This window comes from Pseudomonas sp. TKO26 (assembly GCF_003225665.1).
GTDB classification, from domain to species: Bacteria; Pseudomonadota; Gammaproteobacteria; order Pseudomonadales; family Pseudomonadaceae; genus Aquipseudomonas; species Aquipseudomonas saponiphila.
In genome coordinates, this window is sequence record NZ_QKLN01000007.1 from 1 (window position 1) to 56,423 (window position 56,423).

At 62.7% G+C, this 56,423-nt stretch carries 53 protein-coding genes and 1 pseudogene (1 of these 54 running past the window's edge); 33 read left to right on the top strand and 21 right to left on the bottom strand.

Annotated features, from left to right (window positions below):
- Window positions 1–261: pseudogene (locus DNK59_RS31980) on the top strand (hypothetical protein); the annotation flags it as partial.
- A gap of 119 nt (window positions 262–380) precedes the next feature.
- Here the strand turns inward: DNK59_RS31980 and DNK59_RS12195 are convergent.
- Window positions 381–1,601, bottom strand: a complete 1,221-nt coding sequence (locus DNK59_RS12195) for a CaiB/BaiF CoA-transferase family protein (protein ID WP_110723359.1) — start codon at window positions 1,599–1,601, stop codon at window positions 381–383.
- 13 nt (window positions 1,602–1,614) lie between these two features.
- The gene (locus DNK59_RS12200; protein WP_110723360.1) at window positions 1,615–2,796 is read right to left on the bottom strand and encodes an acyl-CoA dehydrogenase; all 1,182 of its coding nucleotides are present in this window, start codon (window positions 2,794–2,796) and stop codon (window positions 1,615–1,617) included.
- A gap of 158 nt (window positions 2,797–2,954) precedes the next feature.
- On the opposite strand from DNK59_RS12200, the gene DNK59_RS12205 reads away from it, so the two are divergent.
- From DNK59_RS12205 to DNK59_RS12255, 11 genes are all read left to right on the top strand, one after another.
- The gene (locus DNK59_RS12205) at window positions 2,955–3,854 is read left to right on the top strand and encodes a LysR family transcriptional regulator (RefSeq protein ID WP_092318338.1); all 900 of its coding nucleotides are present in this window, start codon (window positions 2,955–2,957) and stop codon (window positions 3,852–3,854) included.
- A 451-nt stretch (window positions 3,855–4,305) separates the two neighbouring features.
- Window positions 4,306–5,427: a Re/Si-specific NAD(P)(+) transhydrogenase subunit alpha gene (locus DNK59_RS12210; protein WP_092318335.1), complete on the top strand. Its 1,122-nt coding sequence runs from the start codon at window positions 4,306–4,308 to the stop codon at window positions 5,425–5,427.
- Window positions 5,428–5,442: 15 nt separating this feature from the next.
- Window positions 5,443–5,766 (top strand): NAD(P) transhydrogenase subunit alpha, encoded by a 324-nt coding sequence (locus DNK59_RS12215; RefSeq protein ID WP_005783507.1) that lies wholly within the window; start codon window positions 5,443–5,445, stop codon window positions 5,764–5,766.
- Window positions 5,766–7,202, top strand: a complete 1,437-nt coding sequence (locus DNK59_RS12220) for an NAD(P)(+) transhydrogenase (Re/Si-specific) subunit beta (protein WP_092318332.1) — start codon at window positions 5,766–5,768, stop codon at window positions 7,200–7,202. Before DNK59_RS12215 ends, DNK59_RS12220 begins: the two co-directional genes overlap by 1 nt.
- 179 nt (window positions 7,203–7,381) lie before the next feature.
- Window positions 7,382–8,875: an acetyl-CoA hydrolase/transferase family protein gene (locus DNK59_RS12225; protein WP_110723361.1), complete on the top strand. Its 1,494-nt coding sequence runs from the start codon at window positions 7,382–7,384 to the stop codon at window positions 8,873–8,875.
- A gap of 319 nt (window positions 8,876–9,194) precedes the next feature.
- Complete coding sequence (locus DNK59_RS12230) at window positions 9,195–9,410, top strand: DUF1127 domain-containing protein (protein WP_003220409.1); 216 nt, start codon at window positions 9,195–9,197, stop codon at window positions 9,408–9,410.
- Between the two features lie 280 nt (window positions 9,411–9,690).
- Complete coding sequence (locus tag DNK59_RS12235) at window positions 9,691–9,900, top strand: DUF1127 domain-containing protein (protein ID WP_110723362.1); 210 nt, start codon at window positions 9,691–9,693, stop codon at window positions 9,898–9,900.
- 166 nt (window positions 9,901–10,066) lie between these two features.
- Entirely contained in the window at window positions 10,067–10,384 is a 318-nt protein-coding gene (locus DNK59_RS12240) for a DUF2388 domain-containing protein (protein ID WP_110723363.1), read from the top strand.
- 100 nt (window positions 10,385–10,484) lie between these two features.
- Window positions 10,485–10,793: a DUF2388 domain-containing protein gene (locus DNK59_RS12245; protein WP_110723364.1), complete on the top strand. Its 309-nt coding sequence runs from the start codon at window positions 10,485–10,487 to the stop codon at window positions 10,791–10,793.
- 27 nt (window positions 10,794–10,820) lie between these two features.
- Complete coding sequence (locus tag DNK59_RS12250; protein ID WP_016963715.1) at window positions 10,821–11,141, top strand: DUF2388 domain-containing protein; 321 nt, start codon at window positions 10,821–10,823, stop codon at window positions 11,139–11,141.
- Entirely contained in the window at window positions 11,138–13,099 is a 1,962-nt protein-coding gene (locus DNK59_RS12255) for a DUF4105 domain-containing protein (RefSeq protein ID WP_110723365.1), read from the top strand. The genes DNK59_RS12250 and DNK59_RS12255 overlap by 4 nt, the downstream gene beginning before the upstream one ends.
- Window positions 13,100–13,166: 67 nt before the next feature.
- On the opposite strand, the gene DNK59_RS12260 is transcribed toward DNK59_RS12255, so the two are convergent.
- Complete coding sequence (locus DNK59_RS12260; protein WP_110723366.1) at window positions 13,167–13,568, bottom strand: GFA family protein; 402 nt, start codon at window positions 13,566–13,568, stop codon at window positions 13,167–13,169.
- A 319-nt stretch (window positions 13,569–13,887) separates the two neighbouring features.
- Here DNK59_RS12260 and DNK59_RS12265 point away from each other — a divergent pair, with 319 nt between their 5' ends.
- The 9 genes from DNK59_RS12265 to DNK59_RS12305 all read left to right on the top strand — a co-directional run bounded on the left by DNK59_RS12265 (window position 13,888) and on the right by DNK59_RS12305 (window position 24,114).
- Window positions 13,888–15,195, top strand: coding sequence for a CitMHS family transporter (locus tag DNK59_RS12265; RefSeq protein ID WP_060836902.1), 1,308 nt, complete (start codon window positions 13,888–13,890; stop codon window positions 15,193–15,195).
- Window positions 15,196–15,262: 67 nt separating this feature from the next.
- Complete coding sequence (locus DNK59_RS12270; protein ID WP_092318307.1) at window positions 15,263–16,030, top strand: TerC family protein; 768 nt, start codon at window positions 15,263–15,265, stop codon at window positions 16,028–16,030.
- A 216-nt stretch (window positions 16,031–16,246) separates the two neighbouring features.
- The gene (locus tag DNK59_RS12275; protein WP_110723367.1) at window positions 16,247–17,905 is read left to right on the top strand and encodes a Na/Pi cotransporter family protein; all 1,659 of its coding nucleotides are present in this window, start codon (window positions 16,247–16,249) and stop codon (window positions 17,903–17,905) included.
- A gap of 56 nt (window positions 17,906–17,961) precedes the next feature.
- Window positions 17,962–19,356: a pitrilysin family protein gene (locus tag DNK59_RS12280; protein WP_110723368.1), complete on the top strand. Its 1,395-nt coding sequence runs from the start codon at window positions 17,962–17,964 to the stop codon at window positions 19,354–19,356.
- A gap of 145 nt (window positions 19,357–19,501) precedes the next feature.
- Window positions 19,502–20,545: a DUF5924 family protein gene (locus DNK59_RS12285; RefSeq protein WP_110723369.1), complete on the top strand. Its 1,044-nt coding sequence runs from the start codon at window positions 19,502–19,504 to the stop codon at window positions 20,543–20,545.
- Window positions 20,546–20,599: 54 nt separating this feature from the next.
- Window positions 20,600–21,748, top strand: coding sequence for an ABC transporter permease (locus DNK59_RS12290; RefSeq protein WP_110723370.1), 1,149 nt, complete (start codon window positions 20,600–20,602; stop codon window positions 21,746–21,748).
- Window positions 21,745–22,548: an ABC transporter ATP-binding protein gene (locus DNK59_RS12295; protein WP_110723371.1), complete on the top strand. Its 804-nt coding sequence runs from the start codon at window positions 21,745–21,747 to the stop codon at window positions 22,546–22,548. The genes DNK59_RS12290 and DNK59_RS12295 overlap by 4 nt, the downstream gene beginning before the upstream one ends.
- Window position 22,549: 1 nt before the next feature.
- Entirely contained in the window at window positions 22,550–23,488 is a 939-nt protein-coding gene (locus DNK59_RS12300) for an MlaD family protein (protein WP_092318289.1), read from the top strand.
- Window positions 23,485–24,114, top strand: coding sequence for an ABC-type transport auxiliary lipoprotein family protein (locus tag DNK59_RS12305; protein WP_110723372.1), 630 nt, complete (start codon window positions 23,485–23,487; stop codon window positions 24,112–24,114). Before DNK59_RS12300 ends, DNK59_RS12305 begins: the two co-directional genes overlap by 4 nt.
- A 72-nt stretch (window positions 24,115–24,186) precedes the next feature.
- On the opposite strand, the gene DNK59_RS12310 is transcribed toward DNK59_RS12305, so the two are convergent.
- The 5 genes from DNK59_RS12310 to DNK59_RS12330 all read right to left on the bottom strand — a co-directional run bounded on the left by DNK59_RS12310 (window position 24,187) and on the right by DNK59_RS12330 (window position 28,669).
- Window positions 24,187–25,416, bottom strand: a complete 1,230-nt coding sequence (locus DNK59_RS12310; RefSeq protein ID WP_110723373.1) for a nucleoside recognition domain-containing protein — start codon at window positions 25,414–25,416, stop codon at window positions 24,187–24,189.
- 176 nt (window positions 25,417–25,592) lie between these two features.
- Window positions 25,593–26,924 carry a glutamate/aspartate:proton symporter GltP gene (gene gltP, locus DNK59_RS12315; protein ID WP_092318277.1) on the bottom strand — a complete coding sequence of 444 codons (1,332 nt, stop codon included), beginning with the start codon at window positions 26,922–26,924 and terminating at the stop codon, window positions 25,593–25,595.
- A gap of 744 nt (window positions 26,925–27,668) precedes the next feature.
- Complete coding sequence (locus DNK59_RS12320) at window positions 27,669–28,136, bottom strand: inhibitor of vertebrate lysozyme family protein (protein WP_110723374.1); 468 nt, start codon at window positions 28,134–28,136, stop codon at window positions 27,669–27,671.
- A 2-nt stretch (window positions 28,137–28,138) separates the two neighbouring features.
- The gene (locus tag DNK59_RS12325; protein ID WP_003170804.1) at window positions 28,139–28,303 is read right to left on the bottom strand and encodes a DUF1328 domain-containing protein; all 165 of its coding nucleotides are present in this window, start codon (window positions 28,301–28,303) and stop codon (window positions 28,139–28,141) included.
- Window positions 28,304–28,384: 81 nt separating this feature from the next.
- On the bottom strand, window positions 28,385–28,669 hold the full coding sequence (locus DNK59_RS12330) for a hypothetical protein (protein ID WP_092318271.1): 285 nt from the start codon (window positions 28,667–28,669) through the stop codon (window positions 28,385–28,387).
- A 440-nt stretch (window positions 28,670–29,109) separates the two neighbouring features.
- On the opposite strand from DNK59_RS12330, the gene algB reads away from it, so the two are divergent.
- Both algB and DNK59_RS12340 read left to right on the top strand, forming a co-directional pair.
- Window positions 29,110–30,456, top strand: a complete 1,347-nt coding sequence (algB, locus tag DNK59_RS12335; protein ID WP_016963951.1) for a sigma-54-dependent response regulator transcription factor AlgB — start codon at window positions 29,110–29,112, stop codon at window positions 30,454–30,456.
- Window positions 30,457–30,466: 10 nt separating this feature from the next.
- On the top strand, window positions 30,467–32,251 hold the full coding sequence (locus DNK59_RS12340) for a KinB sensor domain-containing domain (RefSeq protein WP_110723375.1): 1,785 nt from the start codon (window positions 30,467–30,469) through the stop codon (window positions 32,249–32,251).
- Between the two features lie 4 nt (window positions 32,252–32,255).
- Here the strand turns inward: DNK59_RS12340 and DNK59_RS12345 are convergent, their stop codons facing one another.
- From DNK59_RS12345 to DNK59_RS12375, 7 genes are all read right to left on the bottom strand, one after another.
- A complete protein-coding gene (locus DNK59_RS12345) occupies window positions 32,256–33,875 on the bottom strand; it encodes an EAL domain-containing protein (protein ID WP_110723376.1) in 1,620 nt (539 codons plus the stop codon).
- Window positions 33,876–33,951: 76 nt separating this feature from the next.
- Entirely contained in the window at window positions 33,952–34,731 is a 780-nt protein-coding gene (locus tag DNK59_RS12350) for an N-acetylmuramoyl-L-alanine amidase (protein ID WP_110723377.1), read from the bottom strand.
- 103 nt (window positions 34,732–34,834) lie between these two features.
- Window positions 34,835–37,057, bottom strand: a complete 2,223-nt coding sequence (locus tag DNK59_RS12355) for a GGDEF domain-containing protein (protein WP_110723378.1) — start codon at window positions 37,055–37,057, stop codon at window positions 34,835–34,837.
- Entirely contained in the window at window positions 37,054–37,932 is an 879-nt protein-coding gene (locus DNK59_RS12360; RefSeq protein WP_092318256.1) for an endonuclease/exonuclease/phosphatase family protein, read from the bottom strand. Before DNK59_RS12360 ends, DNK59_RS12355 begins: the two co-directional genes overlap by 4 nt.
- Window positions 37,933–37,943: 11 nt before the next feature.
- Window positions 37,944–38,573 (bottom strand): thiol:disulfide interchange protein DsbA/DsbL, encoded by a 630-nt coding sequence (locus tag DNK59_RS12365; protein ID WP_016963942.1) that lies wholly within the window; start codon window positions 38,571–38,573, stop codon window positions 37,944–37,946.
- Window positions 38,574–38,768: 195 nt separating this feature from the next.
- Window positions 38,769–39,374 carry a cytochrome c gene (locus DNK59_RS12370; protein ID WP_092318250.1) on the bottom strand — a complete coding sequence of 202 codons (606 nt, stop codon included), beginning with the start codon at window positions 39,372–39,374 and terminating at the stop codon, window positions 38,769–38,771.
- 45 nt (window positions 39,375–39,419) lie between these two features.
- Window positions 39,420–39,710 carry a cytochrome c5 family protein gene (locus DNK59_RS12375; RefSeq protein WP_016963939.1) on the bottom strand — a complete coding sequence of 97 codons (291 nt, stop codon included), beginning with the start codon at window positions 39,708–39,710 and terminating at the stop codon, window positions 39,420–39,422.
- Window positions 39,711–39,903: 193 nt separating this feature from the next.
- Here DNK59_RS12375 and yihA point away from each other — a divergent pair, with 193 nt between their 5' ends.
- Window positions 39,904–40,545 (top strand): ribosome biogenesis GTP-binding protein YihA/YsxC, encoded by a 642-nt coding sequence (yihA, locus tag DNK59_RS12380; RefSeq protein WP_060836883.1) that lies wholly within the window; start codon window positions 39,904–39,906, stop codon window positions 40,543–40,545.
- A gap of 415 nt (window positions 40,546–40,960) precedes the next feature.
- On the opposite strand, the gene polA is transcribed toward yihA, so the two are convergent.
- A complete protein-coding gene (gene polA / locus DNK59_RS12385; RefSeq protein WP_110723379.1) occupies window positions 40,961–43,753 on the bottom strand; it encodes a DNA polymerase I in 2,793 nt (930 codons plus the stop codon).
- Between the two features lie 74 nt (window positions 43,754–43,827).
- Here polA and DNK59_RS12390 point away from each other — a divergent pair, with 74 nt between their 5' ends.
- Entirely contained in the window at window positions 43,828–44,115 is a 288-nt protein-coding gene (locus tag DNK59_RS12390) for a DUF2782 domain-containing protein (protein WP_047306771.1), read from the top strand.
- 65 nt (window positions 44,116–44,180) lie between these two features.
- Entirely contained in the window at window positions 44,181–45,131 is a 951-nt protein-coding gene (locus tag DNK59_RS12395) for a homoserine kinase (protein ID WP_110723380.1), read from the top strand.
- Between the two features lie 91 nt (window positions 45,132–45,222).
- On the opposite strand, the gene DNK59_RS12400 is transcribed toward DNK59_RS12395, so the two are convergent.
- On the bottom strand, window positions 45,223–46,143 hold the full coding sequence (locus DNK59_RS12400; RefSeq protein WP_218281273.1) for a zinc ABC transporter substrate-binding protein: 921 nt from the start codon (window positions 46,141–46,143) through the stop codon (window positions 45,223–45,225).
- 66 nt (window positions 46,144–46,209) lie between these two features.
- Between DNK59_RS12400 and zur the strand changes: the two genes are divergently transcribed.
- Genes zur through DNK59_RS12420 form a run of 4 tightly spaced genes read left to right on the top strand, consistent with a single transcriptional unit; the run spans window position 46,210 to window position 49,015 of the window.
- A complete protein-coding gene (gene zur / locus DNK59_RS12405; RefSeq protein WP_092318236.1) occupies window positions 46,210–46,692 on the top strand; it encodes a zinc uptake transcriptional repressor Zur in 483 nt (160 codons plus the stop codon).
- Window positions 46,692–47,477 carry a zinc ABC transporter ATP-binding protein ZnuC gene (znuC, locus tag DNK59_RS12410; RefSeq protein ID WP_060842078.1) on the top strand — a complete coding sequence of 262 codons (786 nt, stop codon included), beginning with the start codon at window positions 46,692–46,694 and terminating at the stop codon, window positions 47,475–47,477. Before zur ends, znuC begins: the two co-directional genes overlap by 1 nt.
- On the top strand, window positions 47,470–48,258 hold the full coding sequence (gene znuB / locus DNK59_RS12415; RefSeq protein ID WP_016963928.1) for a zinc ABC transporter permease subunit ZnuB: 789 nt from the start codon (window positions 47,470–47,472) through the stop codon (window positions 48,256–48,258). Before znuC ends, znuB begins: the two co-directional genes overlap by 8 nt.
- 37 nt (window positions 48,259–48,295) lie before the next feature.
- The gene (locus DNK59_RS12420) at window positions 48,296–49,015 is read left to right on the top strand and encodes a PA5502 family lipoprotein (protein ID WP_110723382.1); all 720 of its coding nucleotides are present in this window, start codon (window positions 48,296–48,298) and stop codon (window positions 49,013–49,015) included.
- A gap of 55 nt (window positions 49,016–49,070) precedes the next feature.
- Here DNK59_RS12420 and katE read toward each other — a convergent pair whose 3' ends face one another.
- Window positions 49,071–51,266: a catalase HPII gene (katE, locus tag DNK59_RS12425; protein WP_256596343.1), complete on the bottom strand. Its 2,196-nt coding sequence runs from the start codon at window positions 51,264–51,266 to the stop codon at window positions 49,071–49,073.
- A 212-nt stretch (window positions 51,267–51,478) separates the two neighbouring features.
- On the opposite strand from katE, the gene DNK59_RS12430 reads away from it, so the two are divergent.
- The 3 genes from DNK59_RS12430 (at window position 51,479) to DNK59_RS12440 (ending at window position 53,997) form a co-directional block, all read left to right on the top strand.
- The gene (locus DNK59_RS12430; protein WP_092318224.1) at window positions 51,479–52,486 is read left to right on the top strand and encodes a methionine ABC transporter ATP-binding protein; all 1,008 of its coding nucleotides are present in this window, start codon (window positions 51,479–51,481) and stop codon (window positions 52,484–52,486) included.
- Window positions 52,486–53,160, top strand: a complete 675-nt coding sequence (locus DNK59_RS12435) for a methionine ABC transporter permease (protein ID WP_110723384.1) — start codon at window positions 52,486–52,488, stop codon at window positions 53,158–53,160. The genes DNK59_RS12430 and DNK59_RS12435 overlap by 1 nt, the downstream gene beginning before the upstream one ends.
- A gap of 63 nt (window positions 53,161–53,223) precedes the next feature.
- Window positions 53,224–53,997, top strand: coding sequence for a MetQ/NlpA family ABC transporter substrate-binding protein (locus DNK59_RS12440; RefSeq protein WP_092318218.1), 774 nt, complete (start codon window positions 53,224–53,226; stop codon window positions 53,995–53,997).
- An 84-nt stretch (window positions 53,998–54,081) separates the two neighbouring features.
- Here the strand turns inward: DNK59_RS12440 and DNK59_RS12445 are convergent, their stop codons facing one another.
- The 3 genes in view from DNK59_RS12445 to DNK59_RS12455 are tightly spaced (each overlapping or abutting the next) and all read right to left on the bottom strand, a layout consistent with a single transcriptional unit that may run on beyond the window.
- A complete protein-coding gene (locus DNK59_RS12445) occupies window positions 54,082–54,717 on the bottom strand; it encodes an SCO family protein (RefSeq protein WP_110723385.1) in 636 nt (211 codons plus the stop codon).
- Window positions 54,714–55,616, bottom strand: coding sequence for a heme o synthase (gene cyoE, locus DNK59_RS12450; RefSeq protein ID WP_110723386.1), 903 nt, complete (start codon window positions 55,614–55,616; stop codon window positions 54,714–54,716). The genes DNK59_RS12445 and cyoE overlap by 4 nt, the downstream gene beginning before the upstream one ends.
- On the bottom strand, window positions 55,604–56,423 hold the 3' portion of the coding sequence (locus DNK59_RS12455; protein ID WP_110723387.1) for a heme A synthase. 260 nt of this gene lie beyond the right edge of the window; only the last 820 of its 1,080 coding nucleotides appear in the window; the start codon falls outside the window, past its right edge; its stop codon occupies window positions 55,604–55,606. The genes cyoE and DNK59_RS12455 overlap by 13 nt, the downstream gene beginning before the upstream one ends.

Genomic DNA, 56,423 nt, shown 5'->3' on the forward strand with positions numbered 1-56,423 from the left:
ACTTCAACCACTTGCGCTTTCGATCTCTCGTTAGCGGGAGGCGAATTCTACAGCGTTACACGCTGCTGTCAACACCTCTTTTCAACCGCTTTCGACCGAGAGGATCGAATCGTTAACAAGGCGAAAAACACTGCTTTGCCAACTGCTTCTGGCTTCGATGAACTGAAGCGTAACCGCTGTCGAAAACCGCATAACTCGTTGAATCTTAAGGAGTTTTTCGTTTCGACTGCGCCGGAAGTGGGGCGAATTATAGACCTGTAGAATCTGCCGTCAACCTTTAATTTGAATTTTCTATGAATAAGTTCAGATAACCCCAGAAGGACCGCCTTGGCAGGCCATGTACAGATACGCCGCATACCTCTCTATATAGAAGAGAAGACCTACAACACACCCGACTGCCTCAACGCCTCTACGGCCTCACCCCTCATGCCCAGAACCTGCTGCAGAACCTGCGCCGTGTGCTCACCTAATAAAGGAGGAGCACGGCGATACTCCACCGGAGTCTCGGAGAGACGAATCGGACTGGCCACCTGAGGCACAATCCCCGCCAACGCATGCGGCAACTCCAACGCCAGCCGCCGGGACACCACCTGCGGATCGGCAAACACCTGAGCCAGATCATTGATCGGCCCACAAGGCACACCCGCCTGCTCCAACTGACTCACCCACTCGGCCGTGGTCTTGAACACCGTCGCCTGGCGAATCAACGGAATCAGCACAGCTCGATTGGCCACTCGCAGCTTATTAGTGGCAAACCGAGGATCGTCCGCCCACTGGGGCTGGCCTGCGACCTCGGCAAACTTGCGAAACTGCCCGTCATTCCCCACGGTGAGAATGAAATCACCATCTGCGGTGGGAAAATCCTGATAGGGAACTATGTTCGGGTGAGCGTTCCCCAAACGCTTCGGAGCAACCCCCGTCGTCAGGTAGTTCATCGCCTGGTTGGCCAGACACGCAACCTGCACATCCAAGAGCGCCATATCAATGTGCTGCCCGACGCCGCCCTGATCCCGATGAGCCAAGGCAGCCAGAATCGCCACCGTCGAATACAGCCCCGTCAGAATGTCGGTCAAGGCCACCCCCACCTTCACCGGCCCGGCCCCCTCATCCCCTTCAGGCCGACCGGTCAGACTCATCAATCCGCCCAGCCCCTGGATCATGAAGTCATAACCAGCACGCTTGGCATAAGGCCCCGTCTGCCCAAACCCGGTGATCGAGCAATAGATCAAGCGCGGGTTGATCGCCTTGAGCGACTCATAGTCCAGGCCATAGGCCGCCAGCCCACCCACCTTGAAGTTCTCGATGACGATATCTGACTTGGCCGCCAGCTCACGCACCAACTGCTGCCCCTCAGGACGGGTGAAATCTATGGTCACTGACTGCTTGTTACGGTTGGCCGACAGGTAATAAGCAGCCTCCGTAGTGTTCTCGCCATAAGCATCCTTCAGGAACGGCGGCCCCCAGGCGCGCGTATCATCACCATTGCCCGGACGTTCGACCTTGATGACCTCAGCCCCCAGGTCCGCCAGGATCTGCCCGGACCAGGGCCCGGCCAGTACCCGTGATAAATCCAGTACCCGCAGATGCGATAACGCGCCCATGGCCGCTCTCCTATTAATAGAACGCCTGGATGCCGGTTTGCGCGCGCCCCAGAATCAACGCATGCACGTCATGGGTGCCTTCATAAGTGTTGACCACTTCCAGGTTCACCAGATGACGAGCAATGCCGAACTCATCAGAGATACCATTGCCACCCAACATGTCACGAGCCATACGCGCGATATCCAGGGACTTGCCGCAGGAGTTGCGCTTCATGATCGAAGTGATTTCCACTGCCGCCGTTCCTTCATCTTTCATCCGCCCCAGACGCAGGCAACCCTGAAGGGCGAGGGTGATTTCGGTCTGCATGTCCGCCAGCTTCTTCTGAATCAACTGAGTTGCCGCCAGAGGGCGACCGAACTGCTGACGATCAAGGGTGTATTGACGCGCCGTGTGCCAGCAGAACTCCGCAGCGCCCAAAGCGCCCCAGGAGATGCCATACCGCGCCGAGTTCAGGCAGGTGAATGGCCCCTTGAGCCCACGCACATCCGGGAAGATGTTCTCTTCCGGCACGAATACGTTGTCCATGACAATCTCGCCGGTGATAGACGCACGCAGGCCAACCTTGCCGTGGATAGCTGGAGCACTCAGGCCTTTCCAGCCCTTCTCCAGAACGAAACCACGGATATCACCGGCGTCATCCTTGGCCCAGACCACAAACACATCGGCGATCGGACTGTTGGTGATCCACATCTTGCTGCCGGTCAGGCTGTAGCCCCCATCCACTTTGCGTGCACGAGAAATCATCGCACCCGGGTCGGAACCATGGTTCGGCTCGGTCAGACCAAAGCAACCAATCCACTCGCCGGATGCCAGCTTCGGCAGGTACTTCTGTTTTTGCGCCTCGGTCCCGAACTCATTGATCGGCACCATCACCAGGGACGACTGCACGCTCATCATCGAGCGATAGCCGGAGTCGACGCGCTCCACTTCCCGTGCGATCAGGCCGTAGCACACATAGTTCAGGCCACTGCCGCCGTACTGCTCGGGAATGGTCGCACCCAACAGGCCGACTTCACCCATTTCACGAAAAATGGCCGGATCGGTCTGCTCATGGCGGAAAGCTTCCAACACCCGCGGCGCCAGCTTGTCCCGAGCGAACTGCTCGGCGCTGTCGCGGACCATGCGCTCTTCTTCGGTGAGTTGCTGGTCCAGCAGAAGGGGATCGATCCAGTTGAAGCTTGCTTTGCCGCCCATGAGTGACTCCTCGTGAAGTAGGTCAACTATCGTGGACCGATCCTAGGCCCGACGGCAGCTCGCGGGCAAACGAGGATTTCGCAAGTTGTTGTGCTAATTTCTCACTCCGTAATGGCCATAAATACCCTTTACAGCCTCTATTAGTGAGATTGCCGTACATGCGCAGGAAGATCCCCAGCACCGCCGCCCTGATCAGCTTCGAGGCCGCTGCTCGGCACGAAAGCTTCACCAAGGCAGCGCAGGAGCTTTCCCTGACCCAGGGCGCCGTCTGCCGACAAATCGCCAGCCTGGAGGAATTTCTCGGCGTGGAACTGTTCCGACGCTCGCGGCGAGGCGTCAAGCTCACCGAAGCCGGACTCTCCTACAGCCGCCGGGTCGCGACACAGCTGGATGCGGTGGAGCGCGACACACTCTCCGTGATGGGGCAGCAGGGCGCCAATGTCATCGAGCTGGCAGTGGTACCGACCTTCGGCACCCAGTGGCTGCTGCCGCGCCTCAAGGATTTCCAGCAGCAACACCCCGAAGTCACCGTCAACCTGACCAACCGCACGCGCCCCTTCCTGTTTGCCGACACACCTTTCGACGCTGCCATCTACTTTGGTGATGCCGATTGGTCCGGCACCCAGTCCCATCGCCTGATGGGCGAACATCCGGTACCGGTGTGCAGTCCGGCCCTGTTGGCTGATCGGCAACAGTTGAGCGCCGAGGCCATTGCCGAACTGCCCCTGTTGCAACAGACCACCCGCCCCTATGCCTGGCGCCAATGGTTCAACTCACAGCAGTTGAACGTCCCCCGTGACATGACAGGCCCGCGCTACGAGCTATTCTCCATGCTCGCCCAGGCAGCCATGCACGACATGGGTATCGCGCTGATTCCAGCTTTCCTGATCCAGCGCGAGCTGGCGGAAAGACGCCTGGTCATTGCCAACCCGCAGGCTCTGACCAGCATCAAGGCGTATTACCTGATGATTCCCGAGCGCAAGGTGGAATCCGCCTCTTTACGGGCTTTTCGCGATTGGCTGGTGAATCAGGCACACAGCTACAACCTAGAAGGGTAAAGGCTTTCAGTGATTAACTGACCCCGTAGTCAGAAATTATAAAGCCCTACAGATATAAGTATTTGTCGCATTTCGACAGACTGTACCGACACCTCGGACAATAGTCCTAAAAGCGCCTAACCACGCGGCTTGTAGGGTTTATTTGACAGTAATGTAAGACTATTCACACAGCGGATGAGAAAAATCTTATTTAAGCGATGAAAGCCTTGAAAGGCACGGCTTACAAGGGTTTAACCCCACCCCTTGCGACATTCGGTCACGGGGTGACTTGTAGTTAATTTTCCGTCACTAGTCAGAATCCCTTGAAGGCCTCAAAGTTCGCCTGCAAAATGCCGCGCCCCGCTGCGATTTCAGCGGGATCGTGCTGATCGGCCGCCCCAGTCGCACCCTCCGCAGTGCGCTGGCCTTCTAAGAAAGATCGAAAGCAATAAGATCAAGCAGGAGATTTGACGTGCACATTGGTGTTCCTCTCGAAACCCAGACGGGTGAAACACGGGTTGCTGCAACCCCGGAAACCATCAAGAAGCTGATCGGCCAGGGTCATAAAGTCACTGTGCAAAGCGGCGCGGGCATCAATGCCAGCGTGGTCGACAGTGCCTATGAAGCGGCAGGAGCCACCATTGGCAGCGCCAACGATGCCTTTGGCGCCGAACTGATTCTCAAGGTCGTGGCACCCAACGACAGCGAACTGGCCCTGATCAAGAGCGGCACCGTGCTGGTGGGCATGCTCAATCCGTTCAGCAATGAAACCATCGCCAAGCTGGCCGAGCGTGGCATTACCGCCTTCGCCCTGGAAGCAGCGCCACGTACCTCTCGGGCCCAAAGCCTGGATGTGCTGTCGTCCCAGGCCAACATCGCCGGTTACAAGGCCGTGCTGCTGGCCGCCCACTACTACCCGCGCTTCATGCCGATGCTGATGACCGCTGCCGGTACGGTGAAGGCCGCCCGGGTGCTGATTCTCGGCGCCGGTGTGGCAGGGCTGCAGGCCATCGCCACAGCCAAGCGCCTGGGGGCAGTGATCGAGGCTTCGGACGTGCGTCCGGCAGTGAAAGAGCAGATCGAATCCCTCGGCGCCAAGTTCGTCGACGTGCCTTACGAAACCGATGAAGAGCGCGAATGCGCCGTTGGTGTCGGCGGTTATGCGCGCCCCATGCCGGCCAGCTGGATGCAGCGCCAGGCACTGGCAGTGCACGAGCGCGCCAAGCAGGCGGATATCGTCATCACCACCGCACTGATTCCAGGCCGCAAGGCACCGACCCTGCTCAGCGCCGAAACCGTGGCCCAGATGAAGCCCGGCTCGGTGGTCATCGACCTGGCAGCCGCCCAGGGTGGCAACTGCCCGCTGACCGTGGCGGACCAGGTGGTGGTGGAAAACGGCGTGACCATCGTTGGCCCGACCAACCTGGCCGGCGCGGTCGCCGCCGACGCCTCGGCGCTGTACGCGCGCAACCTGCTGGACTTCCTGAAGCTTGTCTTCACCAAAGAAGGGCAGTTCGAAGTCAACCTAGAAGACGACATCGTCGCCGCGTGCCTGATGTGCCGCGACGGCCAAGTCATCCGTAAAAACGCCTAAGCAGGGATTCAGACGATGGAAGAGCTTATCTCCCCCGGTATCTACAACCTGATCATCTTCGTGCTGGCGATCTATGTCGGTTACCACGTGGTCTGGAACGTCACACCCGCACTGCACACGCCACTGATGGCAGTGACCAACGCCATTTCCGCAATCGTCATCGTCGGCGCCATGCTGGCTGCCGCCCTGACCGTGACCCCGCTGGGCAAGACCATGGGCACCCTGGCCGTGGCCCTGGCCGCGGTGAACGTGTTCGGTGGCTTCCTGGTAACCCGTCGCATGCTGGAAATGTTCAAGAAAAAAGCGCCCAAAGCCGTGAAAGAAGAGGTGCAGAAATAATGAGCATGAACCTGGTAACAACCCTCTATCTGATCGCCTCGGTGTGCTTTATCCAGGCGCTCAAGGGGCTTTCGCACCCGACCACGTCACGACGCGGCAACCTGTTCGGCATGCTGGGCATGGCCCTGGCGGTACTGACCACCATTGGCCTCATTTATAAGCTGGGCGCGGAACTGGCGACCGCCGGTATCGGCTACGTCATCGTCGGCCTGCTGATCGGCGGCACCGCCGGCTCGATCATGGCCAAGCGCGTAGAAATGACCAAGATGCCGGAACTGGTGGCCTTCATGCACAGCATGATTGGCCTGGCAGCGGTGTTCATTGCCATTGCCGCCGTGGTCGAGCCCCAGTCCCTGGGCATCGTCAAACACCTGGGCGACGCGATCCCTGCTGGTAACCGCCTGGAGCTGTTCCTCGGCGCGGCCATTGGTGCCATCACCTTCTCCGGTTCGGTGATCGCCTTCGGCAAGCTTTCGGGCAAGTACAAGTTCCGCCTGTTCCAGGGCGCACCGGTACAGTTCGCCGGCCAGCACAAGCTCAACCTGGTGCTGGGCCTGGCCACCCTTGGCCTGGGCGTGACCTTCATGGCCACCGGCAACCTCGGCGCATTCGCCCTGATGCTGGCCCTGGCCTTCGTCATGGGCGTGCTGATCATCATCCCGATCGGCGGCGCCGACATGCCGGTGGTGGTGTCGATGCTCAACAGCTACTCGGGCTGGGCTGCGGCAGGGATCGGTTTCTCGCTGAACAACTCGATGCTGATCATCGCCGGCTCGCTGGTGGGCTCCAGCGGCGCGATCCTCTCGTACATCATGTGCAAGGCGATGAACCGTTCGTTCTTCAACGTGCTGCTCGGCGGTTTCGGCAACAGTGCCGACGCCGGCGGCCCGGCCGGGGCACAAGAAGCCCGCCCGGTGAAATCCGGCTCGGCGGACGATGCGACCTTCCTGCTGACCAACGCCGACACCGTGATCATCGTTCCCGGTTACGGCCTGGCAGTAGCCCGGGCCCAGCACGCGCTCAAGGAGCTGACCGAGAAGCTGGTGCATCGCGGCGTGACCGTGAAATACGCGATCCACCCGGTAGCGGGGCGCATGCCCGGGCACATGAACGTGCTGCTGGCCGAGGCCGAGGTGCCTTACGACCAGGTGTTCGAGATGGAGGACATCAACTCCGAGTTCGGCCAGGCCGACGTGGTGCTGGTACTGGGTGCCAACGACGTGGTCAACCCGGCGGCGAAGAACGATCCGAAGTCGCCTATCGCCGGCATGCCGATCCTCGAAGCCTTCAAGGCCAAGACCATCATCGTCAACAAGCGCTCCATGGCCAGCGGCTACGCCGGCCTGGACAACGAACTGTTCTACCTGGACAAGACCATGATGGTGTTCGGCGACGCGAAGAAGGTCATCGAAGACATGGTCAAAGCCGTCGAATAAAGCTGCTGTAGCGCAATACCCAAAACCTCAGCCTTTAGTAGGCTGGGGTTTTTTATTGATCTCATAAAGCCGACAGAAGGCTCTAGATCAGGACCTTTCATTCGACCTTTGTCGCGCGGTGTTTTTTTTTGAAATCACTAGACTGCGCTTCTTGCTTCCGTTGCCCGAGATAACAATCCATGTACCGTGATCGTATCCGCTTGCCTTCGTTGTTGGATAAGGTGATGAGCGCCGCCGACGCCGCCGCTCTGATTGAGGACGGCATGACCGTCGGCATGAGCGGCTTCACCCGCGCCGGTGAAGCCAAGGCCGTGCCTCACGCCCTGGCCGAACGGGCCAAGGTGGCGCCACTGAAAATCAGCTTGATGACCGGCGCCAGCCTGGGCAACGACCTGGACAAGCAACTCACCGAGGCTGGGGTCCTGGCCCGGCGCATGCCATTCCAGGTCGACAGCACACTGCGCAAGGCGATCAACGCCGGCGAAGTGATGTTCATCGACCAGCACCTGTCGGAAACCGTCGAACAGCTGCGCAACCAGCAGCTCAAGCTGCCGGACATCGCGGTAATCGAGGCGGTTGCCATCACCGAACAGGGTCATATCGTGCCCACCACCTCGGTGGGCAACTCCGCCAGCTTCGCGATTTTCGCCAAGCAGGTGATTGTCGAGATCAACCTGGCGCACAACCCGAACCTGGAAGGCCTGCACGACATCTATATCCCGACCTATCGCCCGACCCGTACACCGATTCCCCTGGTGAAAGTCGACGATCGTATCGGCAGCACGGCGATTCCGATCCCGGCGGAAAAGATCGTCGCCATCGTCATCACCAACCAGTCCGACTCGCCCTCCACCGTCTCCACCCCGGATAGCGAAACCCAGGGCATCGCCAATCACCTGATCAACTTCCTCAAGCAGGAAGTGGATGCCGGGCGCATGAGCAACAAGCTCGGCCCGCTGCAGGCCGGTATCGGCAACATTGCCAACGCGGTGATGTGCGGCCTGATCGAGTCGCCGTTCGAGAACCTGACCATGTACTCCGAAGTACTGCAGGACTCGACCTTCGACCTGATCGACGCCGGCAAGCTGAGCTTCGCCTCGGGCAGCTCCATCACCTTGTCGAGCCGGCGCAACGCCGATGTATTCGGCAACCTGGAGCGCTACAAGGACAAGCTGGTGCTGCGCCCGCAGGAAATCTCCAACCATCCGGAGGTGGTGCGCCGCCTGGGCATCATCGGCATCAACACCGCGCTGGAGTTCGACATCTACGGCAACGTCAACTCCACCCACGTCTGCGGCACGCGGATGATGAACGGCATCGGCGGCTCCGGCGACTTCGCCCGCAACGCGCACCTGGCGATCTTCGTCACCAAGTCGATTGCCAAGGGCGGGGCGATTTCCAGTGTGGTGCCGATGGTCAGCCACGTGGACCACACCGAGCATGACGTCGACATCCTGGTCACCGAGATCGGCCTGGCCGACCTGCGCGGCCTGGCGCCACGTGAACGGGCCCGGGTAATCATCGACAACTGCGTGCACCCGTCCTACCGCGATGCGCTGAACGACTACTTCACCAAGGCCTGTGCCCTGGGTGGCCACACACCGCACATCCTGCGTGATGCCCTGAGCTGGCACATCAACCTGGAAGAAACCGGGAAAATGCTCGCTGAGTGATTGATACAGTTGGCAGCTGACGCAAACACAGTTTCGTCAGCTGACCGACCACCCGTCAAAGACCGTCAAAAACTGTACTGCTGTACCGGTATTTTCCCCGCCTAAAACCATCACCTCCTCACTCAAAAGCGCATAAATGCACCAAAAAAGTGCCGACAGGTACAGTTGTGCCTTTTCGGAACAGTACAGCCCCTATAAACAGTTAACTGGTCCCTCACAATACAGGTGAACTGTATCTACAGAGTCTTGCGCGGGAAGAGGATCATGGGCACCAGTTAAACCACTACCTGATCCCGCCACAAGCGGAAGGATGTCAACCATGGAACGTACACTCAGTTCCGAACTGTTCTTCGAAGACAAAGCTGCAAAAACCCAGGCTTCCCTGCCTCTGCGCGTTATCGCCAACCTGATGCTGTGGCAGCGCCGCATCTCCAGCCGCCACCAACTGGCTCGCCTGGATTCGCGTCTGCTGGCCGATGCCGGGATCAGCGAAGCACAACGCTACGAAGAGCTGAGCAAGCCATTCTGGCGCTAACTCAGCGTCGCTGGCTCTGACCCACCGGGTCCACCGCCAGCACCCCGAATTGCACACACAAGACCCGTCGCGGGAAACCGCGACGGGTCTTGTCGTTCTGGCCTGGAAAAACTGTACGCAACACAAATACAGCCAAGTTGATTGCGACAGGTACAGTTTTATAAAACATAAAAATTAACCAGTACAATTTTATCCTGGTGTATCTGTATGGCTGTCTCCAACCGTCGCAACATGGTGCTGCAGCACGCCCCTCACTCGGCTGCTCAAGGAGGAAAGCACCATGGACTCATGCTCAGGCAAACCCGGCACCGACCTGCAGGCAGCCTCACGCAGCACGGCCTTCAAGCGCTGCATCACCACCCTCGCCAAGATGCTGGAGCGGGCCCGCACCCGCCAGTTGCTGGCACAGATGGATGAACGACAACTCTCGGACAGCGGCATCAGTCATGGCGAAAGGGCAGCAGAACTGCACAAGCCCTTTTGGCGCTGAGGCCTGAGACAACGCTGTGCGAATGCAACAGCTCAGCCTAATATCTGCAGCGACGTAGCGATTTTTGCTCTGGCTACGTCAGAACAATCAGACACAGCACCTCGCAGTGGCTGCCCGGTGTCTCACTAGCGCCCTTTATCTGTCTGTCCATTTACAGGAGTTCCTTATGTCCCGTCTTCGCCTGCTCGGCGCTACCGCATTGCTGACCCTGGCCGCCAATGCCAACGCCACCAGCCTGATCGTGACCACCGATGCCATCGTCGGCGCGCTCAAGGCCACCACCGACGCTACCTCCGACGCCACCTCCTCGCTGCGCGACAACAAGATCGTACGCGCCGCTCGGGATGACGCCGCCAGCTTCGTCGCCACCGACGGCGCCATTCGTGGAGTAAAACTGGAAAGCGCCTTCGACCACATTCGCCAACAGGCCCCCCAACTGCAGGCCACTGACGCACAGCTGGCCCAGGCAATCCTGGCGATCTGAACGAAGATTTCAGGTGCGCCTACGCACCTGAAACCCTCTGCGCTGGCCCTGTCCGGACCATTACGCTAGCCTTGGCGCTGTTTTTCAGCTGTCGAGACTCATGGGTTTGTTGCGGATTTCGCTTTTTGTTCCAGTATTCATCGCCGTCTGTGGGGCCGGCTCGGCACAGGCATTCGACCTGACCACCCAAAGCTCGGTCGTCACCGTATACGCCACAAGCCAGGTGACCTCGGCGCCCTTCGACCATAAACTGCTGCTCGCCGCCCAAGATGACGCCGCCGCCTTCGTGGCAACCGACGGCCAACTGCGTGGCGTGCGCCTGGAGTCAGCCCTGAACTATCTGCGGCACCACCGGGCAAAACTTCATGCCAGCGACCTTGAACTGGCGCAGGCAATTCTCGTCCAATAGTCACCCCTGTTATTCCGGAGTCGTTCCATGCGTAGCCCGCTGATTGCCGCCACCCTTGGCCTGCTGTTGTTGGCCGACGTGGCCCAGGCACACACCCTGGTGGCCACCAGTAACATCATCGTCCGTGCCTCCGGCCGCACGATCGATTTCACCTCGGACACCACCACCTCGATCCGCGACTCCAAAGTCGTGCGTGAAGCCCATGACGATGCCGCCAGCTTCGTCGCCAGCAATGGCGATATCCGTGGCGCCCAATTGGAAGCGGCGTTCACGGCCCTGCGCACCCAGTTGCCGGAAGCCCGCGACGCCAGCGATCAGGTCCTCGCCGAAGCCATCCTCGCTCTGTGAAACCCGTCCTCGCCTGGCTGCTGGCCGGGGCCCTGGCACTGCTCTGCGGCGCCGCCCAGGCCGACCTGAAATTGCGCCTCAAGACCGACGGCTTGAGCCCCGCGCAACAACACGCCAGCCAGGCACTGCTGGGTGAAGCGATGCAGGCACTGCCGCCGCGCTTCATCCAGCAACTGGACCGCACCATCGATGTCGGCTGGACCGACCAGATGCCCGACAACGCCTATGGCGCGGCCTCCCTGGTATCGGCGCTAGACCTCAATCGCGCCCTGCTGCCAAGCCTGACCGACGGTTCCGCCGCCACCCAGAAAACCAGCCGCCCCCATGGCACTGTGCGCCGGGAAATGCTCGCCACGGTGCTCCACGAACTGACCCACATTTACGATCGCGCGCGTCTCTGGCCCAGTGCCGAACGCAGCCTGATCCAGCGCTGTACCCGCAAGAACAGCACTTCCGGCCCGATCGGCCTGCCGGATGAATGCCGCGGCCAGAACGACCGGCGCTTCACCCTCAGCGATGACCCGCGCCTGCTGGACCTGGCCGGCTGGCCGCAATATGTCGGGCGCCGCGGAGAACGCGAGCAACACAACCGCCAGATCGCCCGCAGCCCGGACCTCTACGAGATCACCAACCCGAAGGAATTCGTCGCGGTGAACATGGAGTACTTCCTCCTCGACCCAAGCTACGCTTGCCGCCGCCCGGCGCTGTACCGCTATTACCAGGAGCATTTCGGCTGGGCCCCGGCCGCCAAGGACAACTGCGCCCAGTCCTTCGCCTTCCTCAACGCCGGCAACGACTTCGCCAGGACGCCGCTGGGCAAGGTGGACCCGGAGCGGGTCTACGCGGTGGACTACCTGCTGGCCGAAGCCAACCAGAACTGGGTCAGTCGCTGGGGCCACAGCATGCTGCGCCTGGTGATCTGCGCCCCGGGTCGTCCCCGTGGGCCGGATTGCCGCCTGGACCTGGACCAGCACCTGGTGCTGTCCTACCGCGCCTTTGTCGGCGACGTGCAGCTGTCCAGCTGGGACGGCCTGGTGGGCAAGTACCCGTCGCGACTGTTTGTCCTGCCGCTGTCGCAAGTCATCGACGAATACACCAAGACCGAACTGCGCAGCCTGGCCTCGGTGCCCTTGAAACTGTCGCGCAGCGAGATCGAGGAGGTGGTGGAGCATGCCGCGGAAATGCACTGGAGCTACGACGGCAACTATTACTTCCTGTCCAACAACTGCGCGGTGGAAAGCCTCAAGCTGCTGCGCAGCGGCAGCAACAACAAGCAACTGATCGGCCTCGACAGCATCATGCCCAACGGCTTGCTGGAAGTGCTCAAGGGCAGGGGACTGGCGGACACCAGCGTGCTCGACGACCCACGCGAGGCACTGCGCCTGGGCTACCGCTTCGACTCCTTCCGAGATCGCTACCAGGCCATGTTCGAGGTGATCAAAAAACACCTGCCGATCAAGCAGGCCAGCGTCGAAGACTGGCTGTCGCTGAGCGCCGAGGAGCGCCGGCGCTGGTTCGACCAGGCCGACCTGCGCACCAGCGCCGCCTTGCTGCTGCTGGAGCAGGCCAGCTATCGCCGGCAACTGCTGCTGGCCCAGGACGAAGTCAAGCAGCGCTACCTGGGCGCGCGCGAACTGCAGAACGGCGGCATGGAAAAGGCCAACAAGACCTTGCAGGAGATTCTCGCCAACAGCGGCTTCCTCAGCCGCCCGGCGGAACTGCTGGGCAGCAGCGGCTATGGCTTGCCGCAACCTGGTGAATGGCAGCGCCTGGAGTCCGAGAGCAGCGAGCGGCAAAAGCAGCTGCAATCCTTGACCGGTGAACTGGACAAGGAAGTGCGGGCCCTGCTGGAGCCGCAACGGGCCGCCGAGATTGCCGCCAACGAGGCCAACTTGAAGCGGGTGGGCGAGCATCTAAGGGCTCTGCACAAGGCGGCGGGTGGGTTGGAGCTGCCTTGAACGCTTCGCCGGCAAGCCGGCTCCTACAACCCGCCCGTAGGAGCCGGCTTGCCGGCGAAGAAGCCACCTACAATGTTTCCTCCGACTCCCCTGGCAAGTGCTCATCCAGATGCAGCCAAGGCAACCGGCTGTCGGTCCAGATGTGCCGGTCCGCCGGCGCCAGCTCCGGGTGGTCCAGGGTGGCAATGGTGACATCGATGCTGTCCGGGCTCAGGTGGGTAACCAACGCCAGGTGAGCACCACAGTTGCCGCAGAAATAGCGCGCGCAACTTGCAGATGAGTCGTAGCGAGCGGGAACCCCCTCCAGCCAGGTAAACGCCGAGGCGGGCAGGGTGATCCAGGTGGTCACCAGGCCGCCACTGACCCGGCGGCAGATCGAGCAATGGCAGTGGGCGATATCCCGCAGCGGCCCGCTGAACTGATAGCGCAGCCGCCCGCAATGGCAGCCTCCGCTGTGCAACTCACTCATGTGCATTCCTCCCGTGGGCCAATGCCCGTCACTTTAGTCCGCTGGTCGCCTGCCGGAACATCCAGCACTTCCTTTCAACGGCGAAAGCTGGCTGAAAGCTTCCCCGATTAGCATCGCCTCCACTACCGGCAACAGACCGGTTGGCCACAGCGGGCGTTTCTCGCGCTCCCGGCCCTATTAACAACAACAATGGTGATTCTGATGTCCGCTCGTACCCGCCTGTTAGCTGCAACTCCTCCCGTACGCCTCGTGCTTGCCGTTCTGCGCTGATCCCACCCGATTCGCCATTCCCTAGCCGCGCTACGCCTGGAGTATTCCCATGCTGACTTTCCTTGGCTTTGCCATGGTCATCACGTTCATGTTCCTGATCATGACCAAGCGCCTGTCGGCGCTGATCGCGCTGATCATCGTACCGATCCTGTTCGCCCTGTTCGGCGGTTTTGCGCCGAAAATCGGCCCGATGATGCTCGAAGGCATCACCAAGCTGGCGCCCACCGGCGTGATGCTGATGTTCGCCATTCTGTATTTCGCCCTGATGATCGACTCCGGGCTGTTCGACCCGGCCGTGCGCAAGATCCTCAAGCTGGTCAAGGGCGACCCGCTGAAGGTATCGGTGGGCACCGCCGTGCTGGCTCTGGTGGTGTCCCTGGACGGTGACGGCGCCACCACCTACATGATCTGCGTGGCCGCCATGCTGCCGCTGTACAGCCGCATCGGCATGAGCCCGCGCATCATGGCCGGGCTGATCATCCTCGCCGGCGGGGTGATGAACATGACCCCCTGGGGCGGCCCCACCGCCCGGGCCGCCAGTGCCCTGCACGTGGACCCCTCGGACATTTTCGTACCGATGATCCCGGCGATGCTGGCCGGCGTGGTGGCGATCCTGCTGATCGCCTACCTGTACGGCAAGCGCGAACGTGCGCGCCTGGGTGAACTGCACCTGGCCGGCGACGAGATCGACCACAGCGAAATCAGTGTGTCGCAGTACCCGGATGCCCGCCGGCCTAAGCTGATCTGGTTCAACGGTGCCCTGACCTTCGCCCTGATGTGCGCGCTGATCGCCGGACTGCTGCCGCTGCCGGTGCTGTTCATGGTGGCCTTCAGTATTGCCATGATCGTCAACTACCCCTGCCTGCAGCAGCAGAAGGACCGGGTCGCGGCCCACGCCGGCAGCGTGCTGGCGGTGGTCGGGCTGATCTTCGCCGCGGGTATCTTCACCGGCATCCTGTCGGGCACCGGCATGGTCGATGCCATGTCCAAGAGCCTGCTGGCGGTCATTCCGGACGCCCTGGGGCCGTACCTCGCGGTGATCACCGCGCTGGTGAGCATGCCGTTCACTTTCTTCATGTCCAACGATGCCTTCTACTACGGCGTACTGCCGGTACTGGCCGAAGCCGCCAGCCACTACGGCATCACCGCCGTGGAAATGGCCCGGGCGTCGATCGTCGGCCAACCGGTGCACCTGCTCAGCCCGCTGGTACCCTCGACCTACCTGTTGGTGGCCCTGGCCGGCATCGAGTTTGGCGACCATCAGCGCTTCACCCTCAAGTGGGCAGTGCTGGTCTGCCTGTGCATAATGTTCGCCGCTTTGCTGATGGGGATCTTTCCGCTGTTCAGCACGCTTTAAAGGCAATGATTCCCCGCCCGGGCCGGCGTCACGGCCCGGGCCATAACACTCGCGCAAAGGACTACACATGGAATGGCTGACCAACCCGGAAATCTGGGTTGCCTTCTTCACCCTGACCGCCCTGGAGATCGTCCTGGGCATCGACAACATCATCATGATCTCGATCCTGGTCAGCCGCATGCCCAAGCACATGCAGCCGCGCACGCGGATCTTCGGCCTGGCGCTGGCCATGGTCACGCGCATTCTGTTGCTGCTGTCGATCACCTGGGTCATGCGCCTCACCGCCGACCTGTTCGTGGTCTTCGGCCAGGGCATTTCCGGGCGTGACCTGATCCTGTTCTTCGGCGGCCTGTTCCTGCTGTGGAAAAGCTCCCAGGAGATGTACCACGCCCTGGAAGGCGAGGACGAAACCCTGGATGAGCCCAAGGGCAAGGGCGGCAACTTCTTCTACACCATCATCCAGATCGCGATCATCGACATCGTCTTCTCCCTGGATTCGGTGATCACCGCGGTGGGCATGGTGTCCCACGTACCGGTGATGGTGGCGGCAATCATTGTCGCGGTACTGGTGATGATGCTGGCCGCCGGGACCATCAGCGAGTTCATCGACAAGCACCCGTCGCTGAAGATGCTGGCGCTGTCGTTCCTGCTGGTGGTGGGCACGGTGCTGATCGCCGAAGCCTTCGACGTGCACGTGCCAAAGGGCTACGTCTACTTCGCCATGGCCTTCTCCCTGGCGGTGGAAGCCATCAACATCAAGATGCGCAGCGCCATCGCGAAGAAGAAAAAACAGCAGGATCCGGTGAAACTGCGCAAGGACGTTCCCGGTCAATAACCGCGAACGGGCGTCAGGAAAAAGGGGCTTTCGAGCCCCTTTTTCACGTCTGCAGCCAGTTGTTTTCATGACAGTTTTGTTTCAAACGCCGCTTGAGCTATGCGATGCTGGCGCCCTGTGCGTTAGCCAACTACAGCTTAAATACATAACGTAGAACCTCACGCAACAACGTCCACTGGCCCCACTTGGGGCTCTTCACCCCAGGGGGGGCCTCTCATGCTGACCCTGCTCAATCTGCTTTCCGCCGTGGCCCTGCTGATCTGGGGCACGCACATCGTCCGTACCGGCATCCTGCGGGTCTACGGCTCCAACCTGCGCCATGTGATCGGCCAGAACATGGCCCGGCGACCGCTGGCCTTCGTTGCCGGCATCCTGGTGACGGCCATGGTCCAGAGCAGCAACGCCACGGCGATGCTGGTGACCTCCTTTGTCGGCCAGGGCCTGATGGCCCTGACCCCGGCGCTGGCGACCATGCTCGGCGCCGATGTCGGCACCGCGCTGATGGCCCGGGTGCTGACCTTCGACCTGTCGTGGCTGTCGCCGCTGCTGATCTTCCTCGGGGTGATCTTCTTCCTCTCGCGCAAGCAGACCCGCGCCGGGCAGTTGGGCCGGGTCGGCATCGGCCTGGGCCTGATCATCCTGGCCCTGCAACTGATCGTCGAAGCCGCCGCACCTATTACCCACGCCCAAGGGGTCAAGGTGCTGTTCGCCTCGCTGACCGGCGACATCCTTCTGGATGCCCTGATGGGCGCAGTATTCGCCATGGTGTCCTACTCCAGCCTGGCGGCGGTGTTGCTCACCGCCACCCTGGCCGGGGCCGGCGTCATCAGCCTGCCGGTGGCCATCGGCCTGGTGATCGGCGCCAACATCGGCAGCGGGGTGCTGGCCTTCCTCGGCACCAGCATGCAAAACGCCGCCGGCCGCCAGGTGGCCCTGGGCAGCCTGCTGTACAAACTGATCGGCCTGCTGCTGATCATCCCGGTGCTCGACCCCCTGGCCCACTGGATGGACAGCCTGGACTTCAGCCCCCAGGAAGTGGTGATCGGCTTCCACCTGCTGTACAACACCGCGCGCTGCCTGTTGCTGCTGCCCAGTGTCGGCCCCATGGCCCGGCTCTGCAGCTGGCTGCTGCCGGAACGGCCCCAGGACAATGGCCGCGCGCGTCCACGGCACCTGGACCCGGCCGCCCTGGCCACGCCGAGCCTGGCCCTGGCCAACGCCGCCCGGGAAACCCTGCGCATCGGCGACCTGATCGACAACATGCTGGAAGCCATGCGCGATGTGCTGCGGGGCAAACAGACCGCCATCACCCAGGAGCTGCGAGCCCTGAGCGATGATGTCGAAGCGCTGTACAGCGCGATCAAGCTGTACCTGGCACAAATGCCCCGCGAGGACCTCAGCGAGCAGGACAGCCGGCGCTGGGCGGAAATCATCGAACTGGCGATCAACCTCAAGCTGGCCAGCGACCTGATCGAACGCATGCTGCGCAAGGTCCAGCAGCAAAAGACCTCGCAACGCCGGTCCTTCTCCGACGTCGGCCTGGAAGAACTGACCGGCCTGCATGGCCAGTTGATCGCCAACCTGCGCCTGGGACTTTCGGTGTTCCTCAGCGCCGACCCGGAAAGCGCCCGGCAACTGCTGCGGGAAAAACGCCGCTTCCGCGCTCAGGAACGGCGCCTGGCCCACGCCCACGTCAGTCGCCTGCAGCGCAAGATCGTGCAAAGCATCGAAACCAGCTCCCTGCACCTGGAACTGATCGCCGACATGAAGCGTCTCAACTCGCTGTTCTGCAGCAGCGCCTACGTGGTCCTGGAAACCTCGGACACCGGGGCCCTGCAAGTCGAAGACATGGCTGACATCACCCATTCACCCTGAACGTCCAGAGTTACATGCAGTCTCTAAAACTTACGCACGCCGTAAGGAAGCTTGTTATGCGTTGTCTGTTATTCGCCTGCCTGTTGCTGGGCAGTGCACAAGGATGGGCCCTGGATCGCTTCCAGGCTGAAGGCTACACCCTGCCCAACGGCCTGCAATTGCTGCTCAAACCCGGTAGCGAACGCGGCCACGTGGCGATCCGCCTGGTGGTGGGGGTCGGCCTGGACGATTTCCCCTGTGCCGACAAGGAACTGCCGCACCTGCTGGAACACCTGCTGTTCAGCGGCATCGACGCCAGCGGCGAAGGCGGCCTGGAAGAACGCATGCAGGCCCTGGGCGGCGAATGGAATGCCTACACCAGCAATGCCGACACCACTTTCGTCATCGAGGCCCCGGCGAGAAACCAGCGCAAGGTCCTCGACCTGCTGCTGTCGCTGCTGACCCGCACCCGCCTTGACGACAACGCGGTGGCCGCCGCCAAACAGGTGGTGGAGCGCGAAGACGGCGGCCATTACTCGCACCTGCAGCGCTGGCTCGACCGCCAGGACCTGGGCCATAGGGCCGGCAACCAGCTGGCGGTGGAACTGGGGCTCAAGTGCGCCGAGCGCGCCGAAGTCGGGCACCTGACCCTGGCCCAGCTGGAGCAAGTGCGCCGGGACTGGTACGCCCCCAACAACATGACCCTGATCGTGGTCGGCGAACTCGATCGCCTGCTGCCGGCCTATCTTGAACGCACCTACGGCGCCCTGGTTCCGGTGGAGCCCAGCGAGCACCCCGATTTGCCGCAGATCCAGGGCACGGCCGCCGCCGAGCGCGACCTGATCCATGGCTGGGTAGGGCAGAGCGCCCAGTTGCACTGGCTGTTTCCCGAACCCCAGCTGGAACAGCAGCATGACGAGACGTTCGACCTGCTCAAGGACTACCTGGACTGGGCGCTGTACCGCCAGTTGCGCCTGGAGCACGAACTGTCCTACGGCCCCTGGAGCGATCGGGAAGTCTTCGGTGGGGTAGGGTTTCTCAGCCTCAATGCCGACCTGGAGCGTGATGCGCTGCCCCAGGCCCGCCAAGTGGTCCAACAGCTCAGGGCACACCTGCTCAAGGACGGCCTCGACCCGGCCACCTTCGAGCGCCTGAAACAGGCCGCCATCGACCGCCAGGCCTGGGCGGTGCAAGGCAACAGCGCCCTGGCGGACTACTACTGGAGCGCCCTGGGAGACTTCGACAACGGCCGTTTCAGCGACCCGGCCAAGCGCCTGCGGGCAGTCAGCCTGGAACAGGCCAATCAGGCCCTGAAGCAATTGCTGCAACAGCCGGGCTACCTGCGCATCGAAAAGCCGCTGCTGGGCGACGAACAACTGCTGTGGCTGGGCGCTGGCCTGCTGGGCCTGATCCTCTGCGCCAGTCTCGGCGCCTGCCTGTGGCAGCGTCGGCGTCGCGCACGTCCGCTGTAGCGGGAGCATCGCAGCCTGCCGCTGACGGCGCGGCGGAGCCGGGCAGCGCTACAGGCCTCCGGCCCGAGCAAGCTCCCTCGCCACGGGCCGCGGCCAACGGTATCCTGTCGCGGTTTTTTCCTGCCCAGACTGTGATCCCCGCCCGATGCCTAACCTGACCCTCTATATTCAGCGCGTTCTGGAACTGATCAAGCGCTACCCGGGGGTCATTGCGCTCGGCGGGTTCATCTCCGGAGTCAGCAGCTTCATCCTGGTCGATCGACAGCAGAGCCTGGCCTCGTGGATCGCCGTGATCCTGCTGGTGAGCTGGGTCTGGCTGATGCTGGAAAACAGCCTGACCCAACTGTTCACCAAGGTCTTCAAGCGCGAGATACCGCAGCCGCTATTGCGTTACGCCACACAGATGATCCACCAGGAAAGCCTGTTCTTCGTCCTGCCGTTCTTCTTCATCACCACCAGCTGGAACAGCGGCCAGTTGGTGTTTACCGGCTTGCTGGGGGCCGCGGCACTGATTTCCATCACCGACCCGCTGTACTACAAATGGCTGGCCCCGCGGCGCTGGCTGTTCCTCGCCCTGCACACCCTGACGCTGTTCGCCGCCCTGCTCACCGCGCTGCCGCTGATCCTGCACCTGACCACGGCCCAGAGCTTCAAGCTGGCCCTGGGCATCGCCATGCTCCTGTCGTTCCCGAGCCTGGCGTCGATCCTGCCGATCCGCAGCCTGCGCAGTGCCCTGACAGTGCTGGGCATCACCCTGGCCATTGGCAGCACCGGCTGGCTGCTGCGCTCCTGGGTGCCGCCGGCCACCCTGTGGCTGACCGAGGACGCCATCAGCACCCAGCTTCAGGACCGCACGCCGGGAGACAGCCTGGAACAGGTCAGCAGCCGCCAGGTGCGCAGCGACGGCTTGTACGCCTACACCGCGATCAACGCGCCCCGGGGCCTGGACGAGCGCATCTATCACGTCTGGCAGTTCAACGGCAGTGAAGTGGACCGCATCGCCCTGGACATTCGCGGCGGGCGCAAGGAGGGCTACCGCGCCTGGTCCCACAAGCAGAACTTCCCGGCCAACCCGGCGGGCAACTGGCAGGTCCGGGTCATTACCGAGGACGGGCAGGTGATCGGTGTGCTGCGCTTCGAGATCACCGATCCAGATCAAGATGCGGCCAAGAGCAGCGAGGCAAAGTAACGGGGATCGTGCTATTACGTAGCACTGCGCAATCGCCCCACAAGCTCGGAGCTTATGAATACCCGCATGACGCCCGGCACCGCTCAACTGGACAACGCCCACTCTCCGGCGCAACTGCGCATCGGTGGCGACTGGACGCTGGCCCATTACAGCGATCTCAAGCGTCTCTGCCAGAGCCTCGACGGCCACTACGACAGCAGCACCCACATCGACCTCAACGGCCTGGGAGCCCTGGACACCGCCGGCGCCTCGCTGCTGGTGGAGCTGCTGGGTGCCGAACGCCTGGGCCAGTCCGCCGAGCACCCGGGCTGCACCCTGTCCAGCGCCGACCGCGCGCTGCTGCACACGGTCTACAGCTCGCTCAACGATTTCTGTGTGCCGGTCAGGGAGCCGGAGATTTCCGTCAGCGTGCAATTGCTCTCGCGCATCGGCAGCGCCGTCTACACCGTCTGGCAGGACACCCTGAAAGTCCTGGGCTTCATCGGCCTGATCCTCGAAACCCTGGCCCGCGGCCTGCTGCGCCCCAAACGCTGGCGCATCACCCCGGTGGTGGCACACATCGAACAGACCGGCCTCGACGCCGCCCCCATCGTCGCCCTGCTGACCTTCCTGGTGGGCGCCGTGGTGGCCTTTCTCGGGGCCACGGTGCTGGCCAACTTCGGTGCCAGCATCTTTACCGTGGACCTGGTGGCGTTTTCCTTCTTGCGGGAATTCGGCGTGCTGCTCACAGCGATCCTGATGGCCGGACGCACCGCCAGTGCCTTCACCGCACAGATCGGCTCGATGAAGGCCAACGAAGAGATCGATGCGATCCGTACCCTGGGCCTGGACCCGATGGAGCTGCTGGTGCTGCCCCGAGTCCTGGCGTTGCTGGTGGCGCTGCCGATGCTGACCTTCCTGGCGATGCTCTCGGGGATCATTGGCGGCGCCGTGGTCTGTGCCCTGTCCCTGGATATCTCGCCGGCGATGTTCCTTTCGTTGCTGCATTCGGACATTGGCGTCAAACACTTCCTGCTGGGCCTGGTGAAAGCGCCGGTCTTTGCCTTCCTGATCGCCGCCATCGGCTGCCTGGAAGGCTTCAAGGTCAGCGGCAGCGCCGAGTCGGTGGGGGCCCACACCACTTCCAGCGTGGTCCAGTCGATCTTCGTGGTGATCGTCATCGACGCCGTGGCCGCGCTGTTCTTCATGGAGATGGGCTGGTGAGCCGTGCACCACGCGCGCCAACCGAGGCGGTGATCGAGGTCCGCGGCCTGTGCAATCGCTTCGGCAAGCAGAGCGTGCACGAGAACCTCGACCTGGACGTGTTCAAGGGCGAGATCCTTGGCGTGGTCGGCGGCTCCGGCAGCGGCAAGTCGGTGCTGCTGCGCAGCATCGTCGGCCTGCGCCAACCCAGCGAAGGCTCGGTGCGGGTCTTTGGCCAGGACCTGCCGAGCCTGCCGGAACAACAACGCTCGTTGATCGAACGGCGCTTTGGCGTGCTGTTCCAGAAGGGCGCGCTGTTCACCTCGCTGACGGTCACCGAGAACGTCGCCCTGCCACTGATCGAGCATGCCGGGCTGTCTCGCGCCGATGCCGAGCACCTGGCGGCAGTCAAGCTGGCGCTGGCCGGGCTGCCACTGTCGGCGGCGGACAAATACCCGGCTTCGCTGTCCGGCGGGATGATCAAGCGTGCCGCCCTGGCCCGGGCACTGGCCCTGGACCCGGATATCCTGTTTCTCGACGAACCCACCGCCGGCCTTGACCCGGTGGGCGCCGCCGCCTTCGACCAGTTGATCCTGACCCTGCGCGATGCCCTGGGCCTGAGTGTGTTCCTGGTCACCCACGACCTGGACACGCTCTACACCATCACCGACCGGGTGGCGGTGCTGGCACAGAAAAAGGTACTGGTGGCGGACGCCATCGATGTGGTCGCCGAAACCCCGGACGAATGGATTCACCAGTACTTCCATGGCCCTCGCGGCCGCGCGGCCTATCAGGCCGCTACACAGACCAACGAGGGATGACATGGAAACCCGAGCCCATCATGTACTGATCGGCCTGTTCACCGTGATCGTGGTGGCCGGTGCCCTGCTGTTCGGCCTGTGGCTGGCCAAGTCCAGTGTCGACAGCGCCTTCCAGGACTACCAGATCGTGTTCAATGAGGCGGTCAGCGGCCTGTCCAAGGGCAGCGCCGTGCAATACAGCGGGATCAAGGTCGGCGATGTGGTCAACCTGCGCCTGGATCCCAAGGACCCGCGCCGGGTACTGGCGCAGATCCGCCTGGGCAGTGAAACGCCGATCAAGGAAGACACCCAGGCCAAGTTGGCCCTGACCGGCATCACCGGCACCTCGATCATCCAGCTCAGCGGCGGCACGCCGCAAAGTCCGCCTCTCAAGGGCAAGGATGGCCAACTGCCGACCATCATCGCCTCGCCATCGCCCATCGCCCGCCTGCTGAACAACAGCAACGACCTGATGACCGGGGTCAACCTGCTGCTGCACAACGCCAACCGCATGTTCTCCCCGGACAACGTGGAACGGGTCAGCGGCACCCTGGACAACCTGCAGAAAACCTCGGCGAGCATCGCCGGGCAACGTGATGAGCTGCGCCAACTGATGCAGCAACTGGGCACCATCAGCAAGCAGACCAGCGCCATGCTGGAACAGACCACCGCGCTGATGCGCAACGCCAACGGCCTGCTCAGCGACCAGGGCAAGCAGATGGTCGGCAGCGCGGCACAGGCCATGCGCAACCTGGAGCAGAGCAGCGCCACCCTGAACACGCTGCTGAGCAACAATCAGGACTCGCTGAACAACGGCATGCAGGGCCTCAACGGCCTGGCGCCAGCGGTACGCGAACTGCGCGAAACCCTGGGCTCGCTGCGGAGCATCACCCGCCGCCTGGAAGCCAACCCCGGCGGTTATTTGCTGGGTAACGAGAAAAACAAGGAGTTCACGCCATGAAGCGTGCCGATCGCCTGTTTGCCCGCTTGGCCCTGAGTGCCGCCCTGGTCATGACCGGCGCCTGCTCGATCCTGCCCAAGGGCGAGCCGCTGGACATCTATCGGCTGCCGGTGAACCAGGCCGGCGCCACGGCCCCGAGCCAGGCCCTGCCGTGGTCCTTGCAGTTGCTCAAGCCCCAGGCCGGCGACGCGCTGAACAGCGCGCGGATCGCGGTACTTCCCCAGGGCAACCTGATCAGCAGCTACAAGGCTTCGCGCTGGAGCGACCCGGCGCCGATCCTGCTGCGCAACCGCCTGCTGGACGGCTTCCAGCGCGATGGCCGGGTACAGCTGTTGAGCACCGACGACAGCAACCAGCAGACCGACCTGGCCCTGGGCGGCGACCTGCAAGCCTTCCAGACCGAATACCAGGGCACGACCGTCCAGGTGGTGATCCGCCTGGATGCGCGACTGATTCGTGGCAATGACCAGAAGATCCTCGCCAGTCGACGTTTTGAAGTGCGCCAGCCACTGACTGAAACCGGGATACCGGCGGTGGTGACGGGGTTTGGCCAGGCCAGCGATGCGCTCACCCGACAGGTGGTGGACTGGGCGGTGGGGCAGGGCAATCGGGCGCTCAAGCGTTGAGCGCCGATTCGCTGGCAAGCCGGCTCCTACCGGTGGTGTAGGAGCCGGCTTGCCGGCGAAGACTCGGTCAATTCAGCCAAAGAACCAGTAGCAAACCGCAATCGCCGCCACCACGCCGGCGAACTCCGCCAGCAAGGCACAGCCCACGGCGTGCCGCACCCGCTGGATGCCCACCGCGCCGAAGTAGACCGCCAGCACATAGAAGGTGGTTTCGGTACTGCCCTGGATGGTCGCCGCCACCAGGGCCGGGAAGCTGTCCACGCCCTGGGTCTTCATGGTTTCGATCAGCATGGCCCGGGCGGCACTGCCGGAGAATGGCTTGACCATGGCGGTGGGCAGGGCATCGACGAAGCGTGTGTCCCAACCGGCCCAGGCCACCAGGTGGCGAATGCCGTCTAGACCGAAATCAAGCGCCCCGGAAGCCCGCAACACGCCAATGGCGCAGAGCATGGCCACCAGGTACGGCAGCAGGTTCTTGGCCACCTCGAAGCCTTCCTTGGCGCCTTCGACAAAGGCCTCGTAGACCTTGACCTTGCGCAGCGCGCCAATCACCAGGAACAGCATGATCAGACCAAACAGCGTGAGGTTGCCGAGGATCGACGACAGCGACGCCAGGGCCGTGGCCGAGAGGGTCGCCAGCAAGGCCATGAAGGCGCCCAGGGCCAGGGCCCCGGGGATCAGATAGGCCAGCACCACCGGGTCCCACAGACGCAGGCGCTGCATCACCGCCACCGATAGCAGGCCCACCAGGGTCGAGGCACTGGTAGCCAGGAGGATCGGCAGGAACACCAGGGTCGGATCCGCCGCGCCTTGCTGGGCGCGGTACATGAAGATGGTCACCGGCAGCAGGGTCAGGGACGAGGCGTTGAGCACCAGGAACAGGATCTGCGCATTGCTCGCGGTGGTGGCGCTGGGATTGAGCTCCTGCAAGGCACGCATGGCCTTGAGGCCGATGGGCGTGGCGGCGTTGTCCAGGCCCAGGCCGTTGGCTGCGAAATTCAGGGTGATCAGGCCCAGGGCCGGGTGACCGGGCGGCACCTCCGGCATCAGCCGCTTGAACAGCGGGCCCAGGACCTTGGCCAGCCATTCGACGATGCCGGCCTTCTCGGCAATGCGCAGAAAGCCCAGCCACAGGGTCAGGGTGCCGAACAGCAGCACCATCACCTCGACCGACAGCTTGGCCATGGCGAAGATGCTTTCCACCATGGCGGCGAAAATCCCGGCATTACCGCCCACCAGCCACTGGGCCAGGGCCGACACGGTCGCGACGATAAAGAAGCCAAGCCACAGGCCATTGAGCATCGGTCATACCCCTCGAAAGATGCGGCGAATGATAGCGGGGCGGGCAGAAACGACAAACCCCGGATTAACCGGGGTCTGTCATCTGTAGGAGCCGGCTTGCCGGCGAAGGCGAGCGTCAGGCATGTGCAGGGCTTGGGGCCTCTTCGCTGGCAAGCCAGCTCCTACGCAGTAGGCGCTTAGCCCTTGGTGGTTTCGCCGGCAGGCAGCGGCTCTTTGCTGCGCCAGTGCGGCAGGGAGTTCCAGTAGCGCTGGCCCTTGGCGTCGTCGTACATGCCTTCCCAACGTGCGATGACCAGTACCGCCAGGGCGTTGCCGATCACGTTCAGGGCGGTACGCGCCATGTCCATCACCCGGTCGACACCGGCGATGAAGGCCAGGCCTTCCAGCGGAATGCCGACGCTGCCCAGGGTGGCCAGCAGCACCACGAAGGACACGCCCGGAACCCCGGCAATGCCTTTGGAGGTGACCATCAGGGTCAGCACCAGCAGCAATTGCTGGCTGATGGACAGGTCGATGCCATACAGCTGGGCGATGAAGATGGCCGCGATGCTCTGGTACAGGGTCGAACCGTCGAGGTTGAAGGAGTAGCCGGTCGGCACCACGAAGCTGCAGATGGCTTTCGGCGCACCGTAGGCTTCCATCTTCTCGATTACCCGCGGCAGCACGGTTTCCGAGCTGGCGGTGGAGTAGGCGAGCACCAGCTCATCCTTGAAGATGCGCATCAGCTTGATCACCGAGAAGCCGAACAGGCGGGCGATCAGGCCAAGGATCACGAAGCCGAAGAAAGCGATGGCCACGTAGACCAGGATGACCAGCTTGGCCAATGGCAGCAGGGAGGCGAAACCGAAGTTGGCGACGGTCACCGAGATCAGGGCAAACACACCAATCGGCGCGTAGTTCATGATCATGTGGGTGACCTTGAACATGCTTTCCGAGACGCCCTGGAACATCTTCACCAGCGGCTCGCGCAGGTCGGATTGCAGGCTCGACAGGCCCAGGCCGAACAGCACCGAGAAGAAAATGATCGGCAGCATCTCGCCGCGGGCCATGGCCGCGAAGATGTTCGACGGAATCAGGTTGAGGATGGTTTCGATGAACGCATGCTCATGCTGCACTTCGGCGGCAGTGGCCTGGTACTTGGAAATGTCCACGGTACCCAGGGTGCTCATGTCGATGCCCGCGCCCGGATGGAACAGGTTGGCCAGCAGCAGGCCGACGACGATGGCGATGGTGGTGACGATTTCGAAGTAGATGATGGTCTTCAGACCAATGCGGCCAAGCTTCTTGGCGTCGCCGACCCCGGCAATGCCGACGATCAGCGAGGAGATGACGATCGGGATCACGATCATCTTGATCAAGCGGATAAAGATATCGCCGGCAGGTTGCAGGACGTTGCTGATCCACCAGGCTTTTTCAGCACTGAAATGATTGAGCAGTGCGCCAATCGCAATCCCCAGGACCAGACCGATGAGGATCTGCCAGGCGAGGCTTAATTTTGCCTTCTTCATATCATTACCCTTACTTCAGTTGGACTCGGGCTGATGCGCGAACTGGAACGCTCAATAGCGGAAAAGTTTGTGCATCGGCCCCCGTATAAGGTCATCCCGAGTGAGCATTTACAGCTCTGTGCGGGCGAAAAAAGGCGCAACTATTCCGATGCCAGGGGGGAACGTCTAATGCCGTAAACGCCTACCCTATGCCGAATCGGCATGAGTTTTTCCAAATAAAACGAGCGTCCCAACCGGTTCGAATACGACATTTCGGCAGGCATAAATGCCGTGAAACCGCCATTTCAGGCGGCGTGCAGGCATGTCGGACAGGTCAGGAAAAGATCGTAAAAAACATGAGAATGTTCTGATTCGGTCGCCTGAAAACACTGCGATTATTCCGCAAAGTTTCTCGATATACGGTCGCAGAGAAACACCAGGTAACGTTTGATCGGCGTCAATGGAAGATTTTTTTCGGAATACGCCTCGGCGCAGATGTAACAACGGCTCTAGAACGGGTCTTTGCCCATTCAAGCACGCCGCAAGCCCTTCAAGTCGATCACGACTTGTGGGCTTGCGCCGCCGCTCTTTCCTGACCCGGCCCTTGCGGAGGCACTCCCTGTACCCCTAGGTCACTCCGATCATGCAAGCATCAGAACATCCCGGCCCCTTGGTCATGCACGCGCCTTCCTCAGGCGGTGCAAAGTCGAAAGCGCCTGGGTAGCTCTTTCGCCTATCTGTTATGCAAGATCGGCAATACCGGACTCAGTACCAGTTCGGATCCTTGCGCAATTGCTCTTGCAGCAAAGCCTGCATGCCGGCGTCCGGCTTACCGAGAAAACGGTAACTGGCATGCCGCGTCGGCGACTTGTCCGCGGGCAAGCCGGCCGGTACTTCGACCCACAAGGCGTAGGCATGCTTCTTGTTGAAGCTGAAGGCGAGGACCAGCCGCTGGTTCTGACAGCTCTGCGCGGTTTCGCACAGCGGCCCGACCAGGTACTGATCGCCCCCTTCGGTCACTGCATTCATCTGTTGCGGCGCATCGCCCGACAGGTTCATCACCCATTCGGGCAGTCGCTCCTCTTGCTGCACGACCTTCTGCCAGGTTTCACGAAACTGCGGATCGGAACCCAGCAGCTGGTTGGCGCGGGCCTGGCCATCATTGGCGGCCACCGCCAGGGTGCTGGCGCCCAGCAACAGCGCGGTGGCCAAGGTGTTCAACGAAGGGCGCATGGTCAGCCTCGACCACGACGGCCAAAGAAGAACGAAGCGATGAACATCACCAGGAACACCACAAAGAGAATCTTGGCGATACCCGTGGCGGTGCCCGCGATACCACCGAAGCCCAGTACCGCAGCGACGATGGCAATGATCAGGAATGTGATTGCCCAGCTCAGCATGATGATTCTCCTTACTCTTCTATTGGTGATAGTGCCGGTGGAGCCGCCGGACGCCGCCTGATGCGGGCCGGCCCTTGGTGCCTAGAACACCCAGCGTTGCTGACGTGGCGCCTCAAGCGCCGGCTGCGCCTGATCGACGGCCATCAGTTGCACGGGCGTTGCATCGTTGAGCGTGCTGCTCACCGAGCTGAAATGGGTCTGGGTGAAGTGATGGACCGGCACCCGCGGAGCAGGCGCCTGGCTGTCCTGCCAGCGCTGGTACTGTTGCCCGGCTATCAGAGTGACCAGCAACGCCAGACTGGCGAACAGACCTTGCTGAAGGTGCAGTGGCGCAATACGCAATTGGGCAAAACGTTGGCGATTCATCCTGAAACTCCTCCCACGCTGGTGGCGATATTGTTATGGAAGCCATGACTCATGCTTCGCTCATAGGAGGGTTATTGCAGTCTGCATGCCAGCTTTTACAAAGGAATAAATATCAATAAAATCAACAGCTTATATACAAACAAAACAACGGCTCCACACGCATCCTGCACGATGCACGCTGGCCGACCGTGCGAAATGCACGATGGGCGCGGACCGCCTGGAGGGCTTTTTGATCTGTGGGGGAACTTTGCCGAGCGGCGGACAGCCTGATACAGACCCGATCCACGCCGAGCAGCGCTAAACCCATTGAGTTTCAGTCGGTTAGGCATTTCGGCCGGAGATATCTAACCTGCATGCCGTGGAATCGATCAGAATCAACCTTGCAACTTGCCCGATTTATCCGGGACTAAAGAAGATCATTCATTAAAGGAGCCTGCGAAATGGAGTCAGCGCCGGAGAATCAAGGCCGCATCCTTCTGGTGGATGACGAATCCGCAATCCTTCGCACCTTCCGTTACTGCCTGGAAGACGAGGGCTACACCGTGGCCACCGCCAACAGCGCAGCCCAGGCGGATGCCCTGCTGCAACGCCAGGTGTTCGACCTGTGCTTCCTCGACCTGCGCCTGGGAGAAGACAACGGCCTGGACGTGCTGGCCCAGATGCGCACCCAGGCGCCCTGGATGCGAGTGGTGATCGTCACCGCCCACTCCGCCGTGGATACCGCGGTGGATGCCATCCAGGCCGGAGCCGCCGATTACCTGGTCAAGCCCTGCAGCCCCGATCAACTGCGCCTAGCCACCGCCAAGCAACTGGAAGTGCGCCAGCTCTCGGCGCGCCTGGAAGCCCTGGAAGGTGAAGTACGCAAGCCCAAGGACGGCCTGGACTCCCACAGCCCGGCCATGAAAGTGGTGCTGGAAACCGCGCGCCAGGTGGCCGGCACCGACGCCAACATTCTGATTCTCGGTGAATCGGGCACCGGCAAGGGCGAACTGGCACGGGCCATCCATGGCTGGAGCAAGCGGGCGAAGAAGTCCTGCGTGACCATCAACTGCCCGTCCCTGACTGCCGAGCTGATGGAGAGCGAGTTGTTCGGCCACAGCCGCGGAGCATTCACCGGGGCCAGCGAAAGCACCCTGGGCCGGGTCAATCAGGCCGACGGCGGCACCCTGTTCCTCGATGAGATCGGCGACTTCCCCCTGACCCTGCAACCCAAGCTGCTGCGCTTCATCCAGGACAAGGAATACGAACGCGTCGGCGACCCGGTGACTCGCCGGGCCGATGTGCGGATTCTTGCCGCCACCAACCTCAACCTCGAGGACATGGTGCGCGACGGGCGCTTTCGCGAAGACCTGCTGTACCGCCTGAACGTGATCACCCTGCACCTGCCGCCCCTGCGCGAACGCAGCGAAGACATCCTGACCCTGGCCGATCGCTTCCTCGCCCGCTTCGTCAAGGAGTACTCGCGACCGGCCCGGGGCTTTTGCGACGAGGCCCGGGAAGCCCTGCTCAACTATCGCTGGCCGGGCAACATCCGCGAGCTGCGCAACGTGGTGGAACGGGCGAGCATCATCTGTCCCCAGGAACGGGTGGAGATCATCCACCTGGGCATGGCCGAACAACCCACCAACAATGCCCCGCGGATCGGTGCGGCGCTGAGCCTGGACGAGCTGGAAAAGGCCCATATCGGGGCGGTCCTGGCCACCAGCGACACCCTGGACCAAGCAGCCAAGACCCTGGGCATCGACGCCTCGACCCTGTACCGCAAACGCAAACAGTACAACCTGTGAGCGCTTCCCCATGAAGATAGCGATGAAACTGCGAACCCGGCTGTTTCTGAGCATCTCGGCGCTGATCACCGTCGCCCTGCTGGGGCTGGTGCTCGGGCTGGTCAGCGTGATGCAGATGGCCAATACCCAAGAGTCGCTGATCCGCAACAACTTCATCACCCTGGACCTGGGGCTCAAGCTGCGCCAGACCCTGGGTGACCAGTTGATCATCATGCTCAGCAAGGAGCCCGACCGCGCGGCCCTGGAAACCTCCCGGGAGCACTACCTGGCATTGCTCGACCAGGGCATCGCCCAGGAACAGCAGAACCAGGACACCCACCACTTTCAGCAGGCGCGCGATGACTACCTGAGTTTCTTCCAGGCCTTCGAGCGCTCCAGCGGTGCCCCCGGAATCAGCGACAACGATGCACTGACCGAGCGCTTCAATGCCTTGCGCAACGGCCTGATCAACGAACACAAGAGTGCCCTGGACAACATCAGCCAGGTGGAACGCCAAGCCCGTGACCGCGCCCTGCTGGTGGCCGGCCTGCTGGGCCTGGTGGCCCTGGCGGTGCTGATCATCGGTTTTATCACCGCCCATGCCATCGCCCGGCGTTTCGGCGGCCCCATCGAGGCCCTGGCCAAGGCCGCGGACAAGATCGGCCAAGGCAACTTCGACGTCACCCTGCCCATCTCCACAGCCGCGGAAATGAATCTGCTGACCCGGCGTTTCGGCATCATGGCCGAGGCCCTGCGCCAGCATCAGGCAACCAATGTCGACGAACTGCTGGCCGGTCAGCAGCGCCTGCAGGCGGTGCTCGACAGCATCGACGACGGCCTGCTGATGATCGACCGTCAAGGCTGCCTGGAGCACCTCAATCCGGTGGCCCAGCGCCAGTTAGGCTGGGACCAGGAGCGCCTCGGCCAGGGCCTGGGCAGTGCCCTGCAACGCCCGGAACTGGATGAGCAGCTGCAGCTGGTCCTGCGCGGCGGCACCCTGGAACGGGCCCCGGAAGACCTGGATGTGGAGGTCGACGGCGAGTCCCGCCTGCTGACCTACAGCCTGACCCCGGTGAGCCACACCCAGGGCCATATTCTCGGGGCGGTGATGGTGCTCCACGACGTCACCGAACAGCGTGCCTTCGAGCGGGTGCGCAGTGAATTCGTGCTGCGCGCCTCTCACGAGCTGCGCACCCCGGTCACCGGCATGCACATGGCGTTCGGCCTGCTCCAGGAACGCCTGCACTTTGCCGAAGAGTCCCGGGAAACCGACCTGCTCAATACGGTCAACGAAGAAATGCAGCGCCTGATGCAGTTGATCAATGATCTGCTGAACTTCTCGCGCTACCAGAACGGCCTGCAGAAGCTCACCCTCGCTCCCTGTTCCCTTGAAGAGCTGCTGGAGCAGACCCTGGAACGCTTCCGCGAACCGGCACAACGCCAGGGCATCAACCTGCTGCTGGACATCCAGGCGCCGCTGCCGCGCTTGCACGCCGACCGGCCGCAGCTGGAACGGGTCCTGGACAACCTGATCGACAATGCCCTGCGCCATACCGCCAGCGGCGGTCAGATCTGCTTGCAGGCTCGACGACATGGCGAGCGGGTGATCATCAGCGTCGAGGACAACGGCGAGGGCATTGCCTACGGCCAGCAGGGACGGATCTTCGAGCCCTTCGTCCAGGTCGGGCGCAAGAAAGGCGGCGCCGGGCTCGGGCTGGCGCTGTGCAAGGAAATCGTCCAGCTCCACGGCGGGCGCATGGGGGTCTACTCAAGGCCGGGACAAGGCACCCAGTTCTACCTGGCCTTGCCCCTCTAGGGCGTTAGGCTTCGTCATCCAGGCGCCGGGGCACCAGGCGCCGCCCGCGGGTAATCAGCTCGGTGAACTGCAACGCGCTCAAGGCATGGGCGAACAGCCAGCCCTGACCGTAGCTGACGCCTTCGCTGTTGAGCAGCAATGCCTGGTCTTCGAACTCGATGCCCTCGGCGATCACCTTGAGCTTCAGGGCATGGGCCATGCGGATGATGTGGGGCGCCACGCCGCTGCTGGCGGCGTCATGGCCGAGGGCGTCGATAAACGCCTTGTCGATCTTCAGGCAATCCACCGGCAGGCTTTGCAGGTAGGCCAGGCTGCAGTAGCCGGTGCCGAAATCATCGATCAGCACTTGATGCCCCACGTCCCGCAGCGCCTGCAGGTTGTCCCGCGCCACCACCACATCGATCAGGCCACGCTCGGTGACCTCGAAGGCGATCTGCCGCGCGGCCACCTTGTGCAAGGCCAGGAGCCGCGCCATGACCTGGCCGATGCGCGGCACCATGACATCACAGGCCGCCAGGTTGACCGAGATGTACAACTGCGGGTTGGCCCGCAGTACGTGCCCCAGTTGCTCCAGCAGGCGCTGCAGGACAAAGTCGGTGATCTGGCGGATCTGCCCGGTGTTTTCCGCCAGCGGAATGAACAGGTCGGGGCTGGTCAGGGTGCCATCCGGACGGCGCCAGCGCAGCAAGGCTTCGGCCCCGACGCACACCCGGCTGCCGAGGTCGAAGATCGGCTGGTACAGCACCTGCAACTCGCCACGGCGCAGAGCGCCTTGCAACTCCGCCCCCAGGGATTGGCGCTGGCGCGCCAGCTGATACACCAGCCCGCCGATACACAGCGCCAGCAACAGGCTGATCGGCAACAGCCACCACCAGCCATCGAGCATTTCCGCCTGCATGCTGGCCCGAGGCGTGATCAGCACCAACTGGTACTCGGGATTCTGGGTCGGCATGCGATAGATCAGCAGGTCCGGGGTCACCTGCAGCGGCCCGTCGCGAGCAGCGCGCCAAGGCTCCACCGGCGGCCAGGCACGGGCCTGACCCAGTACCGGAATCGCCCGGGCGCCATGCTCCACCACCACCATCAGGCTGCCACCGGCCGGCAGGTCCACCACATCGGTCAAGTGCCCGCGGGAAGTGGCCACGCGAAAATTGCCCCGGCCCAGCATCAGCGCGGCCAGGTTTTCATTGGGCTGGGCAGAGGTATTGAGCCAGTAGCTGTAGGTCGGCCCGCGGATATCCGGAGCCCTGAGCGAGGGCATCAGGCTCTGGCGCGGCGAGTTGGAACAGCTCTGGGTGGCATCCATGTAGGCCGCTTCATAAATGAAGCGGTAGCTGAAGCTGACCTGCTGCAGGGCGCCGATCAACTCGGCGCTGCACTCGCGCAGCGGCTGGGCTTCGAGCTCGTCCAGTCCTTCACGCAGTTGCCCGAACAATTGTTCCAGACGCTCCAGGAAGCGCTTGCCCTGGGCATTCATCTGTTCGCTTTCCCGTTGCTGGACCTGATGCATGGCCACCCCGGCACTGCCGAGCATCAGCAGCGCCGCGCTTAGCGCAGCCGCCAGCGTCGCCAGCAACCAGGGGCGATGGAACCAGGTGCGCAGGGGCTCACGAGGGACGGGCATCGTGGAAGATCCGAAGGATTACCAATGAGTTATAGCAACTGATTGAGCAATCGGCCCGAACCGTCCGGCGGCGTCATTATTTTGTCTGATTGAGGACCTGCAGCATCGCTGCACTTTCGGCATCCGGAAGGCCATCGAAACGGCTTGGGCGATAGTGCATCTGGAAGGCCGCCAGCACGTTCCGGGTAGCCTTATCCAGTTCGCCGGTCTGCGGGGTGGCGTAGCCCAACTGTGCCAGTTGCTGCTGGAACCAGCCGATGCTCGGCAGGCTCGCCGCGAAGTACGCCTGCTGGCGGGCCACCGCCTGGGCATTGGGCCACAGGCCGAGCCCGGCGTCGGCCAGGCGTTTCCAGGGGAACAGCGGACCCGGATCGAGCTTGCGCGCTGGCGCGATGTCGCTATGGCCAATGATGTGACGCGGGGAAATGTTGTTGCGCTTGCTGATGTCTTTGAGCAGCACGATCAGATTCTGGATCTGCGCTTCGCTGTAGGGGTACCAGAGCCGCCCGTTGGGGCCGTCGCGAAAGCCCGGGTTGACGATCTCGATGCCAATCGAGCTGGAGTTGAGCCAGGTACGCCCCTGCCACTGGCTGTCACCGGCGTGCCAGGCACGGTACTGCTCGTCCACCAGCTTGTAGATGGTGGCCGACTTGTCGTCGCCGATCAGGTAGTGGCTGCTGACCTGCCCACGCGTCAGCAGGGCCAGGGAACGCTCCAGGGACGCCGAGGTGTAGTGAACGATGATGAACTGGGCCCGCTGATCGTAATTCACCGAGGGGTGGCTGGTGTCGATACGTGGACCGCTGGCGCAGCCGGCCAGGACCAGGAGCGAGAAGGCAAGAACAAGGAGTTTCATGGCAGAGGGCAATACGCTGAAGACAAAGAATGCAACAGTGTAACGTACTGCCCGCGCTGCCATGGGCAAAAACCGTGGCTGGTGACAGGAATCGGCCTGCGCCTCAACCTGTCTCCACCCGGTTGCGACCGGCGTCCTTGGCTCGATACAGCGCCTGATCGGCTCGCTTGATCACCAGTTCGCTGCGATCACCGGGCTTGAATGCACTGAGGCCGACGGACACGGTGATGGTCACCGGCTCCCCCTTGAAATGAAACGGGCAAGCCTCAACCGCGGCCCGCAGCGCTTCCACGATGCGCGTGCCGACCGGCCAAGGGGTATTGGGCAGCAGCAGGACGAACTCCTCGCCACCGAAACGGGCGATGAAATCGCTGCCCCGCAGACGCTTGCGCAGCACGTTGGCGATGATCTTCAACACCTTGTCCCCGGCCAGATGACCGTAGTTGTCGTTGATCCGCTTGAAGTGATCGAGGTCAAGCATGGCCAGCAACAGGCTGTTGCCATGCTGCTGCCATTGGCCGATCTCGTGCTCCAGGCGCTCGCTCCAGGCCGCGCGGTTGGGCAAGCCGGTCAATGGGTCGATCAGCGCCTTCTGCCGCTGTTCTTCGAGGTGTTCACGGTAGCCCTGGGCTTCCTGCTCCATGCTCGATACACGTTCTGCCAGGCTTTGCAGGCGGGCGGCCACTTCCTTCTCGCGTTCGTCGCGCTGCTTCTGGTGCTGGTCCATGGTGCCCAGCAGACCTTCCAGATGACTTTCCAGCACCTGCTTGAGGTCATCCAGGTCCGCCGCTTCCTGCACACTGCTTTGCAGGCCATCGACCTGTTGGCGAATCTGCGAGTCCATGGCCCGCGCCGCCGAGCTGCTGTCGGCGTGGCCGTCGCTGGCCGCCTGCAGATTGCTCTGGAAGGCTTCCAGACGCTCATTGAGCTGCTTGAGATAGGCCTCGAACTCGTGCTGCCCCGAATCGGTGATCGCCAGCATCAATACCGCCAGATCATCGAGGATCGGCAGCAATTCATACCAATTCAACCCATGCTGCAGACGATCGCGCATGGCTTCCGCCTGGGGCCGATGACGCTCCGGCAGGCTCAGGTCGTCGAGCAGACCCAACAGGGTGTGCTCGATATGCTTGGCCACCGAGCTGTAGGAGGGCTCGGGGGAGTCCGGCAGGGCATAGAGCACATCCTGCTCGGACTGTTCCGGATCGATGGCGGCCAGAGCCTCGGCCATGACCGGCGGCAGGGGCAGGCTGTCCAGCAGCACCGCCGGGGAAACCGCAGGCAGAGGCAGCAACTCGTCGGGGTTGGGCGCAGTCGGCTCGCTCCGAGGTTCGATAGGAGCCTGTACCGCCGACGCGGCGAGCGCGACCGGAGCGGCGTCAACGGATGCCGGAGCTTGGGCCGGAGCAGGAGCAGGAGCCGCCAGTTCGACCGCAACGGGCACTTGCATCTCGCCCTGGGGCGCCGGCTCCTGGGCTTGTTCCTGTGCCAGGACAGGGGGCACGAACGCCACCACCGAAGGAGGCGCCGACGCGACGACAGCTTCGGCCTCAATCCTGGCGGGCGCGTCGGATGCAGGCTCGGCAAGCACGACCGCCTCGGGCTCGGGCGGGGCTACTGCCAAGGGTGCCGGAGCAGTGGCGACGACTTCCGGCAAGTCCGTAGTCGGGGTCTGGTAGTGCTCGCGAACCACCTCCTCCGGCTCTGCAGCGGCCTCGACCGGAGGAGGGGATTGCACGCTGGCAGCAGGAACGGGCGCTGCGGGCGGGGCGGCGGTTTCGGCCTGGGGCGCTTCACCGGCGTCTCGCCCGCCGAACAGGCGCTGCAGCAGACTCGGGCGACCTGGCTCAGCCGGGGTTTCCAGCTGGCTCAGAGCCTTGCCCTGAAGGTTGCTCAGTTCCCCCAGCAACAAGGGAATCTCTCGTGCCTGGCTGACCCGTCCATCCAACTGCTTGGCAAAGGCCTTCAACGGGCGACTGACTTCCCGGGGCAAGGGCAGGGACTGTAGTTGAGTCACCAGCGCCGTCAAGGCGCTGCTCATCTGTTCGATCCTTGTTTCGCGCCGCTGCTCGGAATCCAGCACGGCCTTTTCCAGGCGCGGCAACAAGGACGCAAGCCCTGCATCCATGTCGTCTGTGCGCACCACCTCGCGCATTTCCTTCATGCACTGGTCGACTGCACGGTCGGTGCCTTCCGCCGCCAGGGTGCTGCGCACCAGGCCGCGACGCAGCAAGTCCAGGCGAGCGGCCCAACGGCGCTCGAGCTTTTCCTGCTGTTCGATACTTTTGAGGTACTTCTCTTTCCAGCGCTGGGCGTCGTCGCTCATTCATCGGTTCCGCGAGGTGCAGGACTCAACGCGGGCAATGCATCGGCCGTGAGCGAACCCGGCAGACGAATCTCTACCGCGACCGGCAGGTGATCGGATATGGGTTGGGCCAGGACTTCGACTCGCTCCAGGGTCAGGCTGGGGCTGAGGAGGATATGGTCCAGGCAGCGTTGCGGACGCCAGCTGGGGAAGGTCGCCTGCAGTTGCGGCGCCAACAGGCTGAGGTCGCGTAAAGGGGAGTGCTCCAGCAGATCGCTGGCGTGGGTGTTCATGTCCCCCATCAGCACCTGATGTTTGTAGCCGCCGATCAACTCGCGGATATACGCCAGTTGCCGGGTTCGGGCCCGGGCACCCAGTGCCAGGTGCATCATCACCACCACCAGCGCTTCGGCGCCTTCACCAAAACGCAGGAGGATCGCACCGCGTCCCTTGGGGCCGGGGAGCGGGTGGTCTTCAATGGCCCAGGGACGCAAGCGGCTGAGCACGCCATTGCTGTGCTGTGCCAGGCGTCCAAGATTGCGATTGAGCTGTTGATACCAGTAGGGGAAGGCGCCCAGCTGAGCCAGGTGCTCCACTTGATTGACGTAGCCTGAACGCAAGCTGCCGCCATCGGCTTCCTGCAGGGCTACCAGGTCGAAGTCACCCAGCAGGTTGCCGATCTTCTGCAGGTTTTCGGCACGCCCGTTGTGAGGCAGCAGGTGCTGCCAGCCACGCGTCAGGTAATGGCGATACCGTTCGGTGCTGATACCTACCTGGATATTGAAGCTGAGCAAACGCAGGCGACTGTCCGCAGGCAGGCCGGTCGACGCCAAATGGTGTTCGTTGACCTGCGGATCATGCAGGCCAACGATGCGTTCCGAACCCCAGCGCGGCATGGCGGCGGCGCTTACTTGGCTGCACGCTCTTTGGCGATCAACTGGTCGGCCACGCTCAGCGCGCCTTCAGGACCACCGGCGGTGCCCAGGTCGAAACGGTACTTGCCGTTGACCACCATGGTCGGTACGCCGGTGATCTGATAGGCCTGAGCCTTCTTCTTGGCGTCCTCGACCTTGCCTTTGACGGCGAAGGAGTTGTAGGTGCTCAGGAACTTGTCCTTGTCGACGCCTTCTGCGGCCAGGAACTCGGCCATTTCCTCTGGAGTGGCGAGCTTCTTGCCGTTGTGGATGGCTTCGAATACGGCTTTATGAACCTTGTGCTCGACGCCCATGGCTTCCAGGGTGATGAACAGCTGGCCATGAACGTTCCAGATACCGCCAAACATGGCTGGAATGCGCACGAAGTTGACGTCGGCAGGGAGTTTTTCAACCCAGGGATTGATGGTCGGCTCGAAGGCGTAGCAGTGTGGGCAGCCGTACCAGAACAGCTCTACGACCTCGATCTTGCCAGGCACGGCAACCGGAACGGCGCTGCTCAGCTCGACGTAGGTTTTACCGGCTTCAAGCGGCTCGGCAGCTTGAGCGGTCACGCCAAACAGGCTGGCGGTGACGAGAGCGGCGCTGAGAATCAGATTACGCATGCTTTACTCCTGGACAATTTTGGCGCCTCGCGCGACCTGAATGCAGACAGATCATGGCGGGCTTGAGTTCGCTAGTGTAGCGGCAGACGCCATAAAAAAGGGCGGCCTGAGCCACCCTTTATGCTTGCACCGTCGGATTAATCGATCATTAACGTTGTCGCGGCTCATCACCTTCGGCAACTTGATCGAGCCGGCTTAGTGCAGGCCCTGAATATAACTGGACACCGCTTCGATGTCTTTGTTGCTCAACTTGGCGGCGATGCTGCGCATGACCATGGTGTCGCCGTCGTTGGTACGGTTGCCTTCGCGGAAGTCGGTCAGTTGCTTGGCCACATACTGCGCGTGCTGGCCACCCAGATGAGGGAAGCCGGCTGCGGCGTTACCCGCGCCATTTGGCGAGTGGCAGCCAGTGCAAGCAGGCATGCCCTGATCGAGCTTGCCGCCGCGGAACAGTTCTTCACCGCGGGCCACGACTTTAGGATCTGCTGCGCCGACGCTGCCTTTCTGGCTGGCGAAGTAAGCGGCGAGGTCAGCCAGGTCCTGATCGCTCAGGTTGGTCAGCAGGCCGGTCATTTCCAGCACTTGCCGCTTGCCGGACTTGATATCGTGCAGCTGCTTGTCCAGGTACTTTTCCCCCTGGCCAGCCAGCTTGGGAAAGTTTGGCGCCATGCTGTTCCCATCAGGGCCGTGGCATGCACCACAGACTGCGGCTTTCGCCTGACCGGCAGCAGCGTCGCCTGCGGCATGGGCTACACCTGTGATGCCCAAGGTCAACAGCAGACTCACGAGTAATTTGTTCATCAGCTAATCCAACTACGGCTAAGGGTTAAGAGTTATGGACCGGGATCACTCGCTCATCCAGTGGATGATGGCTCGGTAATCCTCGGCACTGCAGTCCATGCACAAACCACGCGGCGGCATCGCCTTGAAACCCTGGGTCACGTGTTGCACCAGCGTCTCCATACCTTGCGCCAACCTCGGCGCCCAAGCTTCCTGGTCGCCCTTGCGGGGCGCCGTGGGTAGTTGGCCGGAATGACAAGCCCCACAAACACGGTTGTACACAGCTTCCGGATCCTGTGTAGCCTGAGCGCTGTAAAGCGGCATCAAGACACCGGCAGCTAGCAGCCATTTCGTCATAAAACGACCTTTTCAGGGTTGAGAGCGTGCTGCGTTCTAGTGCGCAGTCAAGGTTTATCGCTCTCGTGAACTTCATCCTACGCTGGGACAAAGCGCACACAAAATCTGCGGCATTATATACTGGCGCTACTGAAACGGAAACGACACCGCTCGCCGCGTCCACTCTCGGCATCGCACCTATCTCGGAAATCCCATGCAACTCAAGAACCCCATCCTCGGTCTGTGCCAACAGGCTACGTTCATGCTCAGCGCCGCCAAAGTCGACCAATGTCCAGACGATGACGGCTTTGAAGTGGCCTTCGCCGGGCGCTCCAACGCCGGTAAATCCAGCGCCCTGAACACCCTGACCCACGCCAGCCTGGCACGCACCTCGAAAACCCCGGGGCGCACGCAGTTGTTGAACTTCTTCAAGCTAGACGACGATCGCCGTCTGGTCGACCTGCCGGGCTACGGCTACGCCAAAGTGCCGATCCCCCTGAAGCAGCACTGGCAGCGCCACCTGGAAGCCTACCTTGGCAGCCGCGAGAGCCTCAAAGGCCTGATCCTGATGATGGACATCCGGCACCCCATGACCGATTTCGACCTGCTGATGCTGGACTGGGCCGTGGCCAGCGGCATGCCGATGCACATCCTGCTGACCAAGGCCGACAAGCTGACCTACGGCGCGGCCAAGAACACCTTGCTCAAGGTCCAGTCGCAGATCCGCAAGGGCTGGGGCGAAGCGGTCACCATCCAGCTGTTCTCAGCCCCCAAGCGCATGGGCCTGGAAGAGGCCTACACCGTCCTGGCCGGCTGGATGGAACTGGCCGACAAAGGCGCCGAAACCGAGGCCTGAGAGACGTAGGGAAAATTGCCTGGGGGATGATCAGGCAAGGCAAAAGCGCGGTGCGAAAGCGGAGTTTACTGGCTGTAAATGAGCATTTCGCGCCGCGCTTTTAACGCAGCATGGTCATTTCCCAGGCAATTTTAGGGCAAAAAAAACCCCGGACTTCGTATGGGGAGGGGGAAGTTCGGGGTTCAAGTTCTAGACCGCTAGGGCGGGGTCCAGATATCTGCCAACACTTAACACAACATAGGAGCATCGAAGGGCTTCACCAGCCATTCAGTAACTCTGAGTGGGCTTTCACTGGATTAGTTCCAGCGGGTTGCAAAAACTATTGGCAATAAACGATGAAATTTTCCGTGCTAATAGCCAGTCGCCAGTTTTTACCGCGACACTATGCCGCGGCAAAAACCACTGAAAAGTGCCCTTAATGGGCCTCGTCCCAGTTATTTCCCACCCCGACTTCCACCAATAACGGCACATCCAGGGTCGCGGCACTGCTCATGTAGCCACGAATCTCGTCGCGCACCTGGTCCACCAGGTCCTCGCGCACTTCCAGCACCAGTTCGTCGTGCACCTGAAGAATGACCCGGGCATCCAGCTGCGAAGACTCCAGCCAGTTGTCCACCGCCACCATGGCTTTCTTGATGATGTCCGCCGCCGTGCCCTGCATCGGCGCGTTGATCGCCGTACGCTCGGCGCCGGCTCGCTCCTGCGGCTTGTTGGAGTTGATCTCCGGCAGGTACAGCCGACGACCGAAGATGGTCTCGACATAGCCCTGATCCGCCGCCTGGGCGCGGGTCCGATCCATGTATTGGCGAACCCCCGGATAGCGGGCGAAATAGGTATCGATATAGGCCTTGGCCTGTTTGGTGTCGACACCAATGTCCTTGCCCAGCTTCTGCGCGCCCATGCCGTAGATCAGGCCGAAGTTGATGGCCTTGGCGCTGCGACGCTGATCGGACGTCACATCCTTGAGCTCCACCTTGAACACTTCGGCCGCGGTGGCGGTGTGCACATCCAGGTTGTTGCGGAAGGCATTGAGCAGGCCTTCGTCCCGGGACAGGTGAGCCATGATCCGCAGCTCGATCTGCGAATAGTCGGCGGCCAGCAGCTTGTAGCCGGGCGGTGCGATAAAGGCCTGGCGAATGCGCCGGCCCTCGGCGGTGCGCACGGGAATGTTCTGCAGGTTCGGATCGCTGGAGGACAGCCGTCCGGTGGAAGCCACCGCCTGATGATAGGAAGTGTGGATGCGCCCGGTACGTGGATTGATCTGCTCAGGCAGACGATCGGTGTAGGTGCTCTTCAGCTTGCTCATGGAGCGGTACTGCATCAGCACCCGCGGCAGCGGATAGTCGTCTTCGGCGAGCTTGGCCAACACCTCTTCAGCCGTGGAAGGCTGGCCCTTGGCGGTCTTTTTCAACACCGGCAGGCCGAGCTTGTCGTAGAGGATGCTGCCCAATTGCTTGGGCGAGCCCAGGTTGAACTCCTCTCCGGCGATCTCGAAGGCTTCGCGCTCCAGGGCCACCATCTTGTCTCCCAGCTCGATGCTCTGCACACCTAGAAGCTTGTCATCCACCAGCGCGCCCTGGCGCTCGATGCGTGCCAGGACCGGCACCAGCGGCATCTCGATATCGGTGAGCACGCTGGCCAGGCTCGGAATGGCAGTCAGCTTCTCGAAGAGCGCCTGATGCAGACGCAGGGTGATATCGGCATCTTCAGCAGCGTAGGGACCGGCCTGCTCAAGTGGAATCTGATCGAAAGTCAGCTGCTTGGCACCCTTGCCGGCAATGTCCTGGAAGCTCACGGTGGTGTGGTCCAGGTACTTCTGCGCCAGGCTGTCCATGTCATGGCGGGTGGCGGTGGAGTTGAGCACGTAGGATTCGAGCATGGTATCGAATGCGATGCCGCGCACAGTGATGCCATTGGCCTGATCGCCACCAATCGCGCAATTGGCCAGGATGTTCATGTCGAACTTGGCGTGCTGGCCGACCTTGAGCAGCTTGGGGTCCTCCAGCAGCGGCTTCAGGGCCAGCAACACGGTGTCGCGGTCCAATTGCTCCGGCACGCCCATGTAGGAATGGGTCAACGGGATGTAGGCCGCTTCCCCGGCCTCGACCGCAAAGGACAGCCCCACCAGTTGCGCCTGCTGGGCATCGATGCCGGTGGTCTCGGTATCGAAGGCAATCAGCTTGGCGTTCTTCAGTTTTTCCAGCCAGACGGCAAAACGCTCCGGGTCGAGGATGGTTTCGTACTGCAGCTCAAGCACTGGCTGTTCGGCAGCCGGCGGCTGCGATGCAGCGGCAGGCGCCGGCTCGGCGCCACTGAGCTCGACGCGCTTGGCGTCGCGCTGCAACTCGTCAAGCCAGCTCTTGAATTCCAGCAGGCTGTAGAGTTCCACCAGCTTCTCGCGGTCCGGCTCGCCCAGGTGCAGGTCGTCGAGCCCGATATCCAGCGGCACGTCGACCTTGATGGTTGCCAACTGATAGGACAGGAAGGCCATTTCCTTGTGTTCTTCGAGCTTGGCCGGCAGGGTCTTGGCCCCGCGAATCGGCAGGGTCGGCACGATATCGAGCTGCTCGTACAGCTCTTTGAGCCCCCCATTGACCCCCACCAGCAGCCCGGAAGCCGTCTTAGGGCCGATACCCGGCACCCCAGGGATGTTGTCGGAAGAGTCGCCCATCAATGCCAGGTAATCGATGATCTGCTCGGGAGCGACACCGAATTTCTCCTTCACGCCTTCCACGTCCATGCTGCTACCGGACATGGTGTTGACCAGCGTAATGTGCCCATCCACCAGCTGGGCCATGTCCTTGTCACCGGTGGAGATCACCACCGGACGATCCGCCGCCGCGCTGCTGCGGGCCAGGGTGCCGATCACGTCGTCGGCCTCGACCCCTTCCACGCACAGCAGCGGGAAACCCAGGGCGATCACGCTGGCGTGCAATGGCTCGATCTGCACCCGCATATCGTCGGGCATGCTCGGGCGGTTGGCCTTGTATTCGGCGTACATGTCATCGCGGAAAGTCCCGCCCTTGGCATCGAAGACCACGGCGAACGGGCTGTCCGGGTACTGCTTGCGCAGACTCTTGAGCATGTTCAGCACGCCCTTGACCGCACCCGTAGGCAGGCCTTTGGAGGTGGTCAGCGGTGGCAACGCATGAAACGCGCGGTACAGATAAGAAGAACCGTCCACCAGGACGAGGGGGGCTTGGCTCATGAGCGGGATCAACCTTTTCGGCGGGTCCGGCGCTAGAATAGCGGGACCGTTGACGACAAAGGGACAAGGTTATCATGCGCACACTAAATCGCTTGCTGCTGGCCGGCTTGATTGCAATCGCTCCAATGGCCGTGATCGCCGCAGAGGATGCGCCGTCAGCGGACCCGCAAGTCACCATTCGCACGGAAGGCGACAAGACCATCCAGGAATACCGGCAAAATGGCTTCCTGTACGCCATCAAGGTCACGCCCAAGGGCGGCAAGCCCTATTTCCTGGTGCGTGCTGATGGCTCCGACGGTAACTTCATCCGTTCGGATCAGCCGGATATGCTGATCCCTGCGTGGAAAATCTTTGAGTGGTAAGCCACTCCGACTTCAACTCAATGGCGCTGGCTCAATAGCGGCGCCCGTACTGGCAGTTTTTAACCATGTCTGTGTTCACCCCCCTGGCTCGGCCCGAGCTGGAAACCTTTCTCGCCCCGTATGGGCTCGGCCGCCTGCTTGACTTCCAGGGGATCGCCGCTGGTAGCGAAAACACCAATTTCTTCATCAGCCTGGAACAGGGCGAGTTCGTCCTGACCCTGGTGGAACGCGGCCCGGTCCAGGAAATGCCGTTCTTCATCGAACTGCTGGACGTGCTGCACCAGGCCAACCTGCCGGTGCCCTATGCCCTGCGCACCCGCGACGGCATCGCCCTGCGGGAGCTGGCGGGCAAGCCGGCGCTGCTGCAACCGCGCCTGGCGGGCAAGCACATCAAGGAAGCCAACGCCCAGCATTGCGCCCAGGTCGGCGAGTTGCTCGGGCACCTGCACGTGGCCACCAAGGACAACATGATCAAGCGCAAGACCGATCGTGGCCTGGACTGGATGCAGGAAGAGGGCGCACAGCTGTTGTCGCACCTGGATCCCGCCGCTCAAGACCTGCTGCAGCGGGCGCTGGATGAAATCGTCGCACAGAAGACCCGGATCCTCGCCCTGCCCAGGGCCAACATCCACGCCGATCTGTTTCGCGACAACGCGATGTTCGAAGGCACCCATCTGACCGGCCTGATCGACTTCTACAACGCCTGTTCGGGACCGATGCTCTACGACGTGGCCATTGCCCTGAACGACTGGTGTTCCAACGCCGAAGGCGTGATCGACGGCCCGCGCGCCCGGGCCCTGCTCGGCGCCTACGCCACCCTGCGGCCCTTCACTGCGGCCGAGGCCGAGCTCTGGCCGACCATGCTGCGGGTAGCCTGCGTGCGCTTCTGGCTGTCACGGCTGATCGCTGCCGAGAGCTTCGCCGGGCAGGACGTGCTGATTCACGACCCGATGGAATTCCAGCAGCGCCTGGCACAGCGGCAACAGATCGGCATCGCGCTGCCTTTCGCCCTCTGAAATGCATCGCGGGCGAGCCCGCTCCTACAGATGTTCACCATCTTTGTGGGAGCGGGCTCGCCCGCGAAAAACGCCCGGTAACTCTCCCGTCCTACAACTGCTCCAGGCAGCCCGCCAGGTCGTTGCCCAGCTTCTCCAGCACCTGCTCATACCCCTGCGCGGTCGCCGGCGTGTAACCACCCAGGGCGTCCAGTTCCGCCAGCTTCACCGGCAACCCGGCCACCAGCGTCTCGGCCAACCGCGGACGCAGAGGCGGCTCACTGAACACACAGGTCTTGCCCACTTGCTGCAAGCGTGCGCGCATCGCGGCGACATGCTGGGCCCCCGGCTGGACTTCAGCCGCAACGCTGAAGACTCCGGTGTGCTTGAGGCCATAGGCGTCTTCGAAGTAGTCGAAGGCTTCGTGGAAGACGAAGTAAGGCTTGCCGGCGATGCCTGCCAGACGGGTTTTCAAGCGGGCGTCCAGGGCATCCAGACGCTCATTGAAGGCTTTCAGATTGCTCTGGTAGCGAACGGCGTTGGCCGGGTCGGCGCTGCTCAGGTCGGCGGCCATGCGGGTGGCGATCACCCGAGCGTTGACCGGCGACAGCCACAGGTGCGCATCCAGGGTACCGGGGCGATGATCATGGTCATGTTCGTCGGCATCTTCGCCATGAGAATGGCTATCTTCGGCGAAATGCCGAAGCTTCATGCCCGGCAGGTCCTGCACCGCCACCGATGGCAGGCTGCGCCCCTTCAGCACCCGCGGCAGGAAACCCTCCATGTCCGGGCCGATCCAGTACAGCAGGTCGACGCTCTGCACCTTGCGCACGTCCGAAGGGCGCAGCGCATAGTTGTGCGGCGATGCCCCCGGCGGCAACAGCACTTCGGGCACCGCCACGCCGTCCTGCACCGCCGCGGCAATCAGTTGCAAGGGTTTGATGCTGGTGAGCACCCGGACTTCGGCCTGGGCCGAGCCGATCGCGAACAGGCTGAAGGTAAAAGCGACAAAAAGGCGAAAAAGTCTGGACACGATGGACACTCGAAGAGGCGAGAACGGGTAACATAATAACGTCTCTCACAAACCTCGTCGCCGCTCATGCCTAAAACACCCCTTGCCAGCCGTCCACACGACCACTCTCACTGCGTGCACAGCGCACTGTCTGAGGCCGACGCTCTGTGCGCACGGCAAGGCCTGCGCCTGACCGCCCTGCGCCGGCGGGTGCTGGAGCTGGTGTGGCAAAGCCACAAGCCCCTGGGGGCCTACGACATCCTGGCCGTACTCAGCGAGCAGGACGGCCGCCGCGCCGCGCCGCCGACGGTGTACCGCGCGTTGGATTTCCTCCTGGAAAACGGCCTGGTGCACCGCATCGCCTCGCTCAACGCCTTTGTCGGCTGCAACCACCCGGAGCACGCGCACCAGGGCCAGTTCCTGATCTGTCGCGAGTGCCACGCGGCCATCGAGCTGGAGCAGAAATCCATCAGCGACGCCATCGTCGCCAGCGCCCGCGACGTCGGCTTCGTGGTCGAGGGCCAGACCGTCGAAGTGGTCGGGCTCTGCTCCGGTTGCCAGGGGGCCTGATGAGCACTGCGTTGATCCGCCTCGAGCAGGTCGGGGTGACCTTTGCCGGGCAGAGCGTGCTGGACAACATCCAGCTCAGCGTCGAGCCCGGGCAGATCGTGACCCTGATCGGCCCCAACGGCGCCGGCAAGACCACCCTGGTGCGCGCCGTGCTCGGCTTGCTCAAGCCCGACAGCGGCAGCGTCTGGCGCAAACCGCGGCTGCGAGTCGGCTACATGCCGCAAAAACTCCATGTCGACCCGACCCTGCCGTTGTCGGTGCTGCGCTTTCTGCGCCTGGTGCCGGGTGTGGATCGCAACCGAGCGCTGGCTGCCCTCAAGGAAGTTGGCGCCGAACAGGTGATCGACAGCCCGGTGCAAAGCATTTCCGGCGGCGAGATGCAGCGTGTGCTGCTGGCCCGGGCCCTGCTGCGCGAGCCTGAGCTGCTGGTGCTCGACGAACCGGTACAAGGCGTCGACGTGGCCGGCCAGGCCGAACTCTACAGCCTGATCACCCGCCTGCGGGACCGTCACGGCTGCGGCGTGCTGATGGTTTCCCACGACCTGCACCTGGTGATGAGCACCACCGACCAGGTGGTCTGCCTCAACCGCCATGTCTGCTGCTCCGGGCACCCCGAGCAGGTCAGCGGCGACCCGGCCTTCGTCGAGCTGTTCGGCAAGAACGCGCCGAGCCTGGCGATCTACCACCATCACCACGATCACGCCCATGACCTGCATGGCTCGGTGGTCACCCAGCCCGCCGCGGGCCACGTCCATGTCCACGGAGAAAACTGCAAGCATGGCTGATTTTCTGCTCTACGCCCTGCTCGCAGGTCTGGCTCTGGCGGTGGTCGCCGGGCCCTTGGGTTCGTTCGTGGTCTGGCGGCGCATGGCCTACTTTGGCGACACCCTGTCCCACGCCGCACTCCTGGGGGTGGCCCTGGGCTTCCTGCTGGATGTCAGCCCCGCCGTGGCCGTCACCGTAGGCTGCCTGCTGCTGGCGGTGCTGCTGGTGACCCTGCAACAACGCCAGCCCCTGGCATCCGACACGCTGCTGGGGATTCTTGCTCCCAGCACCCTGTCCCTGGGCCTGGTGGTACTAAGCTTCATGCATGAAGTGCGAATCGACCTGATGGCCTACCTGTTCGGTGACCTGCTGGCGATCAGCCCCGGCGACCTGGCGTGGATTCTCGGCGGCAGCGCGGCGGTACTTTTGCTGCTGGTAGCCCTGTGGCGCCCCCTGCTGGCAATCACCGTGCATGAGGAACTGGCCAAGGTTGAAGGCCTGCCCGTGGCATCGCTGCGCCTGGCGCTGATGCTGCTGATTGCCGTGGTCATTGCGGTGGCGATGAAGATTGTCGGGGTGTTGCTGATTACCTCGCTACTGATCATCCCGGCCGCCGCGGCACAGCGTCACGCCCGTTCGCCGGAGCAGATGGCCCTAGGCGCAAGCCTGCTGGGCATGCTCGCGGTCTGTGGCGGACTGGCGCTGTCCTGGTTCAAGGACACCCCGGCCGGGCCGTCGATCGTGGTGGTGGCGGCCGCACTGTTTCTGCTGAGTTTTGTTCTGCCCCGTCGAGGGGTGTAGACTTGCTCGCTTTTTGCGCAATTAGAGAGTCGCAGGAATGAAGCCGTTCGCCTCCCGTTATCTGCTCCTTGTCGCATTCTCCCTGCTGCTGGGGGCCTGCCAAAGCACGCCACCGGCGACCACCGAGGTCCCCGATGCGCGGGCCACGGCCATCGCGCAGCTGGAACAAAACATTGCCAGCAACGAGCTGGCGACAGCGGAAGACCAACTGGGCGCACTGCAGGCACAAACCCCTGACGACCCGCAGCTGGTGCAATACCAGCGGCAGATTGCCGAGGCCTACCTGCAACGCAGTCAGATCGTCCTGCAAAAGGGTGACGTCAATGCCGCCGCCACCGCCCTGAGCCGGGCCCGGGCGCTGATGCCCAAGGCACCGGCGCTGACCGGCGGGGTCAACAACGCCATTGCCCATGCGCGCAAGGCCGAGCTGGAACAGGCCGAAGCTGCCTTGAAGGCCGCCGAGGCACGTCCAGCAGCCCGATTGATCGATCCTGCCGCCCAGAGCAGCACCATTGCCCTGAATGTCACCGATATCCGCAAGTTGCGTAAGCAACTCGATGCTCTGGCCGCCGATGTGGTGAATTACCAGTGCGATGTGCACATCCAGGTGCCGCGCACCGAGGATTACCCTTGGCTGTCGACCCTGCTCGGCAAGCGGGTGAAGAAGCTCGATCCGGACTTCGAACAGAAAATCAACAGACAGATCGTGCGCCATGTACCGGCGCAAATGGTCTTGAGCCCACGCAAGGCACAGTAAACCTTCTACGCCCGGCCGGTTCCCCAAAGGCGCGGGCCGGGCGGCGAAAGCGTGTTCAGGCCGGGATCGCCTTGGCCCTTTCCTCCCGACTCCACACCCGATGCTGGGCAATGGCGGCAAAGAACAGCTTCAGCGCCTTGGCATCCGCCCCCAGAATCAAGCCGTCATCCGCCTGCAGCCTGAGCACCTCCAGCAGCTCCCGGGCTTCGCCGTGCAAGGCGATGGCCTTGAGGTGCTTGTAGGCCTCCAACAGGTAATGCAAAGCCACGCCATTGCCGCTCAGGGTCTTGATCGACTGCGCACCACCCGGCACGAACACCGCGTCGAAAGCCACTGAAGGCAAGCCCTCCATGGAGGCATCCACCGCCAGGCGCTGACCATCCGCGGTGGTCACTGGCGCCGAGGTCGGGCCCAGCAGCTTGGCGTGTGCCCCTTCGGCCCTGAGAGCCTTCTGCAACGCGTCAATCGCTGCACCATCAACGCCGTTGGCCGCAAGAATCGCCACCTTCCTCGTTTTGATATGACCCGGCAGCAGGTTCGCCTGGCTCAGGGCCGGCGAACGTGTGAGCGACGTCTTGCGCTCTGCCACAGTGGCCTTATTCGGCGCGGCCAAGCCCAGGTTCTCGGCCACGCGAGCGGCCAGGTGCAGATCGATGTTGGCGAGGATCTCGTTCACTTGCCGCTCACGGATCCACGGCCGCTCAACCTTGCCCAACTCGAAGCTGTAGGCCGCGATGATGTGTTCCTGCTCGTGCTTGCTCAGGCTCTTGAAGAACAGCCGTGCCTGGGAGAAGTGGTCGCTGAATGACTCGCTGCGCTGGCGGATCTTGTGCGCATCGATGCGCTCGTTATAACTCTCGAAACCACCGTCCTGGGCCGCCGGCGGGGGTTCTTTGGGCCAGCCGCCATCGATGGAGTTCGGCTCATAGGCTGCCCGGCCCTTGTCGATGGTGCTGCGGTGCATGGCGTCGCGCTGGCCGTTGTGCAGCGGGGTCAGCGGACGGTTGATCGGCAGCTCATGAAAGTTCGGTCCGCCCAGGCGACTGATCTGGGTATCGGTATAGGAAAACAGCCGTCCTTGCAGCAACGGGTCATTGGAGAAGTCGATCCCCGGCACGATGTGCCCCGGGCAGAAGGCGACCTGCTCGGTTTCGGCGAAGTAATTGTCGGGGTTGCGGTTGAGCACCATCTTGCCCAGGGGCGTGATCGGCACCAGCTCCTCGGGGATCAGTTTGGTGGGGTCGAGAATGTCGAAGTCGAAGTTGTGTTCGTCCTCTTCGGCGATGATCTGCACGCCGAACTCCCACTCCGGGTAATCCCCGGTTTCGATGGCCTCCCACAGGTCGCGGCGATGGAAGTCGGTGTCCTTGCCCGCGAGCTTCTGCGCCTCGTCCCAGACCAGGGAACAGGTCCCCACCGTCGGCCGCCAGTGGAACTTGACGAAGCTTGCGCCTCCCTCGGCGTTGATCAGGCGAAAGGTGTGCACGCCAAAGCCCTGCATGCTGCGCAGGCTTTTCGGAATGGCCCGGTCGGACATGGCCCAGATCACCATGTGCGCCGACTCCGGCTGCAGGGAGACAAAATCCCAGAAGGTGTCGTGGGCCGAGCCGCCGGTGGGGATTTCGTTATGGGGCTCGGGCTTCACGGCATGCACGAAGTCGGGGAACTTGATCGCGTCCTGGATGAAAAACACCGGCATGTTGTTGCCCACCAGATCGAAGTTGCCCTCGTCGGTGAAGAACTTCACTGCAAACCCCCGGACATCGCGCACGGTATCGCCGGAGCCTCTTGGCCCCTGGACCGTGGAAAAGCGCACGAACACCGGGGTCTTCTTCTGCGGGTCGCGCAGGAAACCGGCCTTGGTCAACGCCGAATGATTGTCGTAGCTCTGGAAGTAACCATGGGCACCGACACCGCGGGCATGGACGATGCGCTCGGGAATCCGCTCATGGTCAAAGTGGGTGATCTTCTCCCGCATGATGAAGTCTTCCAGCAGCGAAGGCCCGCGGGCGCCAAGCTTCAGGCTGTTCTGGTTGTCGGCGACCTTTACCCCCTGATTGGTCCGCAGGGCCTGGCCCGTGGCGTCGGAGCGGAACGGCTCCAGGCTCTGCAACTTGCGGTTGCTGTTGCCGCGGTCCAGGGTATCGGCCCCGGCCATCTGGCTTTTCGGGGCATTGGTTTTTTTCGTACTCATCAGGCAAGAACTCCTCGTTGGCGAAATCCCTGGCGCGCCGGGGCTTCGTGAACACAGGCCCACAGGCACGGCACCTGGGGCTTTCGAGTGGCTTGAGTAGTGACTGACGAGAAACCGCGAGCGTTCCTTTTTTATGACCTTTGATCGCGTTATCGCCAAATGGCAGGATGATCGCGAAATAAATGCTAAGAACCTCTATACGGACAGGCTAAAATGCGCGCCCGGCTAACCGCTGATCCTTTTCTAACGCGCCCCACAAGGTTCGCTACGTGATCGAGTTTCAAAACGTCCATAAAACCTACCGGGTCGCCGGTAAGGATATTCCCGCCCTGCACCCGACCAGTCTTCGGGTCGAGAATGGCCAGGTGTTCGGCCTGATCGGTCATTCCGGGGCGGGCAAAAGTACCCTGCTGCGCCTGATCAACCGCCTGGAAAACCCCAGCGGCGGCCAGATCATCGTCGACGGCGAAGAGGTCACCGCACTGAATGCCAACGGCCTGCGCCGCTTCCGCCAGCAGGTCGGGATGATCTTCCAGCACTTCAACCTGCTGTCGTCCAAGACCGTGGCCGACAACGTCGCGCTGCCCCTGACCCTGGCTGGTGAACTGTCACGCAGCGACATCGAACGCCGCGTCGCCGAGTTGCTGGACCGGGTCGGCCTGGCCGACCACGCCAGGAAATACCCGGCGCAACTGTCCGGCGGCCAGAAGCAGCGCGTCGGCATCGCCCGCGCCCTGGCCACCAAGCCGAAAATCCTGCTGTGCGACGAAGCCACCAGCGCCCTCGATCCGCAGACCACCGCCTCGGTCCTGCAACTGCTGGCCGAGATCAACCGCGAACTGAAGCTGACCATCGTGCTGATCACCCACGAGATGGACGTGATCCGTCGCGTCTGCGATCAGGTGGCGGTGATGGACGCCGGCCGGATCGTCGAACAAGGGCCGGTGGCCGAGGTGTTCCTGCACCCCAAGCACCCGACCACCAAGCGTTTCGTCCAGGAAGACGAGCAGATCGACGAGAACGAGCAGCGCGACGACTTCGCCCACGTGCCGGGGCGCATCGTGCGCCTGACCTTCCAGGGCGACGCCACCTACGCGCCGTTGCTGGGCACTGTGGCCCGGGAGACCGGGGTCGACTACAGCATCCTCGCCGGACGCATCGACCGCATCAAAGACACCCCTTACGGGCAACTGACCCTGGCCATCACCGGCGGTGACATGGAAGCGGCCTTCGCCCGCTTCACCGCGGCGGATGTCCACATGGAGGTGCTGCGCTAATGAGCGGCTTACTGCATTACTTCGACAACGTTGACTGGGCCGATATCGGGGTGGCGACCAGCGACACCATGGTCATGCTCAGCACGTCCCTGTTGTTCACCGTCCTGGTGGGCCTGCCGCTGGGCGTGCTGCTGTTCCTGTGCAGCCCGAAGCAGTTGCTGGAACAGAAAAATGTCTATTCGGTCCTGGGCTTCGTGGTCAACGCCATCCGCTCGCTGCCGTTCATCATCCTGCTGATCGTGATGATTCCCACCACCATCTTCATCACCGGCACCTCCCTGGGCGTGGCCGGGGCCATCCCGCCGCTGGTGGTGGGCGCCTCCACCTTCTTCGCCCGTCTGGTGGAAACCGCGCTGCGTGAAGTGGATCGCGGCATCATCGAGGCCACCCAGGCCATGGGTGCCACTACCCGGCAGATCATCATGAACGCCCTGCTGCCCGAGGCTTGCCCCGGTATCATCGCGGCGATCACGGTCACCGCCATCGCCCTGGTCGGCTACACCGCCATGGCCGGTGTCGTGGGTGCCGGCGGCCTCGGCGACCTGGCGATCCGTTATGGCTACCAGCGCTTCCAGGACGATGTGATGGTGGTTACCGTGGTGCTGCTGATTGTATTGGTTCAGGTTCTGCAAACCGTCGGCGATAAGCTGGTGGTGCATTTTTCCCGCAAATAATTGCAAACGCCGGCCCTGGCCGGCAGGCGCCCGGGGTCGGGCGACTTACAAGGAGCTTGTTCGATGAAAAAACTACTCGTCGCTTTCGCAGCCGTTGCTGCGTTCTCCGCGCACGCCGCCGAAACCCTGACCGTGGCTGCCACACCGGTGCCCCACGCCGAGATCCTGGAATTCGTCAAACCGGCCCTGGCCAAAGAAGGCGTGGACCTGAAGGTCAAGGTCTTCACCGACTACGTGCAGCCCAACGTGCAAGTGGCCGAGAAACGCCTGGACGCCAACTTCTTCCAGCACCAGCCGTACCTGGATGAGTTCAACAAGACCAAGGGCACCAAGCTGGTGAGCGTGGCCGGCGTGCACGTGGAGCCCCTGGGCGCCTACTCCAGCAAGTTCAAGCAACTGTCCGAACTGCCGGGCGGCGCCACCGTGGTAATCCCCAACGACGCCACCAACGGCGGCCGCGCGCTGCTGCTGCTGGACAAGGCCGGCCTGATCAAGCTCAAGGATTCCAACAGCATCCTGGCCACCGTCAAGGACATCACCGAGAACCCCAAGGACCTGAAGTTCCGTGAACTGGAAGCCGCCACCATCCCGCGCGTGCTGACCCAGGTCGACCTGGCCCTGATCAACACCAACTACGCCCTGGAAGCCAAGCTGGACCCGTCCAAGGACGCCCTGGTGATCGAAGGCAAGGACTCGCCTTACGTGAACATCCTGGTGGCCCGTCCTGACGACAAGGACTCGGACGCCATGAAGAAACTGATCGCGGCCCTGCACAGCCCGGAAGTGAAGCAGTTCATCAACGAGAAGTACAAAGGCGCCATCGTGCCGGCATTCTGATCGCTTGCCACAATGCAAACGGGGCGCCTTTGGGCGCCCCGTTTCGTTTCAGCTCGTGCATTGGCCGGCAGCCGGTTCCTGCAGCTATTTGCGCTGCAACATCAGCGGCAACTGGGCCACCAGCTTCTGGTTGTTCAACGGCGCGCGGATAAAACCGCGCTGGCGGCCGTCCGGGCCGATCACCGCCAGGTTGCCGCTGTGGTCCACGGTGTAGTTGGGTTTGCTGGTGTCCGCCGGAATGAACGGAATGCTCACGGCATTCGCGAGCTTCTGCAGGTCTTCCACCGAGGAAGCAGTCAGGCCCTTGAAGTCCTTATCGAAGTAGCCCAGGTACTGCTTGAGCTGCTGCGGCGTATCGCGGTTGGGATCGACGCTGACCAGAATCACCTGCAGCTTGTCCACCGCCTCCTTGGGCAACTCGCTCTTGATCTGCCGCAGTTGGGCCAGGGTGGTGGGGCAGATGTCCGGGCAGAAGGTGTAGCCGAAGAACAGCAGCGACCATTTGCCCTTCAACTCATCGATCACCACCGGCTGGCCATCCTGGTCGAGCATTTTCAGCGCCGGCAGCGTGCGGCTCTGGGGCAGGAGGATGATGCCGGCATCGATCAAGGCGGTGGGATCCCCCTGACCCTTGCCGGACAGTACTTTGTTGACGGTCAGCCCCAGCACCAGGGCCACCAGGGCAACGAGAATAAAGACGGTTTTCTGAGTTCGAGTCATAGGTTCAACAGTAGGTAGTGGTCTACGAGCAGGGCGATGAACAGCAGGAACAAGTAATAAATAGAGTACTTGAAGGTGTTGATCGCCGCGTGCGGCCGAGTGCCACGGTACAGCACCCAGGCCCATTGCAGGAAGCGTCCGCCCAGGGCCAGGGCGCACACCAGGTACAGCATGCCGCTCATGTGAATGGCATAAGGCAGCAGGCTCACCGCCAGCAGGGCGAAGGTATAGAGCAGGATGTGCACCTTGGTGTAATGCTCGCCGTGGGTCACCGGCAGCATCGGGATATCGGCCTTGGCGTACTCCTCCTTGCGATGGATGGCCAGGGCCCAGAAGTGCGGCGGGGTCCAGGCGAAGATAATCAGCACCAGCAGCAGTGGCTCGGCGCTCAGGTGCCCGGTGGCGGCGACCCAGCCCAGCAGCGGCGGGGCCGCGCCGGCCAGCCCGCCGATGACGATGTTCTGCGGCGTCGCGCGCTTCAGAAAGCCGGTGTAGACCACCGCATAGCCCAGCAGGGAGGCCAGGGTCAGCCAGGCCGTGAGCGGATTGGTGAAGGCCAGCAGCAGGGCCTGCCCGGCCAGGGCCAGGCACAGGGCGAACGCCAGGGCGGCCCGGGGTGAAACCCGACCTTCGGCCAGGGGCCGCTTGTGGGTCCGGGCCATCAGCGCATCGATGCGCCGGTCCACCACATGGTTCACCGCCGCCGCGCCACCCGCGCACAGGGCAATGCCCAGGTTGCCGAACACCAGCACGGTCCACGGCACCCCGGCGCGGGTGGCGAGGAACATGCCCACCAGGGAGGTGATGAGCATCAACACCACCACCTTGGGTTTGGTCAGCTCCAGATAATCACGCCAGATCGCCCGGGGCTGCTGACGTTCGCCAATCAGAGTCGCCATGGCATCTCTCCTTTGATGGTGATGGGACCGGCCACCTGTTTGCGCGGGCTCAGACGCCAGCCCAGGGGCAGGCGATCCCGGGCCTGCACCAGGCTGGTACGCGCGTGATAGTTGACCAGCACCAGGGTCAGCAGCAGCGCCGCGCCCCCGGCGTTGTGCGCCACCGCCACCGGCAGGGGCAGGTGGAACAGTACGTTGCTCAGGCCCAGGCTGATCTGCGCCCCCAGGGCCAGCAACACCAGCCCGGCCAGGCGGGTCATCCCGGTCTGCCGCAGTTGCCAGGCCAGGCCCAGCAACACCAGGGTCACCAACACCGCGCCCACCCGGTGGGTCATGTGGATGGCGGTGCGGGCGTCACTGTCCAGTTGCCCGCCCAGGTAGTTGGGGCCGATGTGCTGGGTCAGGTGAAAGCCGTTGGCGAAATCCATGTTCGGCCACCACTGGCCGTGACAGGTGGGCAGGTCGATACAGGCCACCGCCGCATAGTTGGAACTGACCCAGCCGCCCAGGGCGATCTGCCCGATCACCAGCACCAGCGCGGCCGTGGCCCAGTACTGCAAGCGCCGCGGCACGATCAGCGCCGGCAGCACGCCGGAAAGGCGCAAGGTCAGCAGGAACAGCAGGCTCAAGGTGGCAAAGCCCCCCAGCAGGTGCGCGGTGACCACCTGGGGCCAGAGCTTGAGGGTCACCGTCCACATGCCGAAGGCCGCCTGGGCGAACACCACCGCCAGGAGGAACAGCGGCAGCTTCAGCGGCTGCCCGGGATGCCGGCGATGGCTCCAGGCGCGGGCCGCCAGTAGCACGATC

Excerpts from the sequence above, each read along its gene's own strand:
- DNK59_RS12195 (WP_110723359.1), bottom strand. The coding sequence starts at position 1,601 with ATGGGCGCGTTATCGCATCTGCGGGTACTGGATTTATCACGGGTACTG.
- DNK59_RS12200 (WP_110723360.1), bottom strand. The coding sequence starts at position 2,796 with ATGGGCGGCAAAGCAAGCTTCAACTGGATCGATCCCCTTCTGCTGGAC.
- DNK59_RS12205 (WP_092318338.1), top strand. The coding sequence starts at position 2,955 with ATGCGCAGGAAGATCCCCAGCACCGCCGCCCTGATCAGCTTCGAGGCC.
- DNK59_RS12215 (WP_005783507.1), top strand. The coding sequence starts at position 5,443 with ATGGAAGAGCTTATCTCCCCCGGTATCTACAACCTGATCATCTTCGTG.
- DNK59_RS12220 (WP_092318332.1), top strand. The coding sequence starts at position 5,766 with ATGAGCATGAACCTGGTAACAACCCTCTATCTGATCGCCTCGGTGTGC.
- DNK59_RS12225 (WP_110723361.1), top strand. The coding sequence starts at position 7,382 with ATGTACCGTGATCGTATCCGCTTGCCTTCGTTGTTGGATAAGGTGATG.
- DNK59_RS12230 (WP_003220409.1), top strand. The coding sequence starts at position 9,195 with ATGGAACGTACACTCAGTTCCGAACTGTTCTTCGAAGACAAAGCTGCA.
- DNK59_RS12235 (WP_110723362.1), top strand. The coding sequence starts at position 9,691 with ATGGACTCATGCTCAGGCAAACCCGGCACCGACCTGCAGGCAGCCTCA.
- DNK59_RS12240 (WP_110723363.1), top strand. The coding sequence starts at position 10,067 with ATGTCCCGTCTTCGCCTGCTCGGCGCTACCGCATTGCTGACCCTGGCC.
- DNK59_RS12245 (WP_110723364.1), top strand. The coding sequence starts at position 10,485 with ATGGGTTTGTTGCGGATTTCGCTTTTTGTTCCAGTATTCATCGCCGTC.
- DNK59_RS12250 (WP_016963715.1), top strand. The coding sequence starts at position 10,821 with ATGCGTAGCCCGCTGATTGCCGCCACCCTTGGCCTGCTGTTGTTGGCC.
- DNK59_RS12260 (WP_110723366.1), bottom strand. The coding sequence starts at position 13,568 with ATGAGTGAGTTGCACAGCGGAGGCTGCCATTGCGGGCGGCTGCGCTAT.
- DNK59_RS12265 (WP_060836902.1), top strand. The coding sequence starts at position 13,888 with ATGCTGACTTTCCTTGGCTTTGCCATGGTCATCACGTTCATGTTCCTG.
- DNK59_RS12270 (WP_092318307.1), top strand. The coding sequence starts at position 15,263 with ATGGAATGGCTGACCAACCCGGAAATCTGGGTTGCCTTCTTCACCCTG.
- DNK59_RS12275 (WP_110723367.1), top strand. The coding sequence starts at position 16,247 with ATGCTGACCCTGCTCAATCTGCTTTCCGCCGTGGCCCTGCTGATCTGG.
- DNK59_RS12280 (WP_110723368.1), top strand. The coding sequence starts at position 17,962 with ATGCGTTGTCTGTTATTCGCCTGCCTGTTGCTGGGCAGTGCACAAGGA.
- DNK59_RS12285 (WP_110723369.1), top strand. The coding sequence starts at position 19,502 with ATGCCTAACCTGACCCTCTATATTCAGCGCGTTCTGGAACTGATCAAG.
- DNK59_RS12290 (WP_110723370.1), top strand. The coding sequence starts at position 20,600 with ATGAATACCCGCATGACGCCCGGCACCGCTCAACTGGACAACGCCCAC.
- DNK59_RS12300 (WP_092318289.1), top strand. The coding sequence starts at position 22,550 with ATGGAAACCCGAGCCCATCATGTACTGATCGGCCTGTTCACCGTGATC.
- DNK59_RS12305 (WP_110723372.1), top strand. The coding sequence starts at position 23,485 with ATGAAGCGTGCCGATCGCCTGTTTGCCCGCTTGGCCCTGAGTGCCGCC.
- DNK59_RS12310 (WP_110723373.1), bottom strand. The coding sequence starts at position 25,416 with ATGCTCAATGGCCTGTGGCTTGGCTTCTTTATCGTCGCGACCGTGTCG.
- gltP (WP_092318277.1), bottom strand. The coding sequence starts at position 26,924 with ATGAAGAAGGCAAAATTAAGCCTCGCCTGGCAGATCCTCATCGGTCTG.
- DNK59_RS12320 (WP_110723374.1), bottom strand. The coding sequence starts at position 28,136 with ATGCGCCCTTCGTTGAACACCTTGGCCACCGCGCTGTTGCTGGGCGCC.
- DNK59_RS12325 (WP_003170804.1), bottom strand. The coding sequence starts at position 28,303 with ATGCTGAGCTGGGCAATCACATTCCTGATCATTGCCATCGTCGCTGCG.
- DNK59_RS12330 (WP_092318271.1), bottom strand. The coding sequence starts at position 28,669 with ATGAATCGCCAACGTTTTGCCCAATTGCGTATTGCGCCACTGCACCTT.
- algB (WP_016963951.1), top strand. The coding sequence starts at position 29,110 with ATGGAGTCAGCGCCGGAGAATCAAGGCCGCATCCTTCTGGTGGATGAC.
- DNK59_RS12340 (WP_110723375.1), top strand. The coding sequence starts at position 30,467 with ATGAAGATAGCGATGAAACTGCGAACCCGGCTGTTTCTGAGCATCTCG.
- DNK59_RS12345 (WP_110723376.1), bottom strand. The coding sequence starts at position 33,875 with ATGCCCGTCCCTCGTGAGCCCCTGCGCACCTGGTTCCATCGCCCCTGG.
- DNK59_RS12350 (WP_110723377.1), bottom strand. The coding sequence starts at position 34,731 with ATGAAACTCCTTGTTCTTGCCTTCTCGCTCCTGGTCCTGGCCGGCTGC.
- DNK59_RS12355 (WP_110723378.1), bottom strand. The coding sequence starts at position 37,057 with ATGAGCGACGACGCCCAGCGCTGGAAAGAGAAGTACCTCAAAAGTATC.
- DNK59_RS12360 (WP_092318256.1), bottom strand. The coding sequence starts at position 37,932 with ATGCCGCGCTGGGGTTCGGAACGCATCGTTGGCCTGCATGATCCGCAG.
- DNK59_RS12365 (WP_016963942.1), bottom strand. The coding sequence starts at position 38,573 with ATGCGTAATCTGATTCTCAGCGCCGCTCTCGTCACCGCCAGCCTGTTT.
- DNK59_RS12370 (WP_092318250.1), bottom strand. The coding sequence starts at position 39,374 with ATGAACAAATTACTCGTGAGTCTGCTGTTGACCTTGGGCATCACAGGT.
- DNK59_RS12375 (WP_016963939.1), bottom strand. The coding sequence starts at position 39,710 with ATGACGAAATGGCTGCTAGCTGCCGGTGTCTTGATGCCGCTTTACAGC.
- yihA (WP_060836883.1), top strand. The coding sequence starts at position 39,904 with ATGCAACTCAAGAACCCCATCCTCGGTCTGTGCCAACAGGCTACGTTC.
- polA (WP_110723379.1), bottom strand. The coding sequence starts at position 43,753 with ATGAGCCAAGCCCCCCTCGTCCTGGTGGACGGTTCTTCTTATCTGTAC.
- DNK59_RS12390 (WP_047306771.1), top strand. The coding sequence starts at position 43,828 with ATGCGCACACTAAATCGCTTGCTGCTGGCCGGCTTGATTGCAATCGCT.
- DNK59_RS12395 (WP_110723380.1), top strand. The coding sequence starts at position 44,181 with ATGTCTGTGTTCACCCCCCTGGCTCGGCCCGAGCTGGAAACCTTTCTC.
- zur (WP_092318236.1), top strand. The coding sequence starts at position 46,210 with ATGCCTAAAACACCCCTTGCCAGCCGTCCACACGACCACTCTCACTGC.
- znuC (WP_060842078.1), top strand. The coding sequence starts at position 46,692 with ATGAGCACTGCGTTGATCCGCCTCGAGCAGGTCGGGGTGACCTTTGCC.
- znuB (WP_016963928.1), top strand. The coding sequence starts at position 47,470 with ATGGCTGATTTTCTGCTCTACGCCCTGCTCGCAGGTCTGGCTCTGGCG.
- DNK59_RS12420 (WP_110723382.1), top strand. The coding sequence starts at position 48,296 with ATGAAGCCGTTCGCCTCCCGTTATCTGCTCCTTGTCGCATTCTCCCTG.
- DNK59_RS12435 (WP_110723384.1), top strand. The coding sequence starts at position 52,486 with ATGAGCGGCTTACTGCATTACTTCGACAACGTTGACTGGGCCGATATC.
- DNK59_RS12440 (WP_092318218.1), top strand. The coding sequence starts at position 53,224 with ATGAAAAAACTACTCGTCGCTTTCGCAGCCGTTGCTGCGTTCTCCGCG.
- DNK59_RS12445 (WP_110723385.1), bottom strand. The coding sequence starts at position 54,717 with ATGACTCGAACTCAGAAAACCGTCTTTATTCTCGTTGCCCTGGTGGCC.
- cyoE (WP_110723386.1), bottom strand. The coding sequence starts at position 55,616 with ATGGCGACTCTGATTGGCGAACGTCAGCAGCCCCGGGCGATCTGGCGT.